The 57,049-nt window shown below is 65.8% G+C and carries 50 protein-coding genes; 35 read left to right on the top strand and 15 right to left on the bottom strand.

Annotated features, from left to right (window positions below):
• The first annotated feature begins 129 nt into the window (after positions 1-129).
• The 11 genes from RDV55_RS01520 (at position 130) to RDV55_RS01470 (ending at position 13,882) form a co-directional block, all read left to right on the top strand.
• A complete protein-coding gene (locus RDV55_RS01520) occupies positions 130-1,722 on the top strand; it encodes an ABC transporter permease subunit (protein WP_165835823.1) in 1,593 nt (530 codons plus the stop codon).
• Positions 1,722-2,618 carry a sugar ABC transporter permease gene (locus RDV55_RS01515; protein ID WP_111822862.1) on the top strand — a complete coding sequence of 299 codons (897 nt, stop codon included), beginning with the start codon at positions 1,722-1,724 and terminating at the stop codon, positions 2,616-2,618. Before RDV55_RS01520 ends, RDV55_RS01515 begins: the two co-directional genes overlap by 1 nt.
• A gap of 2,041 nt (positions 2,619-4,659) precedes the next feature.
• Complete coding sequence (locus RDV55_RS01510; RefSeq protein WP_111823125.1) at positions 4,660-5,049, top strand: GntR family transcriptional regulator; 390 nt, start codon at positions 4,660-4,662, stop codon at positions 5,047-5,049.
• Positions 5,046-5,942 carry an ATP-binding cassette domain-containing protein gene (locus tag RDV55_RS01505; protein ID WP_111822863.1) on the top strand — a complete coding sequence of 299 codons (897 nt, stop codon included), beginning with the start codon at positions 5,046-5,048 and terminating at the stop codon, positions 5,940-5,942. The genes RDV55_RS01510 and RDV55_RS01505 overlap by 4 nt, the downstream gene beginning before the upstream one ends.
• A complete protein-coding gene (locus RDV55_RS01500) occupies positions 5,939-6,661 on the top strand; it encodes a hypothetical protein (RefSeq protein ID WP_111822864.1) in 723 nt (240 codons plus the stop codon). Before RDV55_RS01505 ends, RDV55_RS01500 begins: the two co-directional genes overlap by 4 nt.
• A gap of 630 nt (positions 6,662-7,291) precedes the next feature.
• Positions 7,292-8,680 (top strand): glycine--tRNA ligase, encoded by a 1,389-nt coding sequence (locus RDV55_RS01495; protein ID WP_111822865.1) that lies wholly within the window; start codon positions 7,292-7,294, stop codon positions 8,678-8,680.
• An 82-nt stretch (positions 8,681-8,762) separates the two neighbouring features.
• On the top strand, positions 8,763-9,998 hold the full coding sequence (dusB, locus tag RDV55_RS01490) for a tRNA dihydrouridine synthase DusB (protein WP_111823126.1): 1,236 nt from the start codon (positions 8,763-8,765) through the stop codon (positions 9,996-9,998).
• Between the two features lie 11 nt (positions 9,999-10,009).
• A complete protein-coding gene (gene aroD / locus RDV55_RS01485) occupies positions 10,010-10,828 on the top strand; it encodes a type I 3-dehydroquinate dehydratase (RefSeq protein WP_111822866.1) in 819 nt (272 codons plus the stop codon).
• A gap of 132 nt (positions 10,829-10,960) precedes the next feature.
• Entirely contained in the window at positions 10,961-12,592 is a 1,632-nt protein-coding gene (locus RDV55_RS01480; protein WP_111822867.1) for an alpha/beta hydrolase, read from the top strand.
• Between the two features lie 2 nt (positions 12,593-12,594).
• Entirely contained in the window at positions 12,595-13,191 is a 597-nt protein-coding gene (locus tag RDV55_RS01475; protein ID WP_245907617.1) for a DUF4853 domain-containing protein, read from the top strand.
• 103 nt (positions 13,192-13,294) lie between these two features.
• Positions 13,295-13,882 carry a DUF4853 domain-containing protein gene (locus RDV55_RS01470; RefSeq protein WP_245907633.1) on the top strand — a complete coding sequence of 196 codons (588 nt, stop codon included), beginning with the start codon at positions 13,295-13,297 and terminating at the stop codon, positions 13,880-13,882.
• Positions 13,883-13,931: 49 nt separating this feature from the next.
• Here the strand turns inward: RDV55_RS01470 and RDV55_RS01465 are convergent, their stop codons facing one another.
• The 4 genes from RDV55_RS01465 to RDV55_RS01450 all read right to left on the bottom strand — a co-directional run bounded on the left by RDV55_RS01465 (position 13,932) and on the right by RDV55_RS01450 (position 19,385).
• Positions 13,932-15,152 (bottom strand): S8 family peptidase, encoded by a 1,221-nt coding sequence (locus RDV55_RS01465; protein WP_111822869.1) that lies wholly within the window; start codon positions 15,150-15,152, stop codon positions 13,932-13,934.
• On the bottom strand, positions 15,131-16,636 hold the full coding sequence (locus tag RDV55_RS01460) for a hypothetical protein (RefSeq protein ID WP_111822870.1): 1,506 nt from the start codon (positions 16,634-16,636) through the stop codon (positions 15,131-15,133). Before RDV55_RS01460 ends, RDV55_RS01465 begins: the two co-directional genes overlap by 22 nt.
• 29 nt (positions 16,637-16,665) lie before the next feature.
• Positions 16,666-16,986: a hypothetical protein gene (locus RDV55_RS01455; RefSeq protein WP_309187978.1), complete on the bottom strand. Its 321-nt coding sequence runs from the start codon at positions 16,984-16,986 to the stop codon at positions 16,666-16,668.
• Positions 16,987-17,339: 353 nt separating this feature from the next.
• Entirely contained in the window at positions 17,340-19,385 is a 2,046-nt protein-coding gene (locus RDV55_RS01450; protein WP_111822871.1) for a glucose PTS transporter subunit IIA, read from the bottom strand.
• A 313-nt stretch (positions 19,386-19,698) separates the two neighbouring features.
• Here RDV55_RS01450 and RDV55_RS01445 point away from each other — a divergent pair, with 313 nt between their 5' ends.
• Genes RDV55_RS01445 through RDV55_RS01405 form a run of 9 tightly spaced genes read left to right on the top strand, consistent with a single transcriptional unit; the run spans position 19,699 to position 30,592 of the window.
• The gene (locus tag RDV55_RS01445; protein ID WP_245907619.1) at positions 19,699-20,868 is read left to right on the top strand and encodes a glycosyltransferase family protein; all 1,170 of its coding nucleotides are present in this window, start codon (positions 19,699-19,701) and stop codon (positions 20,866-20,868) included.
• The gene (locus RDV55_RS01440) at positions 20,865-22,073 is read left to right on the top strand and encodes a glycosyltransferase (protein WP_111822872.1); all 1,209 of its coding nucleotides are present in this window, start codon (positions 20,865-20,867) and stop codon (positions 22,071-22,073) included. The genes RDV55_RS01445 and RDV55_RS01440 overlap by 4 nt, the downstream gene beginning before the upstream one ends.
• Positions 22,073-23,188, top strand: coding sequence for a glycosyltransferase family 4 protein (locus RDV55_RS01435; RefSeq protein ID WP_111822873.1), 1,116 nt, complete (start codon positions 22,073-22,075; stop codon positions 23,186-23,188). The genes RDV55_RS01440 and RDV55_RS01435 overlap by 1 nt, the downstream gene beginning before the upstream one ends.
• 1 nt (position 23,189) lies before the next feature.
• A complete protein-coding gene (locus RDV55_RS01430; RefSeq protein WP_111822874.1) occupies positions 23,190-24,995 on the top strand; it encodes an ABC transporter ATP-binding protein in 1,806 nt (601 codons plus the stop codon).
• Complete coding sequence (locus RDV55_RS01425; RefSeq protein ID WP_111822875.1) at positions 24,992-26,119, top strand: aminoglycoside phosphotransferase family protein; 1,128 nt, start codon at positions 24,992-24,994, stop codon at positions 26,117-26,119. The genes RDV55_RS01430 and RDV55_RS01425 overlap by 4 nt, the downstream gene beginning before the upstream one ends.
• Positions 26,110-27,090: a phosphotransferase gene (locus RDV55_RS01420; protein ID WP_111822876.1), complete on the top strand. Its 981-nt coding sequence runs from the start codon at positions 26,110-26,112 to the stop codon at positions 27,088-27,090. The genes RDV55_RS01425 and RDV55_RS01420 overlap by 10 nt, the downstream gene beginning before the upstream one ends.
• Positions 27,091-27,121: 31 nt before the next feature.
• The gene (locus RDV55_RS01415; protein ID WP_111822877.1) at positions 27,122-28,441 is read left to right on the top strand and encodes a UDP-glucose dehydrogenase family protein; all 1,320 of its coding nucleotides are present in this window, start codon (positions 27,122-27,124) and stop codon (positions 28,439-28,441) included.
• A 52-nt stretch (positions 28,442-28,493) separates the two neighbouring features.
• Positions 28,494-29,936: a sensor histidine kinase gene (locus RDV55_RS01410; protein ID WP_111822878.1), complete on the top strand. Its 1,443-nt coding sequence runs from the start codon at positions 28,494-28,496 to the stop codon at positions 29,934-29,936.
• A complete protein-coding gene (locus tag RDV55_RS01405; RefSeq protein ID WP_111822879.1) occupies positions 29,933-30,592 on the top strand; it encodes a response regulator transcription factor in 660 nt (219 codons plus the stop codon). The genes RDV55_RS01410 and RDV55_RS01405 overlap by 4 nt, the downstream gene beginning before the upstream one ends.
• 19 nt (positions 30,593-30,611) lie before the next feature.
• On the opposite strand, the gene RDV55_RS01400 is transcribed toward RDV55_RS01405, so the two are convergent.
• Entirely contained in the window at positions 30,612-31,001 is a 390-nt protein-coding gene (locus tag RDV55_RS01400; RefSeq protein ID WP_245907620.1) for a hypothetical protein, read from the bottom strand.
• Between the two features lie 196 nt (positions 31,002-31,197).
• On the opposite strand from RDV55_RS01400, the gene RDV55_RS01395 reads away from it, so the two are divergent.
• The 4 genes from RDV55_RS01395 to RDV55_RS01380 all read left to right on the top strand — a co-directional run bounded on the left by RDV55_RS01395 (position 31,198) and on the right by RDV55_RS01380 (position 35,971).
• Positions 31,198-32,499, top strand: coding sequence for a deoxyguanosinetriphosphate triphosphohydrolase (locus RDV55_RS01395; protein WP_111822880.1), 1,302 nt, complete (start codon positions 31,198-31,200; stop codon positions 32,497-32,499).
• Positions 32,500-32,546: 47 nt separating this feature from the next.
• Entirely contained in the window at positions 32,547-34,517 is a 1,971-nt protein-coding gene (gene dnaG, locus RDV55_RS01390; RefSeq protein ID WP_111822881.1) for a DNA primase, read from the top strand.
• A 3-nt stretch (positions 34,518-34,520) separates the two neighbouring features.
• Complete coding sequence (locus tag RDV55_RS01385) at positions 34,521-35,000, top strand: S-ribosylhomocysteine lyase (protein WP_111822882.1); 480 nt, start codon at positions 34,521-34,523, stop codon at positions 34,998-35,000.
• A 182-nt stretch (positions 35,001-35,182) separates the two neighbouring features.
• Complete coding sequence (locus RDV55_RS01380) at positions 35,183-35,971, top strand: TraX family protein (protein WP_111822883.1); 789 nt, start codon at positions 35,183-35,185, stop codon at positions 35,969-35,971.
• A gap of 63 nt (positions 35,972-36,034) precedes the next feature.
• Here the strand turns inward: RDV55_RS01380 and RDV55_RS01375 are convergent, their stop codons facing one another.
• Positions 36,035-36,532 (bottom strand): hypothetical protein, encoded by a 498-nt coding sequence (locus tag RDV55_RS01375; RefSeq protein ID WP_111822884.1) that lies wholly within the window; start codon positions 36,530-36,532, stop codon positions 36,035-36,037.
• 91 nt (positions 36,533-36,623) lie between these two features.
• Here RDV55_RS01375 and RDV55_RS01370 point away from each other — a divergent pair, with 91 nt between their 5' ends.
• The 3 genes from RDV55_RS01370 to RDV55_RS01360 all read left to right on the top strand — a co-directional run bounded on the left by RDV55_RS01370 (position 36,624) and on the right by RDV55_RS01360 (position 38,408).
• A complete protein-coding gene (locus RDV55_RS01370) occupies positions 36,624-36,866 on the top strand; it encodes a type II toxin-antitoxin system Phd/YefM family antitoxin (protein ID WP_009212084.1) in 243 nt (80 codons plus the stop codon).
• A 2-nt stretch (positions 36,867-36,868) separates the two neighbouring features.
• Positions 36,869-37,129, top strand: coding sequence for a Txe/YoeB family addiction module toxin (locus RDV55_RS01365; protein WP_111822885.1), 261 nt, complete (start codon positions 36,869-36,871; stop codon positions 37,127-37,129).
• Between the two features lie 130 nt (positions 37,130-37,259).
• A complete protein-coding gene (locus RDV55_RS01360) occupies positions 37,260-38,408 on the top strand; it encodes a branched-chain amino acid aminotransferase (protein ID WP_111822886.1) in 1,149 nt (382 codons plus the stop codon).
• Positions 38,409-38,491: 83 nt separating this feature from the next.
• Here RDV55_RS01360 and RDV55_RS01355 read toward each other — a convergent pair whose 3' ends face one another.
• Positions 38,492-39,397, bottom strand: coding sequence for a LysR family transcriptional regulator (locus tag RDV55_RS01355; RefSeq protein WP_111823130.1), 906 nt, complete (start codon positions 39,395-39,397; stop codon positions 38,492-38,494).
• An 88-nt stretch (positions 39,398-39,485) separates the two neighbouring features.
• Here RDV55_RS01355 and RDV55_RS01350 point away from each other — a divergent pair, with 88 nt between their 5' ends.
• From RDV55_RS01350 to manA, 4 genes are all read left to right on the top strand, one after another.
• A complete protein-coding gene (locus RDV55_RS01350) occupies positions 39,486-40,547 on the top strand; it encodes a YeiH family protein (protein WP_111822887.1) in 1,062 nt (353 codons plus the stop codon).
• 119 nt (positions 40,548-40,666) lie between these two features.
• A complete protein-coding gene (locus tag RDV55_RS01345) occupies positions 40,667-42,268 on the top strand; it encodes an ABC transporter ATP-binding protein/permease (RefSeq protein ID WP_111822888.1) in 1,602 nt (533 codons plus the stop codon).
• Positions 42,265-44,028, top strand: coding sequence for a thiol reductant ABC exporter subunit CydC (cydC, locus tag RDV55_RS01340; protein ID WP_111822889.1), 1,764 nt, complete (start codon positions 42,265-42,267; stop codon positions 44,026-44,028). The genes RDV55_RS01345 and cydC overlap by 4 nt, the downstream gene beginning before the upstream one ends.
• A gap of 81 nt (positions 44,029-44,109) precedes the next feature.
• Positions 44,110-45,327, top strand: coding sequence for a mannose-6-phosphate isomerase, class I (manA, locus tag RDV55_RS01335; protein WP_111822890.1), 1,218 nt, complete (start codon positions 44,110-44,112; stop codon positions 45,325-45,327).
• Positions 45,328-45,541: 214 nt separating this feature from the next.
• On the opposite strand, the gene RDV55_RS01330 is transcribed toward manA, so the two are convergent.
• From RDV55_RS01330 to RDV55_RS01305, 6 genes are all read right to left on the bottom strand, one after another.
• Complete coding sequence (locus RDV55_RS01330) at positions 45,542-46,234, bottom strand: type 1 glutamine amidotransferase (protein WP_111822891.1); 693 nt, start codon at positions 46,232-46,234, stop codon at positions 45,542-45,544.
• Positions 46,235-46,267: 33 nt separating this feature from the next.
• The gene (locus tag RDV55_RS01325) at positions 46,268-47,341 is read right to left on the bottom strand and encodes a hypothetical protein (RefSeq protein WP_111822892.1); all 1,074 of its coding nucleotides are present in this window, start codon (positions 47,339-47,341) and stop codon (positions 46,268-46,270) included.
• Entirely contained in the window at positions 47,338-47,973 is a 636-nt protein-coding gene (locus RDV55_RS01320; protein WP_111822893.1) for an ABC transporter ATP-binding protein, read from the bottom strand. The genes RDV55_RS01325 and RDV55_RS01320 overlap by 4 nt, the downstream gene beginning before the upstream one ends.
• A complete protein-coding gene (locus RDV55_RS01315; RefSeq protein WP_111822894.1) occupies positions 47,958-49,001 on the bottom strand; it encodes an efflux RND transporter periplasmic adaptor subunit in 1,044 nt (347 codons plus the stop codon). The genes RDV55_RS01320 and RDV55_RS01315 overlap by 16 nt, the downstream gene beginning before the upstream one ends.
• A 24-nt stretch (positions 49,002-49,025) precedes the next feature.
• Positions 49,026-49,649 (bottom strand): hypothetical protein, encoded by a 624-nt coding sequence (locus RDV55_RS01310; RefSeq protein ID WP_111822895.1) that lies wholly within the window; start codon positions 49,647-49,649, stop codon positions 49,026-49,028.
• Between the two features lie 322 nt (positions 49,650-49,971).
• Positions 49,972-51,165 (bottom strand): cobalamin-independent methionine synthase II family protein, encoded by a 1,194-nt coding sequence (locus RDV55_RS01305; RefSeq protein WP_111822896.1) that lies wholly within the window; start codon positions 51,163-51,165, stop codon positions 49,972-49,974.
• A 368-nt stretch (positions 51,166-51,533) separates the two neighbouring features.
• Here RDV55_RS01305 and ilvD point away from each other — a divergent pair, with 368 nt between their 5' ends.
• Positions 51,534-53,336 carry a dihydroxy-acid dehydratase gene (ilvD, locus tag RDV55_RS01300; protein WP_245907634.1) on the top strand — a complete coding sequence of 601 codons (1,803 nt, stop codon included), beginning with the start codon at positions 51,534-51,536 and terminating at the stop codon, positions 53,334-53,336.
• Positions 53,337-53,359: 23 nt separating this feature from the next.
• A complete protein-coding gene (lplAB, locus tag RDV55_RS01295) occupies positions 53,360-54,409 on the top strand; it encodes a lipoate-protein ligase LplAB (protein WP_111823131.1) in 1,050 nt (349 codons plus the stop codon).
• 60 nt (positions 54,410-54,469) lie between these two features.
• Here lplAB and RDV55_RS01290 read toward each other — a convergent pair whose 3' ends face one another.
• Both RDV55_RS01290 and RDV55_RS01285 read right to left on the bottom strand, forming a co-directional pair.
• Entirely contained in the window at positions 54,470-55,090 is a 621-nt protein-coding gene (locus RDV55_RS01290) for a MarC family protein (RefSeq protein ID WP_111822898.1), read from the bottom strand.
• A 47-nt stretch (positions 55,091-55,137) separates the two neighbouring features.
• Positions 55,138-55,836 (bottom strand): YggS family pyridoxal phosphate-dependent enzyme, encoded by a 699-nt coding sequence (locus RDV55_RS01285; RefSeq protein ID WP_111822899.1) that lies wholly within the window; start codon positions 55,834-55,836, stop codon positions 55,138-55,140.
• A gap of 115 nt (positions 55,837-55,951) precedes the next feature.
• Between RDV55_RS01285 and RDV55_RS01280 the strand changes: the two genes are divergently transcribed.
• Together RDV55_RS01280 and ybaK are read left to right on the top strand one after the other, a co-directional pair.
• Positions 55,952-56,341, top strand: coding sequence for a YccF domain-containing protein (locus RDV55_RS01280; protein WP_111822900.1), 390 nt, complete (start codon positions 55,952-55,954; stop codon positions 56,339-56,341).
• 19 nt (positions 56,342-56,360) lie between these two features.
• Complete coding sequence (ybaK, locus tag RDV55_RS01275) at positions 56,361-56,870, top strand: Cys-tRNA(Pro) deacylase (RefSeq protein ID WP_111822901.1); 510 nt, start codon at positions 56,361-56,363, stop codon at positions 56,868-56,870.
• Positions 56,871-57,049 lie beyond the last annotated feature (179 nt).

Raw genomic sequence — 57,049 nt, 5'->3', positions numbered from 1 at the left:
GGGCGGGTGCGAGACTCTTCCAAACAACCGCGCCGCTGTGCGGCGCAACCGCACCTCGCGGTGCTTCCCGACCCGCTGCAAGGCGGGTATCGTCGCAATGGCGCGAAACGCGCACGTGTGGAGGACACGATGTCTGAGCCAGTGAAGGCTGCAGAAAAGAAGAAGGCGGGGCCCAAGGCTTCGCACGCGAGCGAAGTGACCAGGCCCGGTTTCTTCGTCAAGCTCATCCTGATGATGCTCATCGATGCCCTGGGACTCTACGGCATCTTCACCGCATACATGGTGGGATCCTGGACGGTGCTCGCCGTCCTGGCCGTCCTACTCCTCGTCGTTAACTGGGTGTACTTCTCCAAGCGGATGATTCCCGCGAAGTACCTGGTTCCCGGAATGGTCTTCCTGCTCATCTACCAGGTCTTCGTCATGGGGTACACGGGCTACGTGTCCTTCACGAACTACGGCCAGGGCCACAACTCGAGCAAGGACGATGCCATCGCCTCGATCCTTCAGGCGTCCGAGCAGCGCGCTGAGGGGGCGCCCAGCCTGCCCGCAGCCGTCGTTGAGGATAGCTCCGGCCTCGGCCTGGCGGTCGTCGATACCGCGACGGGCACCATCCGCGTGGGTGACTCCGATACTCCGCTGCACGAAGTGTCCGGCACCTACGCCGCAGGAACACTGAGCGCGGTTGACGGTTACAAGGTCCTGACGATCGCTGAGATCCTCAAGCCCGAGACGCAGCAGAAGGTCTTCGCCATCAAGGTTCCGGCTTCCTCCGACCCCAACGACGGAAGCTACCGTACCGACGACGGGTCGAGCGCCTACCTGGCCAAGTCCCGCTACAACTACGATGAGGCTGCCGACACTCTGACCGACACGGCCTCCGGCGTCGTCTACACGGCCAACAACAAGATCGGTGCCTTCGTTGACGCCGACGGCAACCAGATCGACCCGGGCTGGCGCGTCTTCGTCGGCTTCGACAACTACATGAACATGTTTGCCCGCGGCGATCTGGCTGGCCCCTTCCTCAAGGCCCTGCTGTGGTCCTTCGTCTTTGCCGGCGCGTCCGTTCTGTCAACCTTCGCGCTGGGCCTGATCCTCGGCCTCGTGTTTGCGGACAAGCGCATCAAGGGCCGCAAGATCTACCAGTCCCTCATGATCCTTCCCTACGCCTTCCCGGCCTTCCTGGCCACTCTGGTGTGGAAGGGCATGCTCAACAAGGACTTCGGCTTCATCAACCAGGTCGTCCTGGGCGGCGCGGACATTCCGTGGCTGACCGACGGCCTGCTGGCGAAGTTCTCGATCCTGGGCGTGAACCTGTGGCTTGGCTTCCCCTACATGTTCCTCGTGTGCCTGGGTGCCCTGCAGTCCCTGCCCGGCGATGTCGAAGAGGCGGCCAAGATCGACGGCGCCTCGGGCCTGCGCACCGTGTGGTCCATCAAGCTGCCGCTCGTCCTGCAGTCCACGGTCCCGCTGCTGATCGCCTCCTTCGCGTTCAACTTCAACAACTTCTCGCTCATCTACATGTTGACCGGCGGCGGCCCGAACTACCCGGGCTTGGACGTCGGCCAGACTGACATCCTGATCTCGATGGTCTACAAGATTGCGATCGAGTCGGGTTCCCCGAACTACGGCCTGGCCTCGGCCATGTCCATCGTCATCTTCATTGTCGTGGGCGTGATCGCGTGGCTCGGTTTCCGCCAGACGAAGACCCTTGAGGAGCTGTGATGAGCACTGCAACAGTGAAGAAGAATCGCGAATCCACCCTGAAGGGCGCTCGCTGGTGGACCGAGGTGGGATGGCGCCACATCGTCGCCATCCTGATGATCATCTACTGCCTCGTTCCGCTGCTCTACGTCCTGTCGGTGTCCCTGAACCCCGGCGCGACGCTGACCGGCTCGAACAACCTTTTCTCGAAGCTGTCGTTCGAGAACTTCACGGCGCTGGGCAGCGGCCAGTACTCCGCGTACTGGTCGTGGGTCCTCAACTCCCTGATCGTGTCGACCACGACCGCTGTGGGCACCGTCCTCATGGGCGCGGCTGCCGCCTACGCGTTCAGCCGCTTCCGCTTCAAGGGACGCCGCGCGACCCTCACCGGCCTGCTGCTGGTGCAGATGTTCCCGCAGATGCTGGCCTTCGTGGCCCTCTACCTGCTGCTCCTGGGCATCCAGGACATCTTCCCGGTCCTCGGCCTGAACTCCAAGCTCGGCCTGATCTGCGTCTACCTCGGTGGCGCGCTCGGATCGAACACCTTCCTGCTCTACGGCTTCTTCAACTCGATCCCGCGTTCGCTGGACGAGGCGGCCATGATCGACGGCGCGACGCACGCCCAGACCTTCTGGACGATCATCATGCCACTGGTTCGTCCGGTCCTGGCGGTCGTCGGCCTGCTGAGCTTCATTTCCTCGCTCGGCGACTTCGTGATCGCGAAGGTTGTCCTGCAGGATCAGGGGCAGTTCACCCTGGCTGTCGGCATGTACATGTGGGCGGCTGATGCTCGTACCGCCCCGTGGGGCATTTTTGCCGCCGGTTCTGTGATCGCGGCCGTCCCCGTGATCCTGCTGTTCCAGTACCTGCAGAAGTACATCGTCTCCGGCCTGACCGCTGGCGGCGTCAAGGAGTAAGCGCTTCCGCGCCCTCTCACCTAGCCGGCCCCGGCCTCGTCCCCTATCCCCGTGGGACGAGGCCGGTGCTCTTTGTGTGGTCCGGTGCGGAACAGTACTGCCTGCGTCGTTGCCTGCGGGCGAGCGTTGCTGTAGCTGACCGAAGGGGCGTGTGGAGGCGGGCGGGCGACGGGCCATGCGCGGTGCTACGGAGAGAGCGGGGGATGGGCGGCAGGCGACGGGCCATGCGCAGTGCTATGGAGGGAGCGGGGGATGGGTGGCAGGCGACGGGCCTGCATAGACTGCGGGATCGTGACCCGGCGGAAGGCGGTGTCTGCCCGATTGGTGGTGCCCGGGGACGCTCATTGCGCACGCTAACCGGATGGGTGGCTGTGTGGGCGCTGTGCCCAGGGGGTCATCTGATGCGTCTGTGAGCATTGCAGCAGGTTGCGATCATTGCATCACCTCCCACCTGGTGCAATACCCCTCATTAACGAGCAATTGTGGGTCCACATGCCTCCAGATGCGCACGCGAACGCACCTCGCGACAACACGAGACCACAGCCAGACAATCAAGCGGAGGCATCACGCGTGGCGCGGCACCTGTTACGTGGCGCTACACCCGTTACGTGGTGCTGCACCCGTTGCGTGGCACTACACCCGTTGCGTGGCGCTGCACCCGTTACGTGGTGCTGCACCCGATCAGATCGGGTGCAATGCCTACGGATCGGGTGTACCGCGCTCGCAGACAAGAACTACCGCGGAACTTGGAATCCCACAACACGAAGGAAAGCGGCCTCAACACCCCAACACACAAACCCGGACTTGACAGGCTAATCAAGCGGCGGCATCACGCGGGCGCTGCACACGTTACGGAGCTCTGCACCCTTTACGTGGCGCTGCACCCGTTACGTGGCGCTACACCCGTTGCGTGGCGCTGCACCCGAACAGAACGGGTGCAATGCCCACGGATCGGGTGCAATGTCCACGGATCGGGTGTACCGCGCTCCCACACAAGAACTACCGCGGAACCTGGAATCCCACAACACGAAAGAAAGCGGCCTCAACACCCCAACACACAAACCCGGGACCTGATAAGCGAATTAAGCGGCGGCATCACGCGTGGTGCTGCACCCGTTGAGTGGCGCTACACCCGTTACGTGGCGCTACACCCGTTACGTGGCGCTGCACCCGAACAGAACGGGTGCAATGCCCACGGATCGGGTGCAATGCCCACCGATCGGGTGCAATGCCTACGGATCGGGTGTACCGCGCTCCCAGATAAGAACGAGCGTGGAACCTGGAATCCCACAACACGAAGGAAAGCGGCCTCAACACCCCTACACACAAACCCGGACCAGGCCACAAGCGGCGGCATCACGCGTGGTGCTGCACGCGTTACGGAGTTCTGCACCCTTTACGGGGCGCTGCACCAGTCGCGTGGCGCTACACCCGTTACGTGGCGCTGCACCCTTTACGGGGCGCTGCACCCGAACAGAACGGGTGCAATGCCCACGGATCGGGTGTACCGCGCTCCCAGACAAGAACGACCGTGGAACCTGGAATCCCACAACACGAAAGAAGGCGGCCTCAACACCCCTGCGCAAAACCCGGGACTTGGCAACCCGTCGGGTTTGAGTACGTATGGATGGGTTAATGATTCCAGTAGTCGGGCCCAGCTGCGCAGGCGTGGGCGTAGGGCGCTCGATACCAACGACAGAGGCCAGTGGCTCGCCCAGCTGCGCAGGCGTGGGCGCAGGGGAGAGGGGGCCGGTCGCTGAGTGGCATCCTCAGTGGGTGGTTACTTCGCACACTCGCCCGCATGTCCCTGCGGGCACTCTCCTGAGGTGTGTAGATGTCCCGGAACTTCAATGTTTTGCGGCTATGTCTCTCCCGTGCCGAATGGACATCATGTGTGACTGTGGGTGCCGTGCGCGATGGGAGTCCGGGCCACGATTGGACGTGACGCGGGACACATTTGCTGAATTCGCTTGACGGGATAGGCGGTTCGGTGGTTTATTAGTCATGTAAGGAACCGCTGAACATGAATGGGGAGGTATCCATGCCCCCGACCTTCGTCTCGGGGATCCCGATCTACGTCCAGATCGCCGACAGTATTCGTGACCAAATCCTGCGCGGCGCACTGCGCGACGGGGACCAGCTCACGTCCACCACCGAATACTCCGCCATGTACCGCATCAACCCCGCCACCGTCGGCAAGGCGTTCGCCATCCTCGTCGACGAGGGGCTCGTTGAAAAACGACGCGGGATCGGAATGTTCGTCGCCGAGGGGGCCCACGCTTCCCTCGTCGAGGCGGGCCTGACAACCTACGTCGACGACACTCTCTACCCGGCCGTCGAGGCGGGACTCGCGCTCGGCCTCGACATCGGCTCCATCGCGGACCATGTTCGCGCGTACACGGCTAAGACTCGCACCAAGGAAGACTCATGATCACCTTCAACGCCATCAACCACGCCTATCCGGGGGAGGCGGAACAGGCCCTCACCGACCTCTCCCTCGAGTTCGGCGACTCCACCGTCACCGCGCTCGTGGGCCCCAACGGATCGGGAAAGACAACCCTCATGCAGGTCCTGTCCGGCCTGCTTCCGCCCACCTCGGGAGGCGTGTCCATCAATGGAACGGGCATGCGCCCCAACGACCTGCTCGGCTACTCGGTCATGGCCTCCTCCGACAGGGACTTCGACAACTCCTCGGCCGGGGCGCTAGTCGCCTACGCCTCCCTGCGCCCAACCTGGGACCAGAAGCTTTTCGACCACTACGCCCAGCGTTTCGGATTCCAGATGAAGCGTCGCAAGAAGCTACGCAAGGTCTCCTCCGGCCAGGCCGCGATCCTCACCGGCGCCGTCGCCCTGGCCTCGGGCGCGCCCATCACCGTCCTCGATGAGATTCAGGCGCCCCTGGACGTGCCCACCCGATACGCCTTCTACGAGGAGCTGCTCACCCTGGCCGCCGACGCCATGGAGGGACGCCGCCCCCGGCGCACCTTCCTCATCTCCTCGCACATGGTCTCCGAGCTCGAGAATGTCGCCGAAGATGTCGTTGCCCTCAAGAGTGGGCGCCTGCTCGCCCACGAGAGCGTCGAGACGTTCACCTCGCGCATCTGCGCCATCACCGGAAACGCAGCCGACGTGGAGAGCTTCCTGATCGACCACCCCGGCCTCGACGTCATCACCTCGCGAACGCTCGGATCCGCCCGAGAGATCGTCGTAGACCTGCGCGGACGCGGCATCTCCGACCGCGAGATCGCCTCCCACTCCCTCACACTCTCGCCCTGCTCCTTCCAGGACGCCTTCGCCTACCTCATCCAGGAGAAAGACCAATGAGCACTGCAAACCCCGACCTCATCAAGTCCTCTCCCTCGCCCCTGCGCGTCGGACTCGTCGGCTGGCGCTTCATCGTGGTGCTCTACCTGCTGGTCGTGAGCTTCCAGTTCCTCGTCAACTTCGTGGTCAACGGCATCGTCTACCTCTCGGTCTCCGACGTCACCGGACAGGTGGAACAGGCCGCCACGAACTCGGCCGCCGTCACGGGTGTCTTCGTCTTCGTCTGCGGGGTCCTCAGCTCCACCATCGACATGCGCGCCTCCGCCCTCAGCGGCGGCTCGCGACCAGTGCTCACCGCGGCAAGCTACGTTCACTCTCTCCTCATCATCGTCCTGGGATCCCTCCTCTGGTGGCTGCTCATCGTCATCCATCCCTTGCTCTTCGCCATGGGACGTGATTCCTTCCCCCTCGGTATTGACTCGTGGATCTACGTCGTCCTCACGTGGGTTGCCTGCGACGGGGCCGGGCGCTTTATTGGCGGCCTGTCGCGCTGCATCGGGTCGACCTGGAAGCGGGCCTTCGTGCTCATGGTCGCGATCCCGCTGGGCATCTGCGCGATCGGCGCGCCGGTCACGTGGCTGGTCCTCACCCTCGTCCACAAGTCCGGCTACCTCCCACCCATGCACCCGGCCTTCTGGCTGCTCGGCCTCATCCCGCTGACGGTCGTCGCCTCCGGCTGGCCGCTGACCGCCTCGGGGCACATCCGGCGCGTCGGCTGATACCGAGCCAACCCGCTGGAAAACGATCCCAACCGCCGCGTCCCCGGCCTCGTCCCCTCTCGCGGAAGGGGCGAGGCCGGGGCTGTTTCATGGGTTATCGGACGGTGCATGCGCTGGCGGTGTCACCGTAAGGCGCGCTGGTGTCGAACCGTCGGTGTTGAAGGCTGCGGTCACCACCGACGAGAATGGCGCATTGTGGTGGTGGAGTGTTGACACTTTGTCTTTTTTGTACGGATACTCTAAGTTCGAGGCGCTTGTCTGTACCTCGGGGATACGGCTACTTCATCGTGCCCTGTGTGTGGCTGCCCCGTCATCCGTCGTCGCTATACGGGTGGCCTGGAGGGGCCTGCTCCCGCGCATGTGGATAGGTTACGACGATGTGGATAGGTAATTGACATCCGGATAGGTTAATAACCTATCCGGATCTGCATAACCTATCCGTATGTTCATTACCTATCCGTGAGCGTGCTGGTGGAGAGTGCCGCAGGGCCCAGCCAGAACTCCAAGCGCGACCCTGTGGTGGGATCCATGAGTGCGCAGTGGCCCGGAATCACCCGACGCAGTAGTTATCGGCTAGTATCGGTTGGGACACGACAGCCAGTCGTGCCTGACATATTCAAGGAGTTACAAGTGGCTAAGGGACCCTCCCGCCTCGACAACGTCATTAGCCTGGCCAAGCGCCGCGGCTTCGTCTTTCCCTGTGGTGAAATCTACGGCGGCACCCGCTCCGCGTGGGACTACGGGCCGCTGGGCGTGGAACTGAAGGAAAACATCAAGCGCGCCTGGTGGAATGCCATGGTGCGTCGCCGCGCCGACGTCGTTGGCCTGGACTCCTCCGTCATCCTCCCGCGCGAGGTGTGGGTTGCCTCCGGCCACGTCAAGGCCTTCACCGACCCCCTCATCGAATGCCTCAATTGCCACAAGCGCGCCCGCCAGGACCAGCTCATCGAAGAACTCGCCGAAAAGAAGGGCGTCGAGGAATCCACTCTGTCCAACGACGACATCGCCTGCCCCAATTGTGGCGTGCGCGGCCAGTGGACCGAGCCCCGCGCCTTCTCCGGCCTGCTCAAGACCTACCTGGGGCCCGTTGACGACGAGGCCGGCCTGCACTACCTGCGCCCCGAAACCGCGCAGGGCATCTTCGTCAACTACGCCAACGTCATGAATGCCGCGCGTAAGAAGCCGCCGTTCGGCATCGGCCAGATCGGCAAGTCCTTCCGTAACGAGATCACGCCCGGCAACTTCATCTTCCGCACCCGCGAGTTCGAGCAGATGGAACTCGAGTTCTTCTGCGAGCCCGGTACCGACGAGGAATGGCACCAGTACTGGATCGACTACCGCAAGGCCTGGTACGTCGATCTGGGTATCGACGCGGAGAACCTGCGCGAGTACGAGCATCCGCAGGAGAAACTCTCGCACTACTCCAAGCGCACCGTCGACCTGGAATACCGCTTCGGTTTCCAGGGAAGCGAGTGGGGCGAGCTCGAAGGCATCGCCAACCGCACCGACTACGACCTGAGCGTCCACTCGGAAGCCTCCGGCGCGAAGCTCGACTACTTCGACCCGAACACGAAGGAACGCTGGACGCCCTACGTCATCGAGCCCTCGGCGGGCCTGACCCGTTCCCTCATGGCCTTCCTCATCGAGGCCTACCACGAGGACGAGGCCCCCAACGCCAAGGGCGGCGTCGACAAGCGCGTCGTGCTCAAGCTGGATCCGCGCCTGGCTCCCGTCAAGGCCGCCGTCCTGCCGCTGTCGCGCAAGCCCGAGCTCACAGGCCCCGCCCAAGAGCTGGCCGACGAGCTGCGTGGCATCTGGAACGTCGATTATGACGACGCAGGCGCCGTGGGACGGCGCTACCGTCGCCAGGACGAGATCGGCACGCCTTTGTGCATCACCTACGACTTCGACTCGATCGAGGACCACGCCGTGACCATCCGTGATCGTGACACGATGGAGCAGGTGCGCATCCCCCTCGACAAGGTCAAGTCGTACCTGATCGAACGCCTTGGCTGCTGACTCGCTCGCATCCACCACAGGCGCAGCCGCCCCGCTTCGCGTGGGGCCGCTGCGCCTGTGGACACCCGTCGTCTTGGCCCCCATGGCCGGGGTGACGGACGTGCCCTTCCGACGCCTGTGCCGCATTATGGGCGAGAGCGGGCTGCCCGACCACCTGCGTCCCACCGGCGTCGCCTCCTGGGCCGCTGAGTCCGGGCAGGCGGCCACGGCCTCGTCCCCGGGCACCCCCGGTGAGGCGCCGAACGAGCCGCGCCACGTTGCCATCCCGCGAGTGGACGCGCCCGCCGGCCTGTATGTCACCGAGATGGTGACCAGTCGCGCCCTCGTCGAGGAAAACGAACGCACCCTCGAGATGGTGCGTCCAGACCCCGCCGAGCGCGTGCGATCCCTGCAGCTGTACGGCGTGGACCCCGCCGTCATGGCGCGTGCCGCGACGATGCTGATCGAGCGCGACCTTACCGACCACATCGACCTGAACTTCGGGTGCCCGGTCCCCAAGGTGACGAGGAAGGGCGGGGGAGCGGCCCTGCCGTGGAAGCGCGACCTTTTCGCCGACCTCGTAGGTGCCGTCGTGCGCGCCAGCGACGAGGCCGGGGAGCGAGCCGGGCGCGAAGTCCCCGTCACCGTCAAGATTCGCATCGGCATCGACTCGACGCACGAGACCGCGACCGACGCGGCGCTGACCGCCCAGAAGCTGGGAGCCGCCGCGCTCACCCTGCACGCACGCACCCAGAACCAGCACTACGCGGGCCAAGCCCACTGGAACGAGATCGCGCGCCTGAAGGACCTGCTCGACATTCCCGTTTTCGGTAACGGCGACGTGTTCGAGGCCGCCGACGCTATGGCCATGCTCGAAGAAACCGGCTGCGACGGCATCAGCGTCGGGCGAGGAGCGCAGGGACGCCCCTGGATCTTCCGCGACATCGTCGCCGCTTACCACGGTGGTACCATTCCGGCTGGCCCCAGCCTCGCCGAGGTCGTCTCCGTCATTGAACGTCACGGCGCCTGGTGTGTCGTCGAACAGGGCGACGAGGGGCGCGCGCTGCGCGAGATGCGCAAGCACATCGGGTGGTACCTGCGCGGATTCGCCGTTGGCGGTCCCCAGCGTCACGCCCTGTCCATGGTCTCCACCCTGCAGGAGCTGCGCGAGCGCCTCGCGGACCTGGACCTCGATCAGCCCTTCCCGCCCGCCGCACGCGGCCCACGAGGGCGCGCCGGCGGCGAGAAGACCCCCCACCTGCCTGACGGTTGGTTGGACCAGCCCTACCTCACGCAGCGCGAACGCGAGCGCCTGCACCTGGCAGAAATCGGATACTAAGCGAAGGAATCATGCCTCAGTCATCTGCGCCTGACCCCGATCCTGCGCCCGGGCTCATCACCATCGGGCGAGCCGCTAAGAAGGCGAGCCTCGGTGCACGCACCCAGGTCATCGTCCCCGTCGGCGGGGACGCGGCTGCCCTGAGCGGGCAGGTCGAGGCGCTGGCCACGTGCCGCGCGGACATCGTCGAGTGGAGGGCCGACACCTTCCTGGCCTCCCTCGTCGGGTCACATTTTGTGGCCGCCTCCGAGGTCGAGTCGGACGTGGTGAGCATGGCCCGCTACGTCGCGGATTCCTCGCCGCTGCCGGTTCTGGCGACCATCCGCACGTCGGTCGAGGGTGGCGAGGCATACCTGGATGACGAGGAGTACTGTGCCCTCGTGCGCGCGCTGGCCTTGGTCGCGGGAGGTGTCGATGTCGAGATTTCGCGCGATGGATCCTCCGCGCTTATTGAGGAGGCCCACGAGGCGGGCGCGATCGTCGTCGCTTCCTTCCATGATTTCGAGGGAACGCCCGGCGACGAGCAGCTCGCCGAGGTGCTTGCGGCCATGAACTACGCGGGGGCCGACGTTCTGAAGTTTGCGTGCATGGCGACCAGCGCGACAGACGCTGCCCGCGTGCTGGCCGCACAGGCATGGGCGCGCGAGGCCTACGACCGTCCCGTCATCGGCATCGCGATGGGCCCCAACGGAGCGCCGACGCGGTTGGTTGGTTCCGCCCTCGGGTCTGCGGCAACTTTCGCGACCCTGCCCGGATGGGAGGGGAGCGCACCCGGACAGTTCACGGTCGAACAGGTGCGTGCGGTCCTGGACATCGTCGAAGGAGGCTAGTTGGTTGCCGCGAGCGTTGTTCGACAAGGTGACGAGGGTGCTGAAACGCCGTTAACATGTAACGGGTTTGTGTCCTGCGACGAATGAAAGCGTGCTCATGTTCGAATCCCTGCGACGGTGCGAGGAACTGCGATGAATTGGTTTGAAGTTCTCCAATGGAAGTCCGAACCCCTTGCCGAGCTCGCGCGTGAGTCGGAAAGCAAATCGCGTGAGCTTCAGGCCGCGGGTGATTCGCTGGACGCTCAGCTCGGTTCTCTGACCGGACAGGGGCAGGCAGTGACGGCCGCCCGCCATGCATTGAAGGACCGCATCTCCGATATCGAGAAGCAGGTTAACTACCTGATCAGTGTCAGCCAGATCGCCAGCGCTGGCGTCGACGGCATCGACGATATCCAGGCCGACATTGAGGATATTCAGCAGGCGCTTGCTTCGTCGCCTATTCACATCGACACCAGCGGCGTCGTGTCTTTTGTGGGTTCTCTCGTCGACTCTGCTGAGTCGCTCCTGACTCACCCCCTCGAGATGGTCAAGATCGTTGCGGATCGTGTCACCAAGGTTCTCGCGAAGGCCACTGCCCTCGAGGCCAAACTGATCGCAATGATGGGTGCCCTTGGCATGGGAACCTTCGACAACCACGTGAACTACTCGGCCTCGGGCGCTGCGAAGCCGACCCTTCCCCGCCCGGGAGCGAGCGAGCAGGAGGTGGCCTCGTGGTGGTCTCAGCAGAGCGACGAGAACAAAAAGTGGCTGATCGAGCACTACCCGGAGAAGATCGGCAACCTCAACGGCGTCGACGGCACGTCGAGGGATAAGGCGAACCGGATTGTTCTCGACCGAAAGCTCACGGATCTGCCCGGAGAGATAGCGCAGCTTGAAGCGGATGCAGCCAACGCTTCGTCGCCTTTCATTCGCAACGCGATCTTGGAGAAGAAGGCAAAGCTGCAGCATGAGCTCGATGAGCTGAACGTGGTGAAGACGACGCTTAACAAGACCTACGTCAATCCTGAAAATGGGGGGACAGGGGACGGTGTTCCCCGCCAGCTGCTGGGCCTGGATTCTTCCGGGCGTAACCTCAAGGCGATCGTCGCCCAAGGCAACGTGGATACGGCCGATCACGTGGGTGTGGTTGTGCCCGGCCTGAACACCAACGTCGAGAATACGCTCGACGCGTACGATAACCGGGCGTCTGCCATGATGAGAAGTGCGAAGAACCAAGTGAAGAATGGTGAGACTGTTGCGATGGTGGAGTATCTAGGATACGACGCCCCGCAGAATAAGCTCGAAGTCCTTGGGACCGGCTACGCGGAAGAGGGGGCCGTTGGTCTCGCCGGATTCCTCAACGGCATGGACGCCTCCCGCGAGCACGGTGCGGGGGATGCCCACATGACCTTGTTCGGACACTCGTACGGGTCGACGACGTCGGGCATGGCTGCCACCCTCGTCAACAAGGGCGTCGTGGACGACGTCGTGCTGGCCGGTTCCCCGGGGGCGGGTGTGCAGAACGTTTCGGAATACCACGTGCCGCAGGGGCACGCGTGGGTGAGCGCGGCACCCTATGCGTACGACGTGGTCCAAGGGTTGGGGACCGATTTTAACTTCGGGAAGAACCCCGACACGATGGCGGGTTTCAAGCACCTATCGGGTGACGTGGGTCCGGCACCCGACGAGTACGATCCCTTCGGGCTACACATGGAATATTTCAAGGAAAAAACACAAGCCCAGTACGAGATCGCCGGTGTAATCGCCGGTGCGGGTAAGGAGTAGACATGAGGCTCGCACGTGCCGTCCTGTCTGCAATCTGCGTGGTGTTGCTGTGCGCCGCGTGTATTCCCGGTCCGAGAGGAGACAACCGAATGAATCCTGAGCAGAAGGCTGCCGTTGAGGTGGCTGAGCATCTGCATTCCATCGAGGAGTTTGAGCGGGATGTGGAGCCCGCTATCGTTGCTGCCCGCAACGAGTTCCTCACCCAGGACACGATCGTTGGCCTGTTTGCGAACGATTTCATCTATGAGACATACCCCGATAGCACGCCGCTCTATGAACTGATGTCGCGGTTGTACATGTTCTCCGAAACTGATGCTGATCGTATTCGTGACGTCTACGATGCGAAGCTGAAGCCGCTGGGGTTCACGCTGTCGGAGAATCGTGATTCGGAGAAGGTCCACCTCATGTGGACGAACGCGAGCTACTCAGCGTCTGTCGATATCGTCACGCATGTGGGTATCGAAAGTAGAGCATACTATTTAGCGGGTCCGCTGCGTAGCGATGGGAGTACCGAGCACCCGACGGTCTTCTTGCCGTTGGAGGGGCGGGAGCCGGAGTGGCTGACCCCGGAGCTGACGGAGAAGTACCGGCAGGAGTAACGGGGCAGGGTACTGATGATCCGTGTGTGATGCGTGTGCTTTCGTCGTTGCAACCGTGGGCGCTGCGTGACTTCTGTCGATGGAGGGGTCGTTCGTGAGGCTGATGCGTGCTCTCGTCGTGGGGATCTGCGTGGTGCTGCTGTGCGCCGCGTGCATTCCCGGTCCGAGAGGAGATAACCGGATGAATCCTGAGCAGAAGGCTGCCGTTGAGGTGGCTGAGCATCTGCATTCCATCGAGGAGTTTGAGCGGGATGTGGAGCCCGCTATCGTTGCTGCCCGCAACGAGTTCCTCACCCAGGACACGATCGTTGGCCTGTTTGCGAACGACTTTATTAGTAAGCCCTACCCCGACGACCCTCCCTTGTATCGGCTGAAGGCTCGGACGTACATTTTCGTCGAGACTGATGTCGATCGGATTCGCGACGTTTACGATGCGAAGCTGAAGCCGCTGGGGTTCACGCTATGGGAGAAACATAGAGAGGGGATGGTGCTGCTCGTGTGGACGAACGCGAGCTATGCTGCCACCGTCGATGTTGTGGTCCACGCGGGTACTGAGAGTAGGACTTCCTATTATACGGGTCTTCTGCGTAGCGATGGGAGTACCGAGCACCCGACGGTCTTCTTGCCGTTGGAGGGGCGGGAGCCGGAGTGGCTGACGCCGGAGCTGACGGAGAAGTACCGGCAGGAGTAGCAAGCGGGCGTGTTCCGAACTCGTGTTCGGCACACACCCCCTTGCTGAGCTACTTCGCGTGGTAGCGGGGGCTGGTGCCCAGGTGGGTGGGGTAGACGTTGTTCGAATTCGAGAGTTGAGATTCGTCGAGCCCGCGATAGGCGTAGGAGTTGTCGTAGGCGATCTGGGTGGGATCCACGAGGCCATCGGCGTACTGGCGGACCTCTGCGGGAGTCGGGCTCGAACCGCCACCCTTGTCCGCCAGGGGGTTCTCATCCGGATACTGGCTCGGATCGGTGTTCAGCATTCCACCGAGGTTTGCCGCGCCATAACCGCCGTACTTATTCCATCCTTGTTCGTGCCCAACCGCTGTATTGATGAGGAGCTGGAGGAGCTGATTCGGGGTCGCATTGGGCCACTTGGCGCGCGCCTGCGCGAGAGCGCCCGCGACAATAGGGGACGAAAAAGAGGTGCCCTGAGTAGAGGAAATCCTTCCGCTTTCATCTCGCGCAATAATAGGGCCACCGACGGCGGTCGTGGTGACTCCCTGGCCCCAGGAGGAATAGGAAGCGAGCTTACCGTCGGTGTCAATGGCGGAAACACCGACGACACCTGACCAGCGCGATAGAGAATTCTCGGTGTTGTCCGCACCTGTGTTTCCGGCACCGGTAGTGATGATGATACCTTGATTCATAGCGCGAGCGATCGCCCACTTGAGATGATCTGAAGGTGAAGGAGATGTCGCGGAATAATTGACGACCAATGCTCCATCATTGATTGCTTTGTTGATCAACGATGACACTTCCGTTGGCAGAATGCCGGCTTTCATCGGGCAATCGTGCCCCGAATAGCTGGTGTCATCGGCGCTCTGGTAAGCGAGTAGTGTGGCATCGGGTACTGTCCCGTAGGCGTCTGACACCAATATGGAAGCGACTGCTGTGCCGTGGCTTCTGTGGGCAGAGCTGGACGTGACTGAGCATGGGCTTTTGTCCGTAATGTTTGCCCCTGCCAGCTCAGGGACGGAGGTGTCGACAGGGCCATCGATGATCGCGATGGTGACGCCTGCCCCGGTGTAGCCCTTGGCTCGTGCCGAGTCCAGGTGATAGTAGGAGTAGTAGGCCTGGTCAGCCGCCGTGATCTGGCGGTCATCGGCCCTCGCGGGTGCGAGCGGGTAGCCGGTGGCGATGCCCGTGAGTGCCAGCGTGGCGCACAGCGTCCCCGCGACGCGGAGCGCGGCACCCCGACCAATCGGAGAAAACATGCGCGCGCTCACCACTGCCTGATATCCCATCCGTCGTCCCTGCGTTTCGCCGGGGTTATTGTACGATCCGAGCCGTAGGTCTGCGAGAGGGGATTCACGTAGCCGCGCGGCATGCCCTCGTCCTCCTCGTCCTCGACGCGGAAGGCATCATACCTGCGACGGCGACGCTTCTTCTCATCTTTCGCCCCGCGGCCAGCTCCCGCGCCGGAACCGCCCATGAAGCCGCTCTGCTGTCCCGCAGGACCTCCCGCGCTACGCCCCGCTGAACCCGCTCCGGTCGAGCTGCCCGGGGGCGTGTAGGTGCCCATGCCAGTGCCACTGAACGATCCGGCGCGCAGTGTCGAGGTGCCCGCGGCCCCGCCCATCCGACCGGTGACGCCGGCTCCGAGGCCACCCGTCCGCCCGAGTGCGCTGAGCCCCGAGCCGCCCATGCGCGCCGCGCCCCGCAGGCCCAGGGCACCGGCTCCGAGCAGTCCTGCGCCGCCGAGGCGCCCGGCGGACTGTGCCTCCGCCGCACGCGCCGTATTAAGCCCCCAGAGCGGGTGATCGCGATCAACTGGAGGAGCCGGGGTGTGACCGCCGATGACCCCGTTCGCGTGCCGATCACCGTTGACGCGGGTGTGCAGCAGGTCCAGATCCATGAGATCCTGCGGGTCGGTGATGGGGTTCGTCCGCGATCCGAGGTCGCCCTCGGGCAGGTACCGGTTGGGGACACGCGGGGAGTGCATGACGCGCTGGTCGATGTCTCCGCCCGCGTCGTAGCCGCCCGGGTACAAGCCAGAATCGGTGCCGCGCAGCCCGGCGTTGCCGAAGGCATCCGACCGGGAACGGCCATAGGCGCCGCCCTCGTGGGGAGAAAAGACGATGTGTCCCTTCCGCAGGGCTTCAGCAGTGTTCTCGGGGAGCTCAGGAATCGGTTTCCAGCTGGTGTCCGATATTTCCGATTTGTCGGCACCTGTCTCGCTGTGACTCTGTAACCTCCCGCTGAGGTCGTTCATCGTCGACTCGAAGTGCTCAATGATCTCCGTCGCCTTTGCCTCGCGCTGGGCATTCGCCTGGGCCTCGACACCCTCCACGTAGGCCAGGCCGTCGGCCACCAGGGAGTTCACGAATTTGCCGGGCAAGCCGAACTTTGAGGCGATGGGGATGGTCACCTCGCCAGCGTGACGCAGGGATTCCGTCATGGGGTCTAACAGGGTGGGGGAGAGCTGGCGTGCCTCCTCCGCCGCGAGCATGATCGCGCGTCGCGCCTCGACGTAGTACGACATGCCGGTCATGTAGTAGTTGGTCTGCCTGTCAAAACGCTTGATCGCGCGCACGGCCTCGTCGGACATCGCCTCGCCGGCCTGTCCCGTGAAACCCTGATGATCCTTGAAGTGCTCGACCTTGTCGCGCGCCTCGCGAATGGCCTGGACGATGGCGGAATGCTCGTCGTCCCACCCGTAGAGCTTCTCGTTGTCTGGCGCACTGTTTGCGAACTCCATGAGCCGGTCGTACATGGGTGATGACACCATAGCGTTCTTCTCTCCCTCGAAAATACTGCTCAGATTTCACTTTGAGCGCCGTAGGAGGGTGCTCCCTCGCTGCCGCCAGGCTCATCGCTGGTCTCCGCCTGAGTAGGTGGATTCTCGCTGGTGATCTGCTCAATGCTCTTATCGGAATAGACCTTGTTGGCGCTCTCGCCCTGGTTGAGAGCCAGCAGGGCGGTGCCGACCGCCGCCAGTGCGGCGCGGGCATCTTCTTCGGTGCCGGTAAAGTCAGAAACTGCCTGTGCGACCTTCGTATCGAGATCGCTCAAATACTGGGCCTCGTTCGTCATACTCGTCGAAAACAACGTGAGGAATGAACGTACGGTCTCGCCCATATGTTGAGCGGCGCTCTCAGTCGTCCACAGGCCAGCAAATTGTGCCTCGGCTAAGAACCTCGCTGACTCGGCTGAGGAGGTTAGTTCGCCCCCCCCCCCGGAGCTGATATCGTCACTCACCTGCGCGTGGCGCTGAGAGTCGAATGCAACGTCTGGCATCTGATTGATTTCCTTCGATACGAGGAACCTCGCACTCCGACTGCGAGATCACCGACTGGTCAATACTCTAGCGACCTCGCTTGAGCTTGTGCAAGAAAAAGCACGTGCTCGAAGAAAAAACGCGCTTTACCGCCGAGACAAGAAAAAGTGGTGGGCGAGCCGCCAGGCCCGCCCACCACTGACGCGTCACAGGATTAATGCGCGGCGTCCTTCGGAGACACCGAGACGACCGTGTCGGTGACGTCAACCGGGCCGGGAGCGGCCGGGGTGACCTCGCCGAACTTCTTCTTGTTCGTCACGACCATCGGGGTGATCGTGTCGTAACCGGCCTCGCGGACGATATCCCAATCGACCTCGGCCAGCACGTCGCCGCGCTTGACGACGTCACCCTTGGCGACGCGCGGCGTGAAGCCCTTACCCTCCAGCTTCACGGTGTCCATGCCGATGTGGATGAGCACCTGGACGCCGGACGCGGACTTGATGCCGTAGGCGTGGCCCGTCGGGAACGCGACCGACACCTTACCGTCACACGGGGCAACAACCACGGCACCAGCGGCCGGGGAGATGGCGATGCCGGGGCCGAGAGCGCCGGCGGCGAAGGCCTCGTCGGCCACGTCGGACAGCGCCACCAGCTCGCCCGCCATAGGGGCGGTGAGCGTCAGGTCAGAGACGGCCTCGTCGCTGAAAGCGGGAGCCGGAGCGGCCTCAGCGGCGGGAGCGGCGGGGGTAGCAACGGGAGCCGGGGCGGCGGCGGAGGTGCCAGCCTTGAGCGCAGCCTTCTTCGCGCGTGCCTCGGCCTTCTGCTCCTTCGTGCGGTAGTCGAAGAGGACAACCATCAGGAATGCCGTGATGAACGCGGCGGCAATGCCCAGGCCGTACACGGCCATGGGGGAGAAGACGGGGATCGTCAGCAGCGAGGTGAACACGAAGGTGTGGGTGATCGCGCCGCCACCGATACCGATGACCAGGCCACCGGCCACACAGCCCGTGAGCATGAGCGGGTAGATGCGCTTGAAACGCAGGTGAATACCGTACAGGGACGGCTCCGAGATACCGCCGAAGAGGCCGGCTGCCAGAGCGCCGGAAGCTGTCTGACGCATGTCGGTGTCGCGGTCACGGATCGACAGGAAGAGCACGCCGGCGGTGGCGCCGAAGCACGCGAAGTTCCACGCGCCCATGGGGCCCTGGATGAAGTCGGAACCCGTCGAGGCGATGTTGGCCAACTGCAGCGCATTGAGCGGCCAGTGCAGGCCGAGCGGAACCAGGAAGGGGTAGATGATCGGGATGATGATCGCGAAGAGGATGGGGGCGTGGCCGTTGAGCCAGGCCAGGCCGCCGCCCAGGCCGTTACCGATCCAGATCGACAGGGGGCCGATCAGGAAGGCGGTCAGCGGCATGATGATCACGAAGGAAATGAAGGGGACGAACACCATCTGGACGTTGGCGGGGATGATCTTCTTCAGGCCCTTGTAGACCAGGGCCAGGATCGGGACCATCAGGAGGGGCACGAAGACCTGGCCGCCGTAGTCGGCGAGCTGCAGGGGAACGCTGCCGATGTGCGTCACGCACTGTTCCGTACCCAGGGCGTTCTCGGAGCACACCGTCTCAGCAAAGGACGCGGTGCTCTTCAGTCCGAGGAAGTCCGGGGTGAGCAGCGACAGGATGACGGCCGTGCCGACCCAGGGGTCGATGTCCAGCTTCTTGGACGCGTTGTAGGCGACCATCGCGGGCAGGAAGTAGAACACCGCGCGCCACATGGAGTTGACGTAGCCCAGCCACGCGGGGATGGTCTGCGCGCGCGTGTCGACGAAGCCGATGGAGTCGAGGACCGCCAGGAAAGCCAGGATCAGGGAGGCACCGAGCAGGACGGGCAGCAGCGGGCGGAACGAGTCCGACAGGTACTCGAAGAAGGCATCGACGAGGGCGTTCTTTCCGCGGGCCTTCGCGCGGGCGGCGGCCTTGACATCGTCGTTCGAGGCGGCACCAGCGCCTCCCGCCATCGACGGCAGGTTGTTGATCTCGTTGAAGACGGACTGGACCGCGCCGCCGATAACGATCTGGTAGCGGTCGCCCGACTGCGGGACGGCGCCGAGGACACCATCAATGGCCTCGACTCGGTCCTTGTCAACGACGGACGCGTCGTTGAGCTCGAAGCGCAGACGCGTCGCGCAGTGGGTGAAGTGGGTGATGTTGCCGGGGCCACCGACCGCATCGAGGATTTCCTGTGCCGTGTTGGACACGGGGGACTCCTTCCGTGGATGGGGATTCGACGCTGAATGCGACACTTGACAATTATCATGTTTGAACAAATGGTGGAAGGTACGCAGGGGTATCTCACAGTACTTTGTTGGTCAATTGCCTGCCTATGCAGTAACGACGTTGCGTGATTCCTTCGCCGTCAAACCGCAGGTGCCCAGGTAGCGTCATCGAGGCGTCGCAGCTGTTCAACACGTATTAGAGGGTTCTCATCATCCTCTCATTCCCTTCTTTTCCTGACTGGACATTCTGGTGTTATCCGGTCAACGACACAGACAAGTAAGAAGGGACGACGCCGTGACACCGCCACTGTCCGTGCTCCTGTACAGCCACGATTCCCAGGGCCTGGGGCACGTCAAGCGAAACCTCGCCCTCGCGCACCACATAGCAGCGCGTGTGGGAGAAGGAAACGTACGCGGACTCATCGTCTCCGGACTGGCACCCTCCCCGCTCTTCACCCTCCCGGAAGGGTTTGATTGGCTGGCCATTCCCGGCATAGCCAAGGCGAATGGCTCCTACGTTCCCCGACGCCTGTCCGGGGCGCTGTCCGACACGCTTGCCCTGCGCTCGGCAATTCTCGAGTCCGCTCTCGTCGCCTTTGCCCCCGACCTCGCCATCGTCGACCGCCATCCGCTGGGAGTGGGACGCGAACTCGAGGACCCGCTGCGCGCTCTACGATCCCACCACCCGCGCACGCGCGTCGTCCTGGGCCTGCGCGACATCCTGGACGAGCCTGCAGTTGCCGCCCGTGAATGGGAGGAACTGGGAGGCACCAGGGGCCTGGAGGGGCTGTTCGATCAGGTCTGGATCTACGGAGACCCGAGCATTCACGACGCCACAGGCACGGGGGAAGTACCCGAGGAACTCGCCTCTCGCGCGATCTTCACCGGCTACCTGGCCGATGGGCGCACCGACGTGGACCCCCATCCCGGTCCGATTCCCCGACCCTTCGTGCTGACGACGGTCGGAGGCGGCTCCGACGGGGGACGCATCATCGAAGCAGCGGCCCGTACCCAACTGCCGAGCGGACACGACCACCTCATCGTCGCAGGCCCCCAGCTCGACGAGGAAACCCTCCGGAAAGCCCGAGCTGCAGCCGGTCCCACGACAACCGTCGAACGCACATGCCCGGGCTTGGTCCACCGAATCCGTGAGGCCGCAGCGGTCATCTCCATGGGCGGCTACAACACGGTGTGCGAAATCCTGGGCACCACCACCCCCGCCCTTATCGTCCCCCGCTCCACACCCCGCCTCGAACAGACGATCCGAGCCCGCGCTCTGGCTGCCGCTGGCCTCGTCGACACCCTCAGCCAGGACGAAGCCACACCCCAGGCCCTATCCCACTGGCTTCGCTCAGCCGTCACAGCACGGACCGACCGGTCCCACATCGCCCGCGGAGGACTCGCAGCCGCCGCTAGCGCCGCCACCACCCTGACCACCCACACTCACGAGGGAGACCCCCAATGACCCGCATCGGCTACGTCCTCAAGGTGTACCCGCGCTTCTCCGAGACCTTTGTGGTCACCGAGATCCTCGCCCGCCAAGACCTCGGTCAGGACATATGCATCTACGCACTGCGCCCCACGACCGACACTCGCTTCCACCCCGAGATCGCCCGCGTCGAAGCGCCCGTGCGCTGGATGCCGCGCCCCCGCAAGGCCTCCGACATGTGGCAGACCCTCACCGCTGGACTCCAAGACGAGGAGATGCGCGCACGGTTCGCCCGCCTCGCGCCCGACATCGCCGACCTGTGCGCCGATGACGTCGCCCAGGGTATCGCCCTGGCACTGGCCGCCCGAGCGGACGGCATCACCCACCTGCACGCCCACTTCGCCTCCCTGGCCGGACGCGCCGCCTGGATCGCCTCGTCCCTGACGGGCATCCCCTACACGATCACCACCCACGCCAAGGACATCTACCACGAGTCCGTCGACGTCAACCTGCTGCGGAGAATCTGCGCCGGAGCGACCCAGGTCATCGCCATCTCCCAATACAACATGGACTACCTGGAGGGACTCCTGGAAGGCACGGGAGCCAGGCTTGTCTTACAACGCAACGCCCTGGAACTCTCGCGCTTCTCCTACCGCGACCCCGCGCCCGCATCCGACACGGTGCGCGCCGTCGCCGTGGGGCGCCTCGTCGAAAAGAAGGGCTTCGCTGACCTGATCGACGCACTGGCGATCCTGCGCGATCGCGGCATCACGGTCGACGCGTCAATCATCGGGGAAGGGGACCTGAAGGAGGACCTCGCCCGGCGCATCGACGACCTCGGACTGGCCGACACGTGCCGACTTCTCGGCGCCCGCACCCAAAAAGAGGTGCGCGAAGCCCTCGAAAGTGCCAACGTGTTCGTGGCACCCTGCGTGCCCGGCGCGGACGGCAACATCGACGGCTTGCCCACCGTGATCCTCGAATCCATGGCCGTGGGCACCCCCGTCGTCGCGACCGCAGTCACCGCCATCCCGGAAGTCATCATCAACGACCGATCCGGCGTCCTCATCCCGCCGGCATCTCCGCCCGCGATCGCGCAGGCTCTCGCGGACATCGCCTCCGGTGCAACCCCCGTCATCGACCTGGCGCGCGGAGCCCGAGCCCTCATCGACGAGTTCTACGACTCGCGCCGCCAGGGAGCCGCCCTTGCCCGCCTCGAGAGTGAGAAGGAGACACTCTGATGCGCATCGCATACGTGTGCGCCGACCCCGGAATCCCGGTGTTCGGAACCAAGGGAGCATCCGTGCACATCCAGGACGTCGTGCGCGAGTTGATCCGACGCGGGCACGACGTCGAGATCCACGCCGTGCGCCTCGGGGACCGCGTTCCCGACGACCTCGCTCACGTTCCCACTGTCGCCTACCCGCTTCACGCAGGCGATGAGGGCGACCGTGAACGCGCCCAGGCCGAGGCCTCGCAGGCCATCGCGCAAGCGTTGGAAGAGAAGGCTCCGGACCTCGTGTGGGAGCGCTACTCGCTGTTCTCAACAGCGCTTGCCCGGCTCGCCCGCGAATGCGGCGTGCCCGGCATCCTAGAGGTTAACGCACCCCTCATCGAGGAGCAGCGTCGGCATCGTCGTCTCGATGACGAGGCCGGGGCTCGCGCTGCGCTCAACGAGCAGGCGACCGGGGCTCGCGCGATCATCTGCGTGTCGGACCCGGTGCGTGCCTGGGTGGAGGAGATGACGGGGACGGATCGTGCTCACACCGTGCCCAACGGCGTCGACACGACGCGCATCACCCCCGTGACGGAGGAAGACGGCCGCGTGGTCGTGACCTTCGTGGGCACGCTCAAGCCCTGGCACGGGGTGGAGAACCTCATCGAGGCGCGTCGCCTTGCCTCCCAGCCGTGGTCCCTGCGGATCATCGGCGATGGGCCGCAGCGTGAGTCGCTGGAGGCGGCGGTGCGGGCCGCGGGCGTGGAGGTTGACTTTCGGGGCTCCGTGGCCCCGCACGAAGTCCCCTCGCACCTTGAGGGATCGGCGATCGCGGTCGCCCCGTACCCGGAGCCCCAGGACGCGGCCGATCACTACTTCTCACCGCTGAAGGTCTACGAGTACATGGCGGCGGGACTGCCCGTCGTCGCCAGTGCGCTCGGCCAGATTCCCGTGGCTCTGCTCGGATGCGGCGTCCTGGTGCCGCCCTCCGACGCCGGGGCCCTGGCCCGCGCGATCGACGCGCTGGCCGACGACCCGCAGCTGCGAGCCGACCTGGGCGTGCGTGCCCGGCAGGCGGCCGTCGAGCGCCACTCGTGGTCGGGAGTCGTGGGGAGTGCCTTGGACCTGGTGGAGGCCTGAGATGAGTCGGGTAAAGAAAAAGAACAACCTGGGGGCGCTGGCGCGCACCCTGCGGTTGGTGGGACCCGACGTGCGCCCGCACCGCGGCCTGATCGCCGGCGGAATGACGGCACTGCTCCTCGACGTCGTGTTCCGGGTCATGGAGCCCTGGCCGATGAAGATCGTCGTCGACTCGGTCGTCGAGGTGGCGTTGCATCGTGGCGACGGCCCCTGGTCGGCCGCCCCCATGATTCTCGCCTGCGCGGCGCTCCTGGTCGTCATCGTCGGCCTGCGCGCGGCGTCCAACTATGCGGCAACCGTGTGCTTCGCCCTGGTCGGATCCCGGGTTGCGCAGTCGTTGCGATCCCGCGTGTTCCGCCACGTGCAGGGCCTGTCCCAGCAGTTCCACGCGCGCAACCGCAGTGCCGACACGGTCCAGCGCATCGTCGGCGACGTCAACCGCCTCCAGGAGGTCGCCATTACGGCAGGCCTGCCGCTGCTGGCGAACACCGCGACTCTGCTGGTGATGCTCGTCGTCATGATCGTCCTCGACCCGCTTCTCGCGATCGTCGTGGTCGTGGCCGTCGCGCTGTTCCTCTTCGTGTCGCGAGGCTCCTCCCAGCGCATCACCGCCGCCGCGCGGCGTACCCGCAAGGGGGAGGGGCAGCTGGCGAACACCGCCCAGGAGTCGCTGGCCTCGATGCCCGTCGTCCAGGCCTACGGTCTCGAGGACTACATCGCGGACCGCTTCGGAGGCGCCAACAGCAAGGCCGTGCGCCAGGGAGTCAAATCCCTGCGCCTGGCTGCTCGCCTGGAACGTTCCACCGATCTGCTCGTGGGCATCGCGACGGCCGTCGTTTTGGTGGGCGGAGGCCTGCGCGTGCTGGGCGGAGCGATGGGCGTGGGTGACCTCGTCCTGTTCACCTCCTACCTGCGCACAGCCATGAAGCCGCTGCGCGACATGGCCAAGTACACGGGCCGCATCTCGCGGGCCGGGGCCTCGGGCGAACGCGTCGCCGACCTCATGGAGGTCCGCCAGGACATCGTGAGCACCCCTGGTGCCCTCAGCCCCTCGGAGATTGGCGCAGACCTGGTATTCGACCGCGTCGTCACCCAGTACGACGGCGTAGAGATCCTGCACTCCCTGTCCCTGTCCGTGGGTGAAGGCGAGCGAGTGGCGATCATTGGGCCCTCCGGGTCGGGAAAATCGACGCTTGTCTCGCTGGCCGTGCGCGCCCAGGACCCGGTCAGCGGCCGCGTCCTCATGGGCGGGTATCCGCTGACCGAGCTGACCTTGGAGGCAGTTCGATCCAACGTCACCCTGCTCCACCAGGATGCCGTCCTGTTTGCGACCTCGATCCGCGAGAACATTCGCCTGGGCCGCGAAGGAGCCTCCGACGAAGAGATCATTGCCGCCGCTAAGGCCGCCAACGCCCACGACTTCATCATGGAGATGCCCGGCGGATACGACGCTGAGGTCGGCGAGCGCGGCGGCACCCTCTCCGGTGGCCAGCGCCAACGCATCGCGATCGCTCGCGCCCTGCTACGCGACACCCCGATCATCATCCTCGACGAGGCCACGACCGGACTCGACCCCGAGTCCACCGGCCTGGTCCTGGACGCCATCGACGGCCTCGTCGCCGGTCGAACCGCCCTGGCCATCACCCACGACCCGCCCGTCGCACTGCGCTCCAGCCGCGTCGTGTGGATCGAAGACGGACGAGTACTCCTCGACGGCACCCCCAATCAGCTCCTCGCCACCTCCGATGCGTTCCGCGAGTGGGCCTCCAGCGCCACCGCAAACTCCACTGAAAGGAAGAGGCCATGACAACGTCGACCCGTGCCCTGTCCTTCCTCACGGACAGCGCTCAACTCTCCGAGTTTGTGGGAGACGAGGCCGTGGCCACCCGAGTGCGCATCAAGCCCGGAGTCTCCATCAGCGCCGCCTTCGCAGCCGCGGACGGAACTGCCGCCGGATGGGCGCGCCTCCTGTGGCCAGAAGCAATCGCCAAGGGACACAAGAGCGCAGCCAAGGCCCAGCGCATGGGGCTTGCGACCAGCAGCCGAACGCTCGATGACGGCCTGTGGCTCCAGTGGGGTTCCATCGCCTCCGACCCGGACCTCATGGCGCACATCGGGCGCGCCCACGACTCGGGCGTCGTCGACCCCGCGAAGTGGCAGGTCTTGAGACACAACCCCCTGCGCCGCCTCGTGGCGCGCAGCGGGGGAGCGGTCGTGCGAATACACGCCGCCGCCGACACGCGCGCGCACGAACTCGACGTGTTCCTCAGCTCGGTTGTCCCCGTGCCGGAGCGCCTCGATGACGGAGCAGACCCGCACGTGAGTGTCCTGGCCGACGCCGGCGGCTTCGACCTGTCCTCACCCGAAGCAACAGCCGACCAGGTGAGGGCATGGCACGAGGAAGCAGGAGCGCTCTTCGCACGCCTGCACTGCGCGAAACCCCCGCGCGACCTCGCTTCCCTCCCGAGCACCTCCGCTCCCTCAACCCGACGCACCATCGCCCTGCACGCGCGGATCATCGGCCATCTGGATGGCGACCTCGGTAAGCGGATCGAGGCGCTCGCGGACTGCGCGCCCGAGCCGGTCGATGCGCCCCTCGTCCCGATCCACGCCGATGCCTCACCCGACCAGGTGCTCGTGGGCTCCAACGGCTCCGTCCTTCTCACCGACTTCGATCGGGCACGCATGGGATCCGCGGCGCTCGACGTCGCCTCCTACATGGCCAGCGCGCAAGCGGGACAGGCCGCGCACTTCCTGCACGGATACGAGCAGGCGGGAGGGACTCTGCCCGACGAACGGGAACTGCTCGCCGCACGCATCCACGCGCTCGCCCTCCGGCTCGCCGACCCGCTGCGTGAAGCGCGCCCCGACTGGGCTCAGCGCATCACCCACACCCTCACACTCATCGAGGAGGACAGCGCATGTCTTTGATCACCGACGTTCTCGCGATCGACGGGCTCAAACGAGCATGGCCCGCAGATGGAGGCATCGCCGTCGAGCTCGTCGATCGACGCGGGCACATCAGGGCGGGACTGGTAACCCCCTTGGGCGTGGCCATGTCCCTGTACGCTTGCGACCCGGTCCTCGGCCAGATACCGGTGGGGCAGGGCGAACTCGTGGTCCACCGCCACGCCCGACGCGCCGTCGTTATCGCGGATCGATTCGTCACCAAGCACGTGCGCAAGGGTGGAGAACGAATCGCACGCAAGACGGTGGTCGCCGGACGAGCCTACCGCTCGTGGGGGCTCGCAGTCGCCGACGTGACGCAATGGACCTCGACCTCCGTGACCTACACCCGACTGCCAGGACGATCCCTGGGCGACCTCGGTGACGAGGGGCTGCCCGGATGGAAAGCCCTGACGCAGGCCTGGCAGGCCACGCGCGATTACGTACTCGAAGCGCACACCGGTGCCCATGAGGCCCACATTCTGGCCCGCTGGGCCGGCCAGGCGAGCGCCTTTGGGACGGTATCGGACAACCCGCTGCTCACCCAGGCCGTCCTGGACGTGTCCGCCCGCCTCGCAGACGACACCGACGCCTCGCGCGTCCTCTCCCACGCCGACCTGCACGACGGACAGCTCCTCTGGGACGGCCACACCCTGGGCGTCATTGACCTGGACGGAGTCCGCATGGCCGACCCGGCCCTCGATCTCATGAACCTGCGAGCCCACGCGGAACTTCACCATCTGCGCGGATTCCTCAGCGCACACGCCCTCGACACCATCATCGGGCTCCTCGACGACGTCGCCTCGTCCATGCCAACCACGAGCGCCCGTCTCGACGCCTACCTCCGCTCCGCGCGGCTGCGCCTCATCTTCGTCCATTCCTTCCGCCCGGGAGCTCGCTCCTGGCTTCAGGACTGGACGCACCACGCACTCTCTTCTTCCACGCTGACCCCCTAGTACACCCACCAAGACAGAAAAGAGCACTCCCATGAAAATGACAGTTATCGGATGCGGATACCTCGGCGCCGTCCACGCAGCATGCATGGCCTCGCTCGGTCACGATGTCGTCGGCATCGACGTGGACCGCCAGAAAGTGCGAGCCCTGTGCGCGGGCAAGGCTCCCTTCCACGAGCCCGGCCTGGAGGAGATGCTCGCCCAGGAGACCGCGGCGGGTCGCCTGCGTTTCACCGCCGAACCCACCCCGCGCGACCTGGCCGGTGCCGGCATCCACTTCATCACAGTCGGTACTCCGCAGTCCGACGACGGCGGAGCCGCCGACCTCAGCCACCTGATGGGGGCGGTCGATATGATCGTCGAGCTGCTCGATCCCACCGAGCGAACGGTCGTCGTCGGCAAGTCGACCGTCCCCGTGGGCACCGCGCACACGGTCGAAGAAAGGCTCTCTGGCACGGGTGCCGCCCTCGCCTGGAACCCCGAATTCCTGCGCGAAGGCTACGCGGTTGAGGACACCCTGCGCCCCTCACGCCTCGTGTACGGCCTCTCGGCCGACGCCGATAGCGCCTTCCGTGGCCGCGACGCCCTCGACGAGGCTTACCGCCCGATCCTCGAGGCCGGCACCCCCGTCATCGTCGACAGCTTCTCCACGGCGGAGCTCGTTAAGGTCGCTGCCAACTCCTTCCTCGCCACAAAGATCAGCTTCATCAACGCGATGGCCGAGATCTGCGACGCGACGGGAGCCGACGTGACGATGCTGGCTCAGGCCCTCGGACACGACGAACGCATCGGTCGGCGCGCCCTGGGAGCAGGCATCGGCTTTGGGGGTGGCTGCCTGCCCAAGGACATCCGCGCCTTCGTGGCGCGCGCCGAAGAACTCAACAAGGGCGAATCGGTGGCTTTCCTGCGGGAAGTCGACGCGATCAACACGCGGGGACGAACCCGTGCGGTCGCCGCTGCCGAGGCCGCCCTGGGAGGCAGCGTCACGGGCAAGACCATCACCGTCCTGGGCGCGTCCTTCAAGCCCGACACGGACGACGTGCGCGACTCGCCCGCCCTCGATGTGGCCTCACGCCTGCACGAGCGCGGCGCGAACGTGCGCGTCACTGACCCCATCGCCCTGACCAACGCGGCCATCGATAAGCCCCACCTGACGATGGTTGAGGACCTGCACGCGGCGCTCACCGACGCGGACCTCGTCTTCCTGGCCACCGAGTGGAGCCAGTTCGTGGACATGGATCCGGTGGATATCGGACCCCTGGTTCGCACGCGCACCATCGTCGACGGACGCAACGCCTTGGACCGCGAGGCCTGGAACGCCGCCGGCTGGACCCACGTGGGACTCGGGCGATGACCGTGATGGACGTCGGTGTGCGCGTTGTGCGGACAAGCCTCACAATGAGGCCATGAGCAGCAAGCCCGTTCGGACGGGGGTCGCCATCAGTATTCGCACCAGGATCATCGCAGCGGTGATCCTGGTTGCGGGTGCTGCGCTGACCGTGTCCGGCGTCCTCGTGTTCATCTTGCAGCAGCGCGCCCTTGACGCCCGCGCGGTCGACAGCCTGCGTCAATCCAAGGTCGCGCTTCAACACCTGATCGAGGGCGGAACCAACCCGGAAACGGGCGGGGCTCTCACCGATCCTTCTGAAATCGTGCGCCTCCACCTGGCGCGCACTTTTTCGGGTGCTCACGCGGGCGAAGTCGGATTCGTCGATGGCGTGCTCTACTGGTTGCCGACCCAGGAGCCGCGCCTCCACCTCGAGGATGACGCCGAGCTCATGGCTCACGTGGCACCCCTGACCACGGGGACGACCACGATCATTCAGACTTATACGACCACAAGGACGACGTATCGCCTCATCGTCGTTCCAATCGCGGGAACCTCCAGCAGCGCGGCGCTCGTCCACGCTATCGACATACGGGAATACAGCGAATCGAGCAGCTCCGCGATGGTCCTGTATGTCCTCGCGGCGGTTGGTACCCTCGCCCTCGTCGTTCCCTTCGCATGGTTTGCGGTGACGCGCCTGCTGCGCCCCATCGGCGAGCTGCGACGGGCCACCGACTCCATTGGCGAGGCCGACCTGAGGACGCGCGTTCCCGTGCGCGGCAACGATGACCTATCGGGCCTGGCGGGGGCTGTCAACAGGATGCTCGACCGCGTGGAGACGGCGGTCATGGCCAGGCGAGAGCTCCTCGACGACGTCAGTCACGAGCTGCGCACGCCGATCACGGTCGTGCGCGGCCACATGGAACTCCTTGACCCCTCCGACCGCGACGACGTCGTCGAAACGCGGGCACTCGTCATCGATGAGATCGACCGGATGGGCACCCTCGTCGGCGACCTTCTGGAACTGGCCCGCGCCTCGGACACGGTCACGCCGTCCTCCGTCGATGTCGAGGCCCTGACCGAGGCCGTGCTCGACAAGGCCCGTGCCCTGGGCCAGCGCCGGTGGAACCTTGAGGCCTCGGCCTCTCTCACGTGCTGCCTTGACCCCGTGCGCATCACCCAGGCGTGGCTGCAGCTGGCCCAAAACGCGGTCCAGTACTCTGCGGCGGGCACGGACGTGGGGATCGGATCGGCGTCGGATAGCCAGTGGGTGCGCCTGTGGGTGCGTGACAAGGGCGTGGGGATCGCTCCGGGCGACATCGAGCGTATCCGGGGGCGTTTCGTACGTGGCAGCTCCGGAACCGAACACGTCGCCGGCTCTGGACTGGGCCTGAGTATCGTCGAGTCGATCGCCCGCGCGCACGGCGGTCACCTGGACATCGAATCAACACCGGGGGAGGGGTCCACCTTCACCCTCGTCATCCCGCTGCGCCCCTGCGGCGCGTCAGGAGAAACACCATGACAACCATTTTGATCGTTGAGGACGAACAGCGAATCGCCGCGTTCGTCGCCAAAGGATTGCGCTCGGCTGGATTCGTCCCGGAGATATACTCGACGGGATCGGAGGCTGTCGAGGCCGCCCTGCAAGGACGCGGCGCCCTCATGCTCCTCGATGTGGGCCTGCCCGACATCGATGGCTTCGAGGTACTCGAACAGATCCGAGGCCAGGGCGTGGCGATGCCCGTGATCATGCTGACGGCGCGAAGCTCGGTCGCAGATCGGGTTGCGGGCCTCGAGGGAGGGGCCGACGACTACGTGCCCAAGCCCTTCTCCTTCGAAGAACTCCTGGCTCGCGTACGCCTGCGTCTGCGGGAGGAAACGGTCACGGCGGGCTCAATGGCGCTCGAGCGCGGAGAGCTCATCCTCGACCTGAAGACGCGTCGAGCGCGCGTGGGGCAGGAATGGGTGGACCTGTCGGCGCGCGAGTTCACCCTGCTGGAAACCTTCATGCGCAATGCGGGTCAGGTGCTCAGCCGCGAGCAGCTGCTCTCGGCCGTGTGGGGAATCGACTTCGACGGTGCCTCCAACGTGGTCGACGTGTACCTGTCGTATCTGCGCCAGAAAATCGGCAAGGACCACTTCGAGACCGTGCGCGGCATGGGGTACCGGCTCGTGTAAGAGCCGGCCCCCGCCTCACTCAGTCATCGGCGTCATCCTTGTCGTTGTCATCGTCATCCTTGTCGTCGTCGTCATCGTCGTCATCGTCAGGTACGGCGCGCTGAGGGCCGGAGGGGGCGACGTAGTGCGGGGACGAGGGGACCGGTGCCGGTGCCGGAGGGGCGGCGTCCTGCGTGGGTTCGGGAGCAGGCTCAGGGGAATGCTCGGGCGCGCTTGAGGGCTCGGTGGTGGCGGGTGTCACGGGTTCGGATTGTGGACTCGATTGCGTGGACTGGGCGGGGATGGTGAGCCCGGATTCGCTCATCGACCGCTCCCCGCCCGCGGCAAGGGCCCGCAGGCTGACAAAAGCGCCCATACCGATGGCGGCGATCAGGCTGATCGCGCAGATCAATCGCATGCGTTCTGACACGTCTGCTCCTTTCATCGCTACCAGAGTGACAGTGGACCGTGAGAGTCCCATTGTGCCTTCATGAGGAGATTCTCATGAAAACGCCCCGCCTGCGCGCTGGCCAGCCGCCAAACGCGGGCGGTGTGAGCATCCTCGTGTGTCGGGGCGCGAGGCCGTGGCCGCCTCCCGCCCGGCGAGGTCCGCGTACCATGTCACCGTGAACGAGTTATCTCTGGCAATCCCCGGTGTTGACGGCGATGTGCGCCCTTCCTACGCGTCCGCCGATTCCGATCGCTGGGTGCCCGAGGACCACAAGTCCTCCGAGCGCACCGAGTTTGAGCGCGACCGTGCGCGCATCCTTCATTCGTCCGCACTGCGTCGTCTCGGCGAGAAGACGCAGGTGCTGGGCCCGATCTCGGACGATTTCGTGCGCACTCGCCTCACCCACTCCCTCGAGGTCGCACAGGTGGGCCGCGAGCTCGGCAAGGAACTGGGAGCAGACCCGGACGTCGTGGATGCTGCGTGTCTGTCCCATGACCTCGGCCATCCGCCTTTCGGGCACAACGGCGAGCGCGCCCTGGACGCCGCGGCTGCCTCTATCGGCGGCTTCGAGGGCAACGCGCAGACCCTGCGCGTCGTCACCCGCCTTGAGCCGAAGGTGATCGGCGCGGGTTGCGTGCCTGCGGGCCTGAACCTCACGCGCGCGACCCTGGACGCGATCTGCAAGTATCCGTGGGTCAAGGCCGGCGGCCCGGACCTGGCTAAGTCGCAGCGCAAGTACTCCGTGTATCCCGACGACGCGCCCGTGTTCGCGTGGATGCGTCAGGGGGCCCCGGCCGGCAGGCGCTGCCTGGAAGCCCAGATCATGGACCTGTCCGACGACATCGCCTACTCGGTGCACGACGTGGAAGACGCGGTCGCGACCCGCAAGCTGGACCCCGCCGACCTCTTCAATGACGCGCACTGCTCGGCGGTCGTGGCCTCGACCCTGGACTGGTACGGGGCGTCGGTGGCTCGCTCGGACCTGGAGGAGGCCTTGGAGCGCATCGTGTCGATGCCCGTGTGGTTGCGTTCCTTCGACGGCTCCTACGCCTCGCTCGCGCACCTCAAGGACGCGACGAGTGAGCTGATCGGCCGTTTCTGTTCGGCGACGGTGGCGGCCACGCGCGAGACCTTCGGGGATGAGCCGCTGGGCCGATACCGCGCGGACCTGGTTGTTCCGCGCGAGGTGCGCGCCGAGATCCAGATCCTCAAGGGCATGGCGGTCCACTACGTGATGAGCCCGCGCGAGACCGAGCCGGTCTACTACCAGCAGCGCACGCTCCTGGCCGACCTCGTCGATGCCCTGTACGAGGCCGGGGCCGACGCCCTTGAACCGGTGTTCGCCGCGCAGTGGCGGGCCGCCTCCGACGACGGCGTGCGCCTGCGCGCAGTCATCGACCAGGTAGCTGCTCTCACCGACGTGTCGGCCTCCACCTGGCATGCCCGCTGGTGCGGCATGCTCTCCTCTCAGCTCTAGGGAAGATCGGTCCGCGAACGCGGGCGGGCATCGGTAGACTGAGGGACATGGCGGGTCTGATTCGTAAGGACGACATCGAAGCGGTGCGTAACGCAGTAAAGATCGACGAGATCATCGGCGAACACGTAGCGCTTCGGCCCGCGGGCATAGGATCCCTCAAGGGCCTGTGTCCCTTCCACGACGAACGCACCCCCTCATTTAACGTCCGCCCCCATCTGGGCATGTTCCACTGCTTCGGCTGCGGCGAGAGCGGCGACGTCATCTCCTTCGTCCAAAAGATCGACCACCTTCCGTTCACCGAGGCCGTGGAGATGCTGGCCGCCAAGGCCGGGATCACCCTGCACTATGAGGAGGGCGGCGCGCGCGTGCGCACTGAGGAGCCAGGCAAGCGCCAGCGCCTCCTGGACGCACACCGCGTGGCCGAGGAGTTCTACATCAAACAGCTGGGCAGCCCCGAGGCGCACAGGGGGCGTACCTTCCTCGCCGAGCGCGGTTTCTCCCAGGCGATGTGCGCGCATTTCGGGGTGGGCTATGCCCCGGCCTCGTGGGATTCCCTGACGCGCCACCTGCGCTCGAAGGGCTTTACGGACCAGGAGATTCAGATTTCTGGCCTGGGATCGCAGGGAAATCGAGGCGTGTACGACCGTTTCCGCGGGCGTCTCGTGTGGCCGATCCGCGACATCACGGGTGCGACGGTCGGCTTTGGCGCTCGTCGCCTGGACGACTCCGACAAGGAGTCCCCCAAGTACCTGAACACGCCCGAGACGCCGATCTACAAGAAGTCTCAGCTCCTGTACGGCCTGGATCTGGCGAAGAAGACGATTGTGACGGACCACAAGGTCGTCATCGTCGAGGGGTACACGGACGTCATGGCGGCCCACGTTGCCGGCGTGACGAACGCTGTAGCCACGTGCGGGACGGCCTTCGGTTCCGAGCACGTCAAGATCATCCGCCGTCTCCTGGGGGACCACGCGGACCCCGCCGCCGGCGTCGTCCTTTCCACGGGCCGCGCGCACGGCTCGGAGGTCATCTTCACCTTCGACGGCGACAGCGCCGGGCAGAAGGCGGCGCTGCGCGCCTACGGCGAGGATCAGAATTTCGCGGCGCAGACGTTTGTGGCGGTGGCCCCCGGCGGCCAGGATCCCTGCGACCTGCGTCTGTCCCAGGGCGATCAGGCGATCGTGGATCTGGTGAACTCGCGCATTCCGCTTTTTGAGTTCGCAATCCGCTCGGTTCTGTCGCAGATGGACCTGCGCAGCGCCGAGGGCCGCGTGCAGGGGCTGCGTGCCTCCGCAGGCATCGTCGCCCACATCAAGGATCGCGCTCTGCGCGCGGAGTACACCCGCCAGCTGGCCGGGTGGCTGGGCATGGACGTGCGTACGGTTGAGCAGGCAATCCGGGCGGCCGGTCGCGTCGAGGTCGTCTCGCACGAGGCGCGCCCCGGCGAGATCGAGATGGCGGGCGCCGGTCGTCCCTCCCCGGCCCGCGAGCGTCGCGGCCCGGAGGACCCGGTCAGCCGCGTGGAACGACAGGCGCTCGAGGCCGTCCTCCAGCATCCCCTGTACGCCGTCGGATCCGGTTTCGAAGAGCTCGACGGGCAGTCCTTCACGGTGCCTACGCACCGCGCCGTCCACGACGCTATCCGCGCGGTCGGCGGACTCGACGCCTTTACGCAGATGATGCGCCAGGCCGAGGCCCACTTCGGTCCGGGCGAGAATGCGACGCTGGCGGCCTCGCGCCACTTCGTCCAGGTGATCCTCGAGACAGCCGGTGAGTTCATCGGACCCGCGGTCACCGAGCTGGCCGTCGCGCCCCTGCCCGTCGCGGGCGAGGCCGATGTGCGCTCATACTGCCGAGGCGTCGTCGCCGCCATGGTGCGTATGGACCTGACCCGCAAGCTCGGCGAGGCACGCGCCGCCCTGTCGCGCTTGAACGAGGAAGACCCCAATTACTCCGAGACGTTCCGGGAGCTCATGCGCCTGGAGCAGCGTCGGCAAAACTACACTGAAAGGGACTAACCGATGGCCGAAGTTGAGAGCTTTGCCCTGGACCACACCGCAGTGAAGGCGCCCTACGTGCGCCTCATCAACGTCGAGGCCGGGCCCAAGGGAGACCAGATTTCGAACTTCGACGTGAGACTCCTCCAACCCAACGCCGGTGAGATCCCGACCTCGGGCCTGCACACGATCGAGCACCTCCTGGCCTCCCTGCTGCGCGACCGCATCGACGGCGTTATCGACTGCTCGCCGTTTGGCTGCCGCACCGGCTTCCACCTCATCATGTGGGGGACCCCCTCGGTGCGTGAGGTGACGCAGGCCCTGGCCTCGTCCCTGCACGCGATCGCCGAGGACGTCACCTGGGAGGACGTGCCCGGCACCGACGCCTACTCGTGCGGTAATTACCGCGATCATTCGCTGTTCAGCGCCCGCGAATGGAGCCGCACAATCCTCGAACAGGGTTTCTCTCTCGACCCCTTCGAGCGTATTCATCTCGTCCACTGAACTGCCGTGACGAGGTCCGGGGTCCAGCCACGAGGCTGGGCCCCACGAGTGTATCTCAGGGCCTATCGGCGTTGGTGGGTCGGGGAAAAGGTAGGGGAGTATAGGGGCAGCCCCCCATGGAATTGGTCAGGAGCGGTCGCCGATACTAGAAGGGTCCGAACCAGCAAGGAGAAAGCACTACGATGTCCGCTCCCGCACTCACCTCCCCCGCTCGCATCGCGCCACGGTCGCGCCTGGGCGTCAACCAGTACTGGATCAAGCTCGCGATGGCGGCGCTCATGGTCCTCGACCATCTCCCGCACGTTCCCGGCCTGGTTCCGGTCATGTGGGTGGACATCTTCCACGTCGTCACCAGGTGCGTGGCCGTCTGGTTCGCCTACGGCGCGGTCGAAGGGGTTCTCTACACGTCGAACATGCGCAAGTACCTGACGCGCCTGTGGGGCGCGTCGCTCATCATGGCCGCGGGTAACTACGCGCTGGGCCTGCTGCTGGCCACCCGCGGCGTCCACATGTACGACAACAATATTTTCCTCACCCTGGCTGTGGGGACCAGCCTTCTTGCCCTCGTCAAGCGCTGGTCAGGGACAAAGTGGCACAAGTGGGCGATCGGCGGTGTTTCTGTGCTCTCGCTCGTGTGCTCGGTTCTTCCAATCGAGGGTGGCCTGCCTCTTCTTCCCTTCATGGTCATTACCTATGCGCTCTACTCGCGCGTCGTGTGGCGTGACATCGCGTACCTGGCGCTCGCAGCGGCCATGTTCGCCCTCGTGTGGCAGCCCTACGACACGTGGCAGGCGACGGCGTCCATGCTCGCGCAGAACTCCGATTTCATGCTCATCCTCGTGATTCCGATCCTGCACCTGTACAACGGTGAGCACGGCCCGCACACGCGATTCTCCAAGTACTTCTTCTACGTGTTCTACCCCGCCCACCTGTGGCTACTCGCCCTGGTCGCGTACGTTCAGGCGGGCTGAGCGCCTCTCGAGACGGTTGGCGCCCCGAGGGTCTTGCTGCGCGCGGGATCTGAGGGGCGTCTCCTAGTCCAGGCCCACCGCCTCACGCACGCGCGCCTCCAGGGCGTCGGCCTCGAGCCTGCCGGCGTCATCCAGCGGGCCGGAGGCCGTCAGGACTGAGAAGAGCCCGTTGTCGCCCCGGCGCACCCACGCCGTGATCGCCGTCCCGTTGCCTGCCTCCACCTGGGAATGCAGGACGATCGAGCGGTTGACGAACTCGCTCAGGTGACGCATGAACTTGCCCGGATCGCCCGTCCCACGTCCCGTCAGGGGCGGCCGAGCCGGGTCCACCCACTCCAGGGCAAAGAGCTGGCCCTTGGCCTCCCAACGCGCCCGAGCCACGTCGTACCACGGGAACACGGCGGGCATGACCTCCCCGTCGCCGGAAGCGGCCTCCGCGCGAAACGCGTACAGGCCCGATCTTGCGGCGGCCAGCCACCGACCGTCCTCCAGCATCAGGGCGGGGGAGCGGCGCTCGCGGGAGGGGAGGGTGGACGCACAGGGGCCAGGCAGAGTCGTCATGCGTCGATCGTATCCTTTCGGCAGAAATCGTGCGCACAGGCCTATGCGTACGTGAAAGCGTACGTTATGATGGTGGTGGAAAGGGATAATTATGACTGCTGTGAGTGCTACTGCCGCACGCTCGGACCTGTATCGGCTCATCGACACCGTGAACGAGGAGTCGACTCCGATCACGATCACCGGACGTCGCGGAAACGCTGTTCTCATCGGCGAGGCCGACTGGTCCGCGATTCAGGAAACCCTCTACCTGCAGGGGATTCCCGGGATGGCGGACAGCCTGAAGGAAGCCGCTCGCGAAGACCTCGACAATGCCCTCGATGACGTGGAGTGGTAGCGATGTGGCGAGTCGTTTTCTCCAAGCAGGCCGCGAAGGATGCGAAGAAGCTCTCCGCCAGCGGGCTCAAGGCGAAAGCTCAGAGCCTCATCAAGGTTCTGACTGAGGATCCGTTTGCGACGCCTCCCCGCTACGAGCGCCTCGTGGGCGACCTCGCTGGCATGTATTCGCGCAGAATTAACATTCAGCACAGGCTTGTTTACGAGGTCTTCGAAGAGGAGCGCACTGTCCGCGTCCTGCGCATGTGGACCCACTATGAGTGAGTTCTCCCGTGGGGTGAGAACCTCCACAGGGAGCGGGGGAGTGGGTCACATGCCGAAATCAATCGGCCACAATGCGGACGGCGGGCATATTCTGGCTTCATATTTGTGAAAAACCACGACAGGAGACCTCATGGCATCGACGCAGCACACCCCCACGGAACTTGAGGCTGCCGGCGATCTGGTACTTCCCGCCGCCGACGAGCTGGCCGGTCGTTTCCCCCTGACCCCCAACGCTTACCCGGCGACGCCGGAAGAGTATGACGAGATCATGTCGACCCTGGCCTTCGGCAAGAAGTTCACGGACCACATGGCCCACATGCGCTGGACCCGCGAGGGTGGCTGGGATGACCGCGGCGTTATTCCCTACGGCCCGCTCGAGCTGACCCCCGGCGCCTCCGTCTTCCACTACTGCCAGTCCGTGTTCGAGGGTATCAAGGCCTACAAGCGCGAGGACGGCTCCGTGTGGACCTTCCGCCCCGGCTACAACGCCGCGCGCCTGAACCACTCGGCCCGCCGCCTCGCCCTGCCCGAGCTGAGCCGCGAGGACTTCGTGGCCTCCCTCGTGGACTACGTGCGCGCTGATGTCAAGTGGGTTCCAGGCGTTGATGGCTCGTCTCTGTACCTGCGTCCCTTCATGTTCGCCTCCGAGGAGTTCGTGGGCGTCCACCCCGCCGGCGTCGTCGACTACTACGTCATCGGCTCGCCGTCAGGCCCCTATTTCAAGGGCGGCCTGTCGGGCGTGGCCATCTGGGTGGAGCGCGAGTACCACCGCGCCGGCCCCGGCGGCACCGGCAGCGCCAAGGCGGGCGGCAACTACGCGGCCTCCCTGCTGCCCCAGATCCAGGCCGAGGCCAAGGGCTTCTCCCAGGTCTGCTTCCTGGACACCTACGAGGGCAAGTACCTCGAGGAGCTGGGTGGCATGAACATGTTCGTCGTCATGGCCGACGGAACGATCCGCACCCCCGAGCTCACCGGCGTCATCCTCGAGGGTGGCACGCGTAGCGCGATTCTGCGCCTCCTGCGCGACCAGGGCGTGGACGTGCGCGAGGAGAAGATCGCCCTGTCCGAGGTCGTGGACGGCATCCGCTCGGGCGCGGTCAGTGAGGTCTTCGCGTGCGGCACTGCCGCCGTGGTCACCCCGATCACGCGCCTGGCTGGCGACGACTTCGACGTGGAGATCGAGGTGGGGGACAAGACCCGTGAGATCCACAAGCGTCTCACCGACATCCAGTGGGGCCGCGCCGAGGATCCCTACGGCTGGACGTACCGCCTGGTCTGAGCGTGATTGCTTGAGGGAGCCACGGCCTCGTCGACTGCGCGAGGCCGTGGCTTCTTTATGTGGTCGCGATGCAAAATTGGTCGTTACCGGTCAGTTCGCGCGATGACGTCCAGGAAGTCTCGTATGTGAGGGGGCGGAGTCGTCCCGGCCCAGATGGCGGTGAGCGGGCGGGTGATCTGGAGATTGTTGATCCGAACTCGCACGAGTCGGCCGGCGCGGGCGTCCTCGGACACGGCGAGGGAGCTCAACGCGCCGGGGGCTATGCCGGCCATAATCGCGCTGCGAACGCCGAGCGTGGTCGTCAGCACGGCTGCGGGCTCGGCTGCGAGGGGAAAGCCCGCCTCGGTGAGGGCGTTCTCGAGCGCTTGTCGGGTGCCGCTGCCGGTCTCGCGGAGCACCAACCCAGTGCCCGCCAGTTCACGGACGGACACCCGGCGGGTCTTCGCCCATCGGTGACCGTGCTGCACAACGACTTCGATGGTGTCGTAAGCGACGGTGACCGACCGGAGGCCGGCGGGAACGACAGGGGTCTCGACGAGCCCGAGGTCTGCGGTTCCCTCGCGTATGGCCTCGACGACCGTGCTGCTGTTGGCGGCTGTGAGTTGAACGACCGGGCCGTCATTGCCGTGAGAGATGCGCCACCGGGCGATCCAATCCGGTAGGAGGTGTTCTGCGATCGTGAGGCTCGCGGCGATGCGCATCATCTTCCCGCGATCCGTGCGGAGCGAGTTGACAGCATCCGAGAACTCGTCGGCCGCTGTCAGCAGCGTTGTTCCCCAGCCAACAACCAGCTCGCCTGTCGGAGTCAGTCGGGAGCCCCGTGCGGAACGCACCAGCAGTCGCATGCGCAGATCTTTTTCCAGGTTCCGGATGCGCAGAGATATCGCCTGCTGACTCACGCCCAACTGCGCGCTTGCCGCCGACATGCTGCTTTCCTTCGCGACGAGCGCCAAGACTCGCAGTGCCTCCAAGTCCGGCTCGTAGCGCATCTTCCACCTCCCAGCCACAAGCATAACTTGTATAGCGGACCGTATCTGCCTCTACTCGCGCAAGCGAGTCCCAGGACACAATGGATGCATGACACAGACCCAGAACATTGCGACTGCCCGACCGGAACACGCGCTGCTTGCCCGAGTCCGCGCGCTCCTGCCCGGGCTTGTCCTCTGCCTGGCCGCGGCCGGAGCATCGTACGGGGTCAGCCTGCTGCTGCCGGGAGTCAGCCCGCTCATTATCGCGATCGTGCTTGGCGTACTCCTGGCCAACGTCGTCCGGCTGCCAGCAGCGGCCTCCGACGGCATCGACTTCTCCGCGAAAAAGCTCCTGCGCGCCGGCATCGTCTTCCTCGGACTCCAGCTGGTACTGACCGACATCCTCGACCTCGGAGCCCCAATGCTGGTCGTCGTCGTGTGCATTGTCGCCGGCGGTCTGCTCGGCACCGTTCTCCTGGGGAGGCTGCTGCGGGTTCCATCCGGGCTCTCGCTGCTCATTGCCTGCGGATTCTCCATCTGCGGCGCGGCAGCCGTGGCGGGCGCGGCAGGGGTCACCGACCCGGACGACGAGGCCGAGGAAGACACCATCACCGCGGTCGCCCTCGTGGTGATCTTCGGAACGCTGATGATTCCCCTCGTCCCACTGCTCACGAACCTGCTTGGCCTGGGCTCCGAGACGGCCGGGATGTGGGCCGGGGGTTCCATCCATGAAATCGCGCAAGTCGTCGCGGCCGGAGGCATCATCGGCGGCGGAGCGCTCACGGTCGCGGTCATCGTCAAACTCGCCCGAGTGCTGCTGCTCGCCCCGGTCGTGGCCATCCTCAGCATCCGGGAGCGCCGTCTCAGCCGTACGGCAGGCGAACCCAGTCAACAGAGGTCGAGTTCGAAGCTGCCGCCCATCGTCCCGCTGTTCATCATCGGGTTCATCGCCATGGTGCTCCTGCGTTCCTTTATCCCTCTGCCGGACTTCGTGCTGACGACCGGCGGGCTGCTGCAGACAGGGTTGCTGGCTGCAGCGATGTTCGGACTCGGCTGCGGCGTCAAGATTCGGAACCTCATCAAGGTGGGCCTCAAGCCCTTCGCCCTGGCCGCGCTCTCCACCCTCCTCGTCGCCACCATCGCCTATTGCGGAGTCACCCTCGCCGGCTGAACATGGCTCACCAGGGCGTCACTACGCGCCGCAAACGGTCCAAAGTGACACTGGTGTCAGAACCTAACTAAGGGTATCCTTGGTTGTGTACTCGTGTGCGTCATGTTGATAGGAGCACAATGAAACGTGCGATCGTGGTCGTCTGCTCGTGGGCAGCGGCTCTCTGCCTGGCCGCCGCCTACCTGGCGATCGGCTGGGGCATCGATGATATTGCGGGACGTAGCGCCTGGTCGACCTGGTGGATCGGCGTGCTGGGCGCCCTGGGATCCGGTGTGTTCGCGTGGGCGGTCAGCGCCCTGGGAGCCGCCCAGATGAACCACATGGAACCTGCTTTGCGTCACTCGATGATCCGCCAGGTCTTCGCCCTGGGTCCCTCGCAGCGCACCAACGAGCGCGCGGGTCGCGTCGTCAACTCCGCGACCGACGGCGTCGAGCGAGTCGCCGCCTACAAGGGCATCTTCCTGGCGCCCATGATCGCGTCGCTGACCATGCCGATCCTCGTCGTCATCGTCGTCGCCCTCGCAATCGACCCGGCCTCGGGTGGCTTCCTCGCGATCGCGATTCCGCTCGTGCCGATCTGCGTCATGGGCTTCCGCAAGGCGTTCAAGCCGGTTTCCGCGCGCTATCGCCACGCCTCGCGTCAGCTCGCCGCGAAGGAGCTCGACGCAATCCAGGGCCTGGGTGACCTGGCCCTGATGAATGCGGGCAAGGACATGGGCAAGCGCCTGGCGCAGGCCGCCGAAGATGTGCGCTCGAAGGTCATGAACTACCTGGCCGGCAACCAGCTGATCCTCCTCGTCATCGACTCCGTCTTCTCCCTGGGAATGATCACCGGAGCGATCGCGCTGGCCCTCATCCGCTACGAGCAGGGCGCGATCAGCGTCGGTGAGGGCGTCTCCCTCGTGCTGCTCTCCTCGATCATGCTCGACCCTCTGGACCGCATCGGCCAGTTCTTCTACATCGGCATGGGTGGCATCGCAGCTAACAAGGAAATCAAGAAGTTCAACAAGCAGACCCCGCCCGTGGCGGACGCCAAGGGCGTCAAGGCTCCGGCTATCCCGCCGCGGCGCGGCGAGATTGCCCTGAGCGGCGTCTCCTTCTCCTACACCGAGGACACCCCGGTCCTGGCGGGCGCGAACCTGATCCTCACCCAGGGCGAGCACGTCGCCCTCGCCGGCCCCTCAGGCGCCGGCAAATCCACGATCTCGGCGCTGCTGCAGGGGTACCTGCGCCCCACCCGCGGTCGCGTGAGCCTCAACGGCGTCGACCTGGCCACCGCGCCCCTGTCGTGGGTGCGCGCCCAGACCGCGGTCGTCGAGCAGACCACCTACCTGTTCTCCGGCACGCTGCGTGACAACCTCCTCCTGGCAGCCCCCGCTGCCACGGATGACCAGCTCATCGAGGCCCTGCGTGCCGCACACCTGGGTGAGTTTGTCGACTCCCTGCCCGGTGGCCTGGATGCCCGCGTGGGTGCCCGAGGCCTGGCCGTCTCCGGCGGCGAGGCCCAGCGCATCGCGATCGCCCGTGCCTTCCTGAAGAACGCGTCGATCATGATCCTGGACGAGCCCACCGCTCACGTGGACCTGGCCTCCGAGCGCGAGATCCTCGCCTCCCTCGACACAGTGTGTGCCGGGCGCACCACCCTGACGATCTCTCACCGAGACGCCACCATCAAGGGCGCCGACCGCGTCGCGACCCTGCAGGAAGGAACGATCCGATGACCCGCAGGCAACTCTCCCTTCGACTCCTGTCGATCACGCGGCGCGTCCTGCCGCCGCTGGCGGCCTCCATCGCCGCCCGCATCGTCTTCCTCGTGATCGGTATCGCCCTGTTCGCCTTGGGCGGCTGGGCCGTCGCCGGCCTCGCGTCGGGGGAGAGCACCTGGAGCATCGCGCTGGTCATTGGCTGCGCCGTGGGCCTGAGCCTCCTTAAGGGCTTGGCCCGCTACCTCGAGCAATTCGCCGGCCATTTCGTGGCCTTCCACTCCCTGGCGATGCTGCGAGGCTACTTCTACGACCGGCTCGAGCCCCAGGCTCCCGCGGGCACGGACCGCCTGGATTCGGGCGACATCATGAACCGCGTGACGAAGGATATCGACCGCGTCGAGGTCTTCTTCGCCCACACGCTGGCCCCCGTCACCACGGCGATCATCGTCCCGATTCTGTCGGTCATGTGGATGGGCAGCGCCGTGTCCTGGACGCTGGCCGCCGTGCTGGCTCCCTTCCTGCTGATCGTCGGCGCGATCGTTCCCTTCCTGGGCTCCGGGTCGACCGCCCGAGCGGCGCGCGAGCTACGCGAGGCCCGCGGCGCGATCGCTGCCCACGTGACCGACTCGGTGCAGGGCGTGCGCGAGGTCCTCGCGTTTGGGGCGCAGGAACGACGCGAGGCAGAGATGCGCGAGATCGAGAAGCGCATCTCCTCGGGCCTGGGTACCCAGGGCCGCTGGATCGCGGTGCGTCGCGGCCTCAACCAGGCGGCCGTCGCCGCCGGTATCGTCACGGTCGCCATGGTCGCGGCCTCCGGCGTGCTCGCGGGCACCCTCACGCTGCCCCAGGCGGGCCTCGCCCTGGGTATCGCCATGGGTTCCTTCGGCCCGGTCCTGGCCGTTGAAGAGTTTTCCGCGGACCTGGACCAGGCCTTCGCGTCGGCCGCCCGCGTGTTTGCGATCACCGACCGCGCGCCCGTCGTTGCCGACCCGGACGACCCCAAGCCGCTGACCGCCGGTGACATCGAGATCACCGACGTGACCTTCTCCTACCCGAGCGAGGGCGACGAATCCCTGCCCGCCCCCACGGTCCTGGACGGCGTCAGCATCCGCATTCCCGCCGGGAAGCGCACCGCCATCGTGGGTGCCTCCGGCTCGGGCAAGTCGACGCTCGCCTCGCTGATCACGCGCACGTGGGACCCGGATACGGGCACCGTCGCCATCGGCGGCACGACGGTGGCCGACGCGTCCCTGCGCGACCTGCGCGCCACGGTCGCCTCCGCTCCCCAGCGCCCCTACCTCTTCAACGACACGCTGCGCGCCAACCTGCTGCTCGCCGCCCCCGAGGCGAGCGAGGCGGACCTGGAGCGCGCGCTCCAGGCCGTGGATCTTACCGGCTGGCTGAGCACGGAAAAGGACGGCTTGGACACGATCGTCGGCGACATGGGTGAGCGCCTCTCGGGTGGCCAGCGTCAGCGCCTGGCCTTGGCCCGCGCCCTTCTGCGCGATGCCCCGATCTATGTCTTTGACGAGGCCACCAGCCAGGTTGACCCGTCCACCGAGCTTCGCGTGCGTGAGGGCATCGCCCGGGTGGCGGCGGGGCGCACCATCGTCGAGATCGCCCACCGCATCAGCGCCGTGCGCGACGCCGACCTGATCATCGTCATGGACGCGGGCCGCGTCGTGGAGAAGGGCACCTACGCCGAGTTGCGCGAGCGCGGCGGCGCGCTCTCCGCCCTCGAGGCGCGCGAAACCACCGATCAACCCGACGCCTGAGAGGCGCGGTAGGCGCGGGGGGTGGGGTTACGGCCCTGTCCCCCGCGTCTTTGTGCGCCCGTTACCGATAGGATTCGATCTATGGAAAGACTGATCGGCTGGACGAAAGCTGACGCGTGGGGTTCCACGAACGCGATCCCCGAGTTCCTGGGGGCCGCCGCCGGGGATGATCCGGTCTCCGAGGTGTGGTTTGGCGTCCACCCGGATGGGCCGACGCTCCTGACGGGAGGGCAGACCCTCGCCGAGCATATCGGCGAGGACCCTAAGCGTGCCCTCGGTGGCGGCCTGCTCTATGCGTTCGGGCCGACGCTGCCGTACCTGGCCAAGATCATCGCCCCCGCGCAAACCCTGAGTCTGCAGGTGCATCCGACGAAGGAGATCGCGCGCGAGGGCTACCTGCGCGAGGAGGTCCTGGGCATCGAGCGCACGGACACGCGCCGCGTCTACCGGGACATGAACCACAAGCCGGAGATGATCTACGCGCTCACCGAGTTTAGCGCCCTCGTCGGCTTCCGCGTGCCGCGCAAGGCCCGCGAGCTCCTCGTCGGCCTCGAGGGAGAGCTCGCAGATCGCCTGCGTCACCGCCTCAAGCTCTCCACCGTGCGCGGTGGTCTGCGCTCCCTGGCCACCTGGCTTTTCGACGAGGACTCGCCGGCGACCCCCGAGCGCGTCGAGGAGTTTGTGGCCGCGTGCCGCTCCCGCCTCGCGTCGGGCGTGTCCCCCTCGCCGCGCACCGATGAGCTCGTGAGCGTCCTGGGGGAGAAGCACCCCGGGGACCCGGGTATCATCGTCGCCTTCCTCATGAACCCGGTGTCGCTGCGCCCCGGCGAGGCCGTCTACATTCCGCCGCGCCAGATCCATGCCTACCAGTCGGGACTGGGTATCGAGGTCATGGCCTCCTCCGACAACGTCGTGCGCGCGGGCCTGACCGGGAAGTACGTGGACTCCGCCCAGCTCGTTGAGATCACCGAGTTCTCGGCGTTGCCTCCCGTGCGCGTGGCCCCCGAACACCCCTCGGCGACGACGGATCGTTTCCTGGCACCCGCCCAGGAGTTCGAGCTGTCGGTGACGACGCTGGCGCCCGGCAAGCACGCCTCCCGCGTGGACGAGGTCGCCGTACCCGGGGAAGGCCCGCGCATTATCATCGCTACATCCGGGTCGGTCACCCTGCATGTGAGTGAGGAACAGGGCGGGGACAGCGTGGAGTTGGCGCGCGGCCAGGCCGTCTTCGTCTCGGCCGCCGAGCGTCGCGTGTGGGCGTACGGAACGGGATCGTTCGTGCAGGTTGCGGCCCCCTGATCGGGGCACGTCGCGCGCCGTGACGAGGCTGTGATGAGCCTCGTTGTCAAGTCGTCCCACGTGGTGGTCTTAGTTCCTGACAAAGCCTTGTAGGCTCTGGTTTTTTCGCTAGAGTGAGAGCCGGGCCTCAACTCCGCTCGCTGCGACGAGGTCCGATTGTCAATCGCAGTGTGGGTGCCGCGTGGGGGTGCCCGCACTGCGATTCTATTTTCGCCTAAAAGATGCCGCTGACCCAGTCGGCCAGTGTCTTGCACGTGGCGGCCAGCTCGCCCTCGTGTGCGTCGTAGCCTGCGACGATGTCCTCGGTGTCGACATCCTCGTTAGTTGCCGCCCACACGGTCGCGATCTCGCGCGTGATCTCGGGGTGGAATTGGACGCCCAGGGCAGATCCGTAGGAGAAGATCTGCGTGTACTTGCTAGAGCGCGCCCACTCGCGCGCGCCGTGGGGGAGTTCCACGATGGCGTCGCCGTGGTCGGCGAAAACCGTGTGGGTTGATGCTAGGGCCATGCGCAGGGGGACGGCGCCGCCTCCGCCCGCCTGGTCGTTCGTGCCCCACACGAGCGGGATGACGCCCCGTTCGGGGCCTGCGGGGTCGGCGACGCTAACCCGTCCACCGAAAGTCGCTGCTATCAGCTGAGCGCCCAGGCAAATGCCCAGGACGCGCACGTTGGCGCTCACGCATCGCCGGGTTAGCTCGCGCTCGGCTTCCAGCCACGGCCATGCCTCGTCGTCATAGGCGGTCGCGCGCCCGCCCAGGAGAATGAGGGCACCCGGAAGGGGAGCGGCCACCAGGTCCTGGAGGCGCTGCGGCTCCTCCCAGGCGCGCACCACCTCGTGACCGCCGAGGAAGGCGGACAACTGACCCGCCGGAACGATCGGGTCGTTTTGAATCACGAGGACGCTCATACGCCAATTGTAGGCGCGATCACGCGCCGGTACCTATCGGCCCTTGAAGAAAGCGAACAGCTGGCGCTCTCGGATCGTCGTTGATGCGATGACGACACCGATGAGAGTCCACGACGCAGCACAGATGCCCTCGGTAGCGACCAGGCGCATCAAGTCAGAGCGGTCACTGGGTGGCGCTCCGCTCAGGATCGTGAGGCATATGGCGGAGGTGAGGACGAATGTGCCTCCCACCCACGACACGGCCTCACACAGTTGGAGGAACGTCGTATCCGATGTGCGGAGCCCAGCGTGCAGTGCTGAGGCGATCTCCAGACGACGCCACCACGTGGCAGCGGCCCCTAGCGCGGCACCGATTGCGCTCGCTGCGATCCACGCCCACCAGGTCGGCCTCTGTCGCAGTCGCCCCGCCGCGTCGAAGGCCGTTCCGCGCGTAGGGTTCATGGCGAGGACCTGGGTGTTCTGGTCGTTGCTTCCAACGAGGGTTGAGCGCACCAGGGCATCCACATCGTCGCTGTGCGGCCAGGATTCGTACCAGCACTCATCGAAGGTCCCCGTCGTGGGCACGGGTGCGAGAGCCGCGTAGGCGTAGCCGGGACGACGCCCGTCGTTCTCGTCCCACGGGTAAGTGCCCGCGACCTCGGCCTGCCCGTGTGCGAGGGGAAGAAGGGCTCCTTGAGAGGTGCCGAGTTCCTCGGCTACCTGCTCAGGGAGCAGAATTCCCGTCGGATCGGCCGAAGTCGTCCCCAGGAGAGAGACGGTTCCAGGCGTGACCTCGTACAGGGGCAGCGACGAGGCCGGAAGAGCCAGCGGGGACAAGCCGGATTCGACCGAGCGAACGGCTCCTGCGCGCACCCCGGGGATTCGCGACAGTGCCTCGCAGGTAGCCCCGTCGATGCTGCCTTGCGCTTGGAGGACTCGCACCGATCCCAGATGGGCGCGAAAAGAGGCCGCCTCAACGCTGACGGAACGAAGAGAGAACGCGTCGGCGCAGATAACGCCTCCGACCAGGGCGGTGGCCAGGACAGTCAGAATCCCGACGCGGGCCGTCCCGCTCAGGCAGTCCCTCCACGCTTCGGACAGGAGTGCGCGCCACGAGAGTGTGCTCATCGCTGTCCCTCCTCGTCCTGGAAGTGTGCGAGGTCGATGATGGCGTCGCACTGCGCGCGAATCGACGGATCGTGCGTCGCGATCACGACGCTGACCCCGTCCTCGCGCAGAGAGCCGAGCGTGGAGGCAATGTCGCGAGCCGTGGATTGATCAAGCTGCGCGGTCGGTTCATCCACGAGGAGCAGGGTGGGGGAGCATGCGAGCCCGCGCGCGAGGAGCACACGCTGAGCCTCGCCGCCCGACAGATCCCGAAATGGGCGGGTTGCAAGATGCGCCAGATTGAAGGCATCAAGGAGCCGGTTCGCCTCGACATCGGCCTGCGCCCGGCTCATGCCGCGGGCCAACAGGGGCAGCGCAACGTGGTCAATGGCGCTGCGCGCGCGGACACCGAACGGGTTCTGGAAGACCCACGCGATACGGGGACTCTGCGAACCAGCCGGACGGGGGACAGTGATCGTTCCCTCGGTCGAAGTCTCCCATCCCGCGATTAGCGACAGCAGCGTTGACTTGCCAGAACCAGATGGGCCGACGATGGCGGTGAGGGCACCGTCCTCGCAGCGGGCGCTCAGATGGCGAAAGAGCCACGGGGTGGCGGCGAACTTGTGCCCGACGTTGTCTAGCTCGACGGACATGAGCGTCCCTCGACGGCGGTGTCGACGGTGGAGAGTGGGGTAGCTGGCAGGACGTAGGTTCGGCCAAGCTGGGAAGAAACGATAGAAACGGGAATCGGCGTGCCGTCTTCAAAGACGCACGCGCCCGTCGCGTCTCCGATCACTGAGGCCGGTGGGATGACCGCGACGGTGATGGGGGAGGCGAGCTTCCAGGAGACGGGCAGCTGAACGGGTCCATCGCCGCTCGGGGCGGACCGGATGAAGGCTGTGTATTCGTGCGAGGAGAGGATCGTCGCCGTCAGGGTGGGGTCGGTGATGATGCCGTCAGAGGGGACCGGGTAGTCCGTGTCCCCCAGGGTGATGACGTGGTCCGCGGGATAGGCGTCCGGTGGGACGGAGAGGCGCAAGGCGTCGCGGGAGTCCTCAAGGGTGAGGAGAACGGTCTGTGTATCGACGCTGTCACCCAGGTGAACGGGGACCGACGAGGGGGTGACGGTCGGCGCAGGAATCCACAGGACGCGAGAGGCCTCGATGCGGGAGGGAACGCCACCAGCTCCGTCGCTCACGCCCATCGCCGAGGCCAGGGCCGCTCGGGTGGAGACTGTGACCCGCTGCGATTCCGCAGGAACCTCATATCCGAGCCGCGCAAGCTCAGTGTTCAGGGCCGCGATATCTGGTCCCGTGGCTCCGTCCACCACGTCCTGATAGAGCGGGGTGGACAGGGCTAGGGCGAGAAGGGGCAGGCCATCAATCTCGCAGGGAATAGAACCTGACGCGATGGGAGTTCCCGTCGCTGCCTGAAGGGCCGTGATGCGCCCGGCAATGGGGGAGGTGAGTTCGTGAGGCGAGGCCGGGGGAATCGTGAGGGTGAGGGAGCGCGTATCGGTGAACTCGCGGGTGGTGACGGGGACCGTCGACGGAGCAGATGACGATGCCAGCGAGGCCGGGGTGGGCGGCGAGGCAATGAGGATACCCGCGCTGACCCCACCCGCACCGGCGATGAGAGCGACAAACGCGGTGAGGGCGAGCCAGCGGCGAGAATTTGTCATCTCAACTCCTGAGGGTGGTTGTGGTCATTTGCTGGGGTCCTCGAGGCATTGTTGCAAAATGTCGGGTCCCTGAGCTGGATCGATGAACGGCAACGTGCTTGCGAGAGGCGTTCCGCTCTCGCGAGCGCGCGCGAGCTCTTGGGCCGTGAAGGACGGCTCAACCGCCTTGTTGCGGATCAAACACTGCGTGTACAGCTCGTTGATATCCCGGTGTTCCGGGTTGACTCGCATGTCGAACTCGAGCGCCTCGATGATCGGCTGACCGGCATCGATGGAACAGGCGGAGACGAATTCTTGTTGCTGATCCTCAGATATGGAGGAGCCAACCGGCTGATCGGGGACGCTCAGCGTGCCGCTCGGGCCGAACGATGCGCCGGTGACGCCCTTGTCTGTCAGGCAGTTAAGCACGCGCTGACGCATGTCCTGTAGTTCTGCCTCGCTGATGGCAGAGTCGGCGAGGACAGATTGAACGAATTCGTTGGACGCCCACTCATTGCGCGCCTGCTCAATGTCGGCCGCCCACGGCCCCTCCGCCGCGGGCGTGGTCTGTTGGCAGCCGCAGGCCGTGGCGACGATGACAAGAGCAGCAGCGAGCAACCCAACGCGCGAACGGATGGAGTGCGTGCCCTCCCTGTTGTTTGCTCCCATGATGTTCTCCCTCGAACAGCCTCGACAATGGGTGCTTACTTCCAGAATAACGAAGAACGGGCTCCGTTTTGCGCATGACGGAGAAGTGAATTGAGATGGGGATGATCAGAGGACCCCAAACGCGCCGCAGCCCCCAGTCCCGGAACCCGACGCGGCGTGCGATCCCCACCGCGGCAGGCCGACCCGGAAGCGGGGGCTGCAACACACGTTTCATTGTGTGAGGCCAAGCTCAAAAAACAGGGGGCTTTACCTGAGAAAACCCTGGGAAACTCGCGCGGGGTGGACATCCATCCACCCCGCGCCCCAGGAAGCGATCAGGCGATCACTTCGATGCGAGGCGAGCGCCCGCGGCCAGTGCCTCCAGCTTCGCCCACGCAATCGACGGGTAGATGCGGCCGCCCAGGCCGCAGTCCGTCGATGCCACGACACGCTCGTCGCCGACGATGTCAGCGAACTGGCGGATACGCTGAGCCACCAGCTCCGGGTGCTCCACGACGTTCGTCGAGTGCGACACGACGCCGGGGATCAGGTACTTGCCCTCGGGCAATTCGATATCGCGCCAGAGCGTCCACTCGTGCGCGTGGCGGGCATTCGCCGCCTCAAAGGTCAAGCCGTTCGCATTGACGAGGAGAGCCAGGTCCACGATGTCCTTGAAGGGGATGTCCGTCGTGTGCGGGCCGTGCCACGAACCCCAGCACACGTGGAAACGCACCAGAGACGGATCGATGCCCTCCAGCGCGTGGTTCAGCGCGTCGATGCGCACGCGCGAGAAGGCACGGTAATCCTCCACCGACGGCTCCGGGTTCATCTGATCCCAGCCCTCCGCGATGTCCGGCGCATCGATCTGTACCGTCAGGCCCGCGTCCGTAATCTGCTTATACTCCTCGCGCAGCACGTCCGCGCACGCCCACACCACGGCCTCGTCGTCCTCGTAGAACGCGTTGGCCACGCGAGCCGCCGAACCCGGTGAAATCGCCGCCACGAAACCATCCGACACGGGCTTGCCCGCCGCCTGAAGCGCGTGCTTCGTTCCCGCGATGTCGCGCGCGACGGCCTCGGCGCCGATGTAGGTGAGCTCGCCCGTGATCGTCGGGAACGCAATCGGGTTGCGGTTCGCGATATGAATGCCCGAATCCGGGTCCGCGTAGGCATCCGCGAAACGCTGCCAGTCGCGGCGCTCCGCGAACGAGGAGAAGGACAGGCGACCGTCTCGGCCAGCCGGGGGACGGACGTCGAAACGCTGCACGTCCTCGAACGACAGCCCGCCGAAACGAGAGAAGGAGTACGTCCACCAGGCGCCGTAGTCGACCGTGTCGAGCATCGCGTGGCCGTACTCGCCGTCGTTCACAATATCCAGGCCAATCTCGGCCTGACGCTTCACAACGCCGTCGACCTCGCCCTGCAGGATCGAGGTGAATTCATCCTCGCCGAGCGAACCCTCGCGGTGCGCGGCGTTCGCCTTGAGCAGCTCTGGGGTGCGGGGCAGGGAGCCAACATGAGTGGTGCGAATCGTCATCGCAGTCCTTTCTCTCTTCTGTGCCTTCAGCGTACGTTTCGCGCCTCGAGAACGAGAGGGAGTGTCCGAACCGTGACTAATGCAATGAACCGCTCGGATGATAAGGCGCTAATTCGCGCACGCACCTATTGCGTTTTCCCCGTTATTGCGCCCTCAAACGTCCATCCACTGACACGATCCGACATCGCAGGCAATCCCCCGGGAAAACGTGCGAAAACCCCGCCACCTCGCCCAGGCCTCGTCCATGAGACGAAACCCGCACGGAAACGCGGCGCTCACGCTCCTAGGGTGGAGTCATTACAAGGCAAACGAAAGGCACCCCCATGAGTCGCCCGCTGCGCTCGGCAACATCCACCCAAGGCCGCAACATGGCCGGAGCACGCGCCCTGTGGCGCGCCACCGGCATGACCGACGGCGACTTCGGTAAGCCGATCATCGCCATTGCCAACTCCTTCACCCAGTTCGTCCCCGGCCACGTCCACCTCAAGAACATGGGAGACCTCGTCGCCGGAGCCATCGAAGCGGCCGGCGGCGTCGCCAAGGAGTTCAACACGATCGCCGTGGACGACGGCATCGCCATGGGCCACGACGGCATGCTCTACTCCCTGCCCAGCCGCGACCTCATCGCCGACAGCGTCGAAACCATGGTCAACGCGCACCGCGCCGACGCCCTCGTGTGCATCTCGAACTGCGACAAGATCACCCCCGGCATGCTCCTGGCCGCCATGCGCCTGAACATCCCCACTATCTTCGTCTCCGGCGGCCCCATGGAATCCGGTGCCGCCGTCGACGGCGTCGTCGAACACCGCCTCGACCTCATCGACGCCATGGTCATGGCCGTCGACGACTCCGTCAGCGACACCCAGCTCGCCAGCATCGAAGCCAACGCCTGCCCCACCTGCGGCTCCTGCGCCGGCATGTTCACCGCCAACTCCATGAACTGCCTCAACGAGGCCATCGGCCTGGCCCTGCCCGGCAACGGCACCACTCTGGCGACCCAGATCGAACGCAAGAAGCTCTTCACCGAAGCCGGCACGCGCATCGTCGACCTGTGCCGCGCCTACTACGACCGTGAGGACGACTCCGTCCTGCCGCGCTCCATCGCCACCAAGGCCGCCTTCGAGAACGCCATGAGCCTGGACGTGGCCATGGGCGGCTCCACCAACACCGTCCTGCACATCCTCGCCATCGCCAACGAGGCCGGCGTCGACTTCACGCTCGACGACATCGACGCGATCTCGCGCCGCGTGCCCTGCCTGTGCAAGGTCGCCCCCAACTCCACGACCTACCACATTGAGCACGTCCACCGCGCCGGCGGCATCCCCGCTCTGCTTGGAGAGCTCGACCGCGCAGGCCTGCTGCGCCGCGAGGTCCACTCCGTCCACTCCGAGAACCTGGCCGACTGGCTGGGGGAGTGGGACGTGCGCAGCGGGACCGCCTCTGACGAGGCCAAGCACCGCTTCCTTGCTGCACCCGGCGGTGTGCGCACCACCCAGGCCTTCTCGACCGCCAACCTCTTTGAGTCCCTCGACACCGACTCTGTCTCCGGCTGCATCCGCTCCGTCGAACACGCCTACACGAAGGACGGCGGCCTGGCCGTCCTCTACGGCAACATCGCCGCAAACGGCGCCATCATCAAGTCCGCCGGCATCGACGAGTCGCTCTTCCACTTCATCGGCAAGGCCTTCGTCGTCGAATCCCAGGAGGAGGCCGTCGAGGCCATCCTGAGCAAGCAGGTCACCGAGGGCGACGTCGTCGTCATTCAGTACGAGGGCCCCAAGGGCGGCCCCGGCATGCAGGAGATGCTCTACCCGACCTCCTACCTCAAGGGCCTGGGCCTGGGCAAGAAGTGCGCCCTCATCACTGACGGCCGCTTCTCCGGCGGCACGTCCGGCATCTCCATCGGCCACATCTCTCCCGAGGCCGCGGCCGGCGGCGCGATCGGCCTCGTGCGAACCGGCGACGAGATCGAAATCGACGTCAATAACCGCGTCCTGCGAGTGGGCGTGAGCGACGAGGAACTCGAGCGCCGCCGCGCCGAGAAGGGTGCCGCCCCGTGGAAGCCCACCAAGCCTCGTGCCCGCCAGGTCTCCGACGCGCTGCGGGTCTACGGCATGCTCGCCGCCTCCGCCGACAAGGGGGGCGTGCGCGTCCTGCCCGACTGGGCGTGAGCGGAGCGCCTACAATCGTGGGCATGCATGGAGAGTACAAAGTTCCCGGAGGCAAGCTCGTCGTCGTCGACACCGACGTGGAGGAGGACCGCCTGACGCGCGTGAGCGTTTCCGGCGACTTCTTCCTCGACCCCGACGACGCGCTCACCCGAATCACCGCGTCCCTCGAGGGAGCCCCGGCCTCGTCGAGTGCGAAAGCCCTCGCCGCGCGCGTGACCGCCGCCCTCCAGGAAGGCGACACCCTCATGGGCGTGACCCCAGAGGCCGTCGGTATCGCCGTGCGCCGGGCCCTGGGTGCCGCCCTATCGTGGGACGACATCGACTTCGATGTCATCCACGGCCCCGTCGTTGACCCGATGATCAACGTCGCCATGGACGAAACCCTCGTCGAGGATGTGGCCGCGGGACGCCGCAAGCCCTTCATGCGCCTGTGGGAGTGGAACGGCCCGCAGGTCGTCATCGGCTCCTTCCAGTCCTACCAAAACGAAATCCAACAGGACGGCGTGGATCGATACGGCATCACCGTGTCGCGGCGCGTCACCGGTGGTGGTGCCATGTTCATGGAGCCCGGCAACTGCATCACCTATTCGCTCGTCATCCCCACCGCCCTCGTGGAGGGAATGAGCTTCGAGCAGGCCTACCCGTACCTGGACCAGTGGGTCATGGAGGTTCTGGAGAAGCTCGGGATCAAGGCCAAGTACGTGCCCCTCAACGACATTGCCTCCGAGGCGGGCAAGATCGGCGGCGCCGCGCAGAAGCGCTGGGCCAGCGGCTACATGGTGCATCACGTGACCATGGCCTACGACATCGACGCCATCAAGATGAACGAGGTCCTGCGCATCGGCATGGAGAAGATCCGCGACAAGGGCACTCGCAGCGCCGTCAAGCGCGTGGACCCCATGCGCTCCCAGACCGGTCTTCCCCGCGAGGAGATCCTTCAGGCGTTCTTCGACCACTTCAAGGAGAAATACAACGCCACGGTCGGGACCATCACCGAGGAGGACCTGGCGGTCGCGCGGGACCGCTGCGAGACGAAGTTTGCGCGCGAGGAGTGGGTGCACCGCATCCCCTGACGCACTCGTTTTCGTGGCCCGCTTCGGTGTCGTTTCGACGAGGCCGGGGCGGGCTTCCGCTTAGAAGAGCTGGAGCGCGCGCACCCCGTGGATGATGAGCTCGACGCCGATGACGAGGATCAAGAAGCCCATGATGCGCACGATCGCGCCGACGCCGGTGGCGCCCAGTTTGTCGATCCAGGGCGTTCCGTAGCGCAGTAGCAGCGCGATGATGGCCGCTGTCACCGCGATTCCCAGGACGATGCCGACATGAAAACCGATGGCCGTGTTGCGGGCGGCCAGCGCGATGACGACGCCGATCGAGCCCGGGCCCGCGATGAGGGGGAGCGCCATGGGGGAGAAGGATACGTCCGGCTTGGAGGTCGCGTGTTGAGCCTCCTCGTGGGTGGCGCGGCGCTTGTTTTCCAGCATCGAGAAGCCCGAGTGTGCGACGACGAGGCCGCCCGCGATCTGCAGAGAGGGGAGGTCGAAGCCGAAAAAACGCATGATGAGCGAGCCGCTGACCGCGAACACCGTCAGGATGGCGAACACATAGATGCCTGTCTTCCACGCCTGCGAGCGCACCGCAGCCGGAGCATTGCCGGCGGTGAGTCCTGCGAACGCCGCGAGACCGCCGATCGGATTTGTGATTGGGGCGAGCGCCAGGATCGCGGCGGACATTCCAGCGAGAACGGTCATCATGGGGATAATCCTAGTCGGCGATGTACTAGCGCGAGCGAGCAGTCCGCTCAGACGCGGCGAGCGCCGAAAACAGCCGTCCCCAGGCGCACAATCGTCGCACCCTCGGCGATAGCCCACTCCAGGTCGTGGCTCATGCCCATTGACAGGGCCAGGTCGGACTCCCCGACGCCCAGGCGCACAGCTGCCTCGTCCCGGATGCCGCGCAGCTGCGCGTAGGCCGCGCGCACGTCGGCCTCGACGGGGGAGTTCAGGCCCACCGTCATGAAGCCCGCGAGATGCAGGTGGGCCGAGGCCTCGACCGCGTCGATGAGCGCGGCGACGTCGGAGGGGGCGCAGCCGTGCTTCGTGGCCTCGCCCGAGACGTTCACCTCGACGAACACCGGGAGCGTGCCGGTCGCGCGTGCGTCGATTTTCGAGGCCAGGGCGGGGGAGTCCAGCGACTCGATCGCGTCCACGCAGGCCAGCGCGTGGTTGATCTTGTTGGACTGCAGAGGCCCAATCAGGTGGATGCGCGCGCCGGGCACCTCGCGGATCGCCTCCGCCGTCGCGCGCGCCTCCTGCACCCGGTTGTGACCGAGCAGAATAGGCAGCCCCGCCTCGCGCAAGGCGATGGCGGCGTCCCGGCACTCCTCGGGCGTGCGCGTCTTAACCGCCAGCTCCAGGTCCACTGAATCTGTGCGCCCGCATGCGGACGTCGCGCGGTCGATGCGGTCGCGGGCGGCGGCGATGGCCTCGGGAATGCTCATGCCCTCATCGTACGCGGCGAGGCGTTTTCAGGGGCCAATCAGGGGTGACTCAGGGGAGTCTGAGAGCCGCGTTGTGGCAGACTAGAATGTTCACAGATCAAGGAAAGGACACGCAATGCGTACCCTGCTCAACATCATCTGGTTCTTCTTCGGAGGGCTCCCCCTCTTCCTGGGATATCTCCTCGCGGGTCTCGTTGCCTGCATCTTCGTCGTGACGATCCCCGCTGGGCTGGCCTGCTTCCGCATCGCCGGATACGTGCTGTGGCCCTTTGGCAAGCGGGTCGTCGACCAGCCGAGCGCGGGCGCGGGATCGGCCCTCATGAACGTCGTGTGGTTCCTGGTCGCCGGCCTGTGGCTCGCCATCGGCCACGTCACCACCGCCGCCGCGCAGGCCGTCACAATCGTCGGCATTCCGCTGGCCATCGCCAACCTCAAGATGATCCCGATCACCTGCTTCCCCTTCGGCAAGGCGATCGTCGACGATCCGACCGCGTCCATCCTCTGACGCGTCCTACACTGGGGCCATGGCTCGCAAGCACAGCAAAGATCGCGGCGGTGGCCCCACCCGCGCTATCGAGGCGCTCACGGCGGCCGGCGTTGCTTGTACCGTTCACGAGTACGAGCACGACCCGGCCGCCCGGGCATTTGGTGAGGAAACCGTCGAGAAGCTGGGTATCGACCCCACCCAGGCCTTCAAGACGCTCATGGTGCGCCTGGAGCCCACCGGTGAGTTCGTCGTCGGCTGCGTGCCCGCCCTGGCCCACCTGTCCATGAAACTGATTGCCAAGGCCGCCGGCGCCAAGAGTGCCGCGATGGCCGACCCGGCCATCGCCCAGCGCCGCACCGGCTACGTCGTGGGCGGTATCAGCCCGCTCGGGCAGACCACCTCCCACCGGCTCTTTATTGACTCATCGTGCTTGGACCACGAGACCATGATCGTCTCGGGTGGGCGCCGGGGCCTCAGCGTCGAGCTGAGCCCCCTCGACCTCGTCGACCTGACGGACGCGGAGGTCACGGACCTGGCCCAGGTCTGACCCTGGCCTCGTCCTGGTTCTGGCCTCGTTCCATCCGCTGATACTCCCGCGTCCCCAAAATTTCGCACGTCATTCCCTCAGCACTCCTTCAGTATGTGACGATTGGTCGTTAGAATTCCGAGGTTTGTGGACTCTTCGGTCCGATCCGAATAATGAATGACGTGCGGGAATGAGGGGGA

The organism is Schaalia odontolytica, from assembly GCF_031191545.1.
In the GTDB taxonomy this organism is placed as follows: Bacteria; Actinomycetota; Actinomycetes; order Actinomycetales; family Actinomycetaceae; genus Pauljensenia; species Pauljensenia odontolytica.
The sequence above is the reverse complement of the archived record's forward strand: the minus strand, read 5'-3'. Positions and strand labels throughout refer to the sequence as shown.

What these genes read in the sequence shown, in the direction of transcription:
- RDV55_RS01520 (WP_165835823.1), top strand. Translation starts at nt 130, where the DNA reads ATGTCTGAGCCAGTGAAGGCTGCAGAAAAGAAGAAGGCGGGGCCCAAG.
- RDV55_RS01515 (WP_111822862.1), top strand. Translation starts at nt 1,722, where the DNA reads ATGAGCACTGCAACAGTGAAGAAGAATCGCGAATCCACCCTGAAGGGC.
- RDV55_RS01510 (WP_111823125.1), top strand. Translation starts at nt 4,660, where the DNA reads ATGCCCCCGACCTTCGTCTCGGGGATCCCGATCTACGTCCAGATCGCC.
- RDV55_RS01505 (WP_111822863.1), top strand. Translation starts at nt 5,046, where the DNA reads ATGATCACCTTCAACGCCATCAACCACGCCTATCCGGGGGAGGCGGAA.
- RDV55_RS01500 (WP_111822864.1), top strand. Translation starts at nt 5,939, where the DNA reads ATGAGCACTGCAAACCCCGACCTCATCAAGTCCTCTCCCTCGCCCCTG.
- dusB (WP_111823126.1), top strand. Translation starts at nt 8,763, where the DNA reads ATGGCCGGGGTGACGGACGTGCCCTTCCGACGCCTGTGCCGCATTATG.
- aroD (WP_111822866.1), top strand. Translation starts at nt 10,010, where the DNA reads ATGCCTCAGTCATCTGCGCCTGACCCCGATCCTGCGCCCGGGCTCATC.
- RDV55_RS01480 (WP_111822867.1), top strand. Translation starts at nt 10,961, where the DNA reads ATGAATTGGTTTGAAGTTCTCCAATGGAAGTCCGAACCCCTTGCCGAG.
- RDV55_RS01475 (WP_245907617.1), top strand. Translation starts at nt 12,595, where the DNA reads ATGAGGCTCGCACGTGCCGTCCTGTCTGCAATCTGCGTGGTGTTGCTG.
- RDV55_RS01470 (WP_245907633.1), top strand. Translation starts at nt 13,295, where the DNA reads ATGCGTGCTCTCGTCGTGGGGATCTGCGTGGTGCTGCTGTGCGCCGCG.
- RDV55_RS01465 (WP_111822869.1), bottom strand. Translation starts at nt 15,152, where the DNA reads ATGGGATATCAGGCAGTGGTGAGCGCGCGCATGTTTTCTCCGATTGGT.
- RDV55_RS01460 (WP_111822870.1), bottom strand. Translation starts at nt 16,636, where the DNA reads ATGGTGTCATCACCCATGTACGACCGGCTCATGGAGTTCGCAAACAGT.
- RDV55_RS01455 (WP_309187978.1), bottom strand. Translation starts at nt 16,986, where the DNA reads ATGGGCGAGACCGTACGTTCATTCCTCACGTTGTTTTCGACGAGTATG.
- RDV55_RS01440 (WP_111822872.1), top strand. Translation starts at nt 20,865, where the DNA reads ATGACCCGCATCGGCTACGTCCTCAAGGTGTACCCGCGCTTCTCCGAG.
- RDV55_RS01435 (WP_111822873.1), top strand. Translation starts at nt 22,073, where the DNA reads ATGCGCATCGCATACGTGTGCGCCGACCCCGGAATCCCGGTGTTCGGA.
- RDV55_RS01430 (WP_111822874.1), top strand. Translation starts at nt 23,190, where the DNA reads ATGAGTCGGGTAAAGAAAAAGAACAACCTGGGGGCGCTGGCGCGCACC.
- RDV55_RS01425 (WP_111822875.1), top strand. Translation starts at nt 24,992, where the DNA reads ATGACAACGTCGACCCGTGCCCTGTCCTTCCTCACGGACAGCGCTCAA.
- RDV55_RS01420 (WP_111822876.1), top strand. Translation starts at nt 26,110, where the DNA reads ATGTCTTTGATCACCGACGTTCTCGCGATCGACGGGCTCAAACGAGCA.
- RDV55_RS01415 (WP_111822877.1), top strand. Translation starts at nt 27,122, where the DNA reads ATGAAAATGACAGTTATCGGATGCGGATACCTCGGCGCCGTCCACGCA.
- RDV55_RS01410 (WP_111822878.1), top strand. Translation starts at nt 28,494, where the DNA reads ATGAGCAGCAAGCCCGTTCGGACGGGGGTCGCCATCAGTATTCGCACC.
- RDV55_RS01405 (WP_111822879.1), top strand. Translation starts at nt 29,933, where the DNA reads ATGACAACCATTTTGATCGTTGAGGACGAACAGCGAATCGCCGCGTTC.
- dnaG (WP_111822881.1), top strand. Translation starts at nt 32,547, where the DNA reads ATGGCGGGTCTGATTCGTAAGGACGACATCGAAGCGGTGCGTAACGCA.
- RDV55_RS01385 (WP_111822882.1), top strand. Translation starts at nt 34,521, where the DNA reads ATGGCCGAAGTTGAGAGCTTTGCCCTGGACCACACCGCAGTGAAGGCG.
- RDV55_RS01380 (WP_111822883.1), top strand. Translation starts at nt 35,183, where the DNA reads ATGTCCGCTCCCGCACTCACCTCCCCCGCTCGCATCGCGCCACGGTCG.
- RDV55_RS01375 (WP_111822884.1), bottom strand. Translation starts at nt 36,532, where the DNA reads ATGACGACTCTGCCTGGCCCCTGTGCGTCCACCCTCCCCTCCCGCGAG.
- RDV55_RS01370 (WP_009212084.1), top strand. Translation starts at nt 36,624, where the DNA reads ATGACTGCTGTGAGTGCTACTGCCGCACGCTCGGACCTGTATCGGCTC.
- RDV55_RS01365 (WP_111822885.1), top strand. Translation starts at nt 36,869, where the DNA reads ATGTGGCGAGTCGTTTTCTCCAAGCAGGCCGCGAAGGATGCGAAGAAG.
- RDV55_RS01360 (WP_111822886.1), top strand. Translation starts at nt 37,260, where the DNA reads ATGGCATCGACGCAGCACACCCCCACGGAACTTGAGGCTGCCGGCGAT.
- RDV55_RS01355 (WP_111823130.1), bottom strand. Translation starts at nt 39,397, where the DNA reads ATGCGCTACGAGCCGGACTTGGAGGCACTGCGAGTCTTGGCGCTCGTC.
- RDV55_RS01350 (WP_111822887.1), top strand. Translation starts at nt 39,486, where the DNA reads ATGACACAGACCCAGAACATTGCGACTGCCCGACCGGAACACGCGCTG.
- RDV55_RS01345 (WP_111822888.1), top strand. Translation starts at nt 40,667, where the DNA reads ATGAAACGTGCGATCGTGGTCGTCTGCTCGTGGGCAGCGGCTCTCTGC.
- cydC (WP_111822889.1), top strand. Translation starts at nt 42,265, where the DNA reads ATGACCCGCAGGCAACTCTCCCTTCGACTCCTGTCGATCACGCGGCGC.
- manA (WP_111822890.1), top strand. Translation starts at nt 44,110, where the DNA reads ATGGAAAGACTGATCGGCTGGACGAAAGCTGACGCGTGGGGTTCCACG.
- RDV55_RS01330 (WP_111822891.1), bottom strand. Translation starts at nt 46,234, where the DNA reads ATGAGCGTCCTCGTGATTCAAAACGACCCGATCGTTCCGGCGGGTCAG.
- RDV55_RS01325 (WP_111822892.1), bottom strand. Translation starts at nt 47,341, where the DNA reads ATGAGCACACTCTCGTGGCGCGCACTCCTGTCCGAAGCGTGGAGGGAC.
- RDV55_RS01320 (WP_111822893.1), bottom strand. Translation starts at nt 47,973, where the DNA reads ATGTCCGTCGAGCTAGACAACGTCGGGCACAAGTTCGCCGCCACCCCG.
- RDV55_RS01315 (WP_111822894.1), bottom strand. Translation starts at nt 49,001, where the DNA reads ATGACAAATTCTCGCCGCTGGCTCGCCCTCACCGCGTTTGTCGCTCTC.
- RDV55_RS01310 (WP_111822895.1), bottom strand. Translation starts at nt 49,649, where the DNA reads ATGGGAGCAAACAACAGGGAGGGCACGCACTCCATCCGTTCGCGCGTT.
- RDV55_RS01305 (WP_111822896.1), bottom strand. Translation starts at nt 51,165, where the DNA reads ATGACGATTCGCACCACTCATGTTGGCTCCCTGCCCCGCACCCCAGAG.
- ilvD (WP_245907634.1), top strand. Translation starts at nt 51,534, where the DNA reads ATGGCCGGAGCACGCGCCCTGTGGCGCGCCACCGGCATGACCGACGGC.
- lplAB (WP_111823131.1), top strand. Translation starts at nt 53,360, where the DNA reads ATGCATGGAGAGTACAAAGTTCCCGGAGGCAAGCTCGTCGTCGTCGAC.
- RDV55_RS01290 (WP_111822898.1), bottom strand. Translation starts at nt 55,090, where the DNA reads ATGATGACCGTTCTCGCTGGAATGTCCGCCGCGATCCTGGCGCTCGCC.
- RDV55_RS01285 (WP_111822899.1), bottom strand. Translation starts at nt 55,836, where the DNA reads ATGAGCATTCCCGAGGCCATCGCCGCCGCCCGCGACCGCATCGACCGC.
- RDV55_RS01280 (WP_111822900.1), top strand. Translation starts at nt 55,952, where the DNA reads ATGCGTACCCTGCTCAACATCATCTGGTTCTTCTTCGGAGGGCTCCCC.
- ybaK (WP_111822901.1), top strand. Translation starts at nt 56,361, where the DNA reads ATGGCTCGCAAGCACAGCAAAGATCGCGGCGGTGGCCCCACCCGCGCT.